Source organism: Nonlabens sp. (genome assembly GCF_018401815.1).
Lineage (GTDB): Bacteria > Bacteroidota > Bacteroidia > Flavobacteriales > Flavobacteriaceae > Nonlabens.
This window is the reverse complement of record NZ_JAGYKG010000006.1, coordinates 1-57671: the sequence shown is the minus strand read 5'-3', so window position 1 is coordinate 57671 and position 57671 is coordinate 1. Positions and strand designations below refer to the sequence as shown.

General features: G+C 38.3%; 43 protein-coding genes and 1 riboswitch (1 of these 44 running past the window's edge). Of the genes, 19 read left to right on the top strand and 24 right to left on the bottom strand.

The features are described 5' to 3' along the window. On the top strand, window positions 1–217 hold the final stretch of the coding sequence (gene metG / locus KG732_RS11545; protein ID WP_213523861.1) for a methionine--tRNA ligase. 1856 nt of this gene lie to the left of the window's left edge; the window shows 217 of its 2073 coding nt (coding positions 1857–2073); its start codon lies off the left edge, out of view; it ends in the stop codon at window positions 215–217. A gap of 79 nt (window positions 218–296) precedes the next feature. On the opposite strand, the gene KG732_RS11540 is transcribed toward metG, so the two are convergent. After that, on the bottom strand, window positions 297–1379 hold the full coding sequence (locus tag KG732_RS11540; RefSeq protein WP_213523854.1) for a PD40 domain-containing protein: 1083 nt from the start codon (window positions 1377–1379) through the stop codon (window positions 297–299). Window positions 1380–1446: 67 nt separating this feature from the next. Between KG732_RS11540 and dinD the strand changes: the two genes are divergently transcribed. The 3 genes from dinD to KG732_RS11525 all read left to right on the top strand — a co-directional run bounded on the left by dinD (window position 1447) and on the right by KG732_RS11525 (window position 6299). Further along, entirely contained in the window at window positions 1447–2283 is an 837-nt protein-coding gene (gene dinD / locus KG732_RS11535) for a DNA damage-inducible protein D (protein ID WP_213523852.1), read from the top strand. Between the two features lie 17 nt (window positions 2284–2300). Next, complete coding sequence (locus tag KG732_RS11530) at window positions 2301–3542, top strand: M28 family peptidase (protein WP_213523850.1); 1242 nt, start codon at window positions 2301–2303, stop codon at window positions 3540–3542. Window positions 3543–3846: 304 nt separating this feature from the next. After that, window positions 3847–3959, top strand: a riboswitch (TPP riboswitch). Window positions 3960–4091: 132 nt separating this feature from the next. Beyond that, on the top strand, window positions 4092–6299 hold the full coding sequence (locus tag KG732_RS11525) for a TonB-dependent receptor (RefSeq protein WP_213523848.1): 2208 nt from the start codon (window positions 4092–4094) through the stop codon (window positions 6297–6299). A gap of 155 nt (window positions 6300–6454) precedes the next feature. On the opposite strand, the gene KG732_RS11520 is transcribed toward KG732_RS11525, so the two are convergent. Further along, window positions 6455–6889 (bottom strand): hypothetical protein, encoded by a 435-nt coding sequence (locus tag KG732_RS11520; RefSeq protein WP_213523828.1) that lies wholly within the window; start codon window positions 6887–6889, stop codon window positions 6455–6457. 229 nt (window positions 6890–7118) lie between these two features. Between KG732_RS11520 and greA the strand changes: the two genes are divergently transcribed. Together greA and KG732_RS11510 are read left to right on the top strand one after the other, a co-directional pair. Beyond that, complete coding sequence (greA, locus tag KG732_RS11515; RefSeq protein WP_213523826.1) at window positions 7119–7601, top strand: transcription elongation factor GreA; 483 nt, start codon at window positions 7119–7121, stop codon at window positions 7599–7601. Continuing rightward, window positions 7595–7990, top strand: a complete 396-nt coding sequence (locus tag KG732_RS11510; RefSeq protein WP_213524146.1) for an HIT domain-containing protein — start codon at window positions 7595–7597, stop codon at window positions 7988–7990. Before greA ends, KG732_RS11510 begins: the two co-directional genes overlap by 7 nt. Before the next feature lie 551 nt (window positions 7991–8541). Here the strand turns inward: KG732_RS11510 and KG732_RS11505 are convergent. Both KG732_RS11505 and KG732_RS11500 read right to left on the bottom strand, forming a co-directional pair. Beyond that, entirely contained in the window at window positions 8542–9483 is a 942-nt protein-coding gene (locus KG732_RS11505) for an alpha/beta hydrolase-fold protein (protein ID WP_292889255.1), read from the bottom strand. A gap of 190 nt (window positions 9484–9673) precedes the next feature. Next, entirely contained in the window at window positions 9674–10204 is a 531-nt protein-coding gene (locus tag KG732_RS11500; protein WP_213523824.1) for a hypothetical protein, read from the bottom strand. 975 nt (window positions 10205–11179) lie between these two features. Between KG732_RS11500 and KG732_RS11495 the strand changes: the two genes are divergently transcribed. Further along, window positions 11180–12064, top strand: a complete 885-nt coding sequence (locus KG732_RS11495) for a UDP-2,3-diacylglucosamine diphosphatase (protein ID WP_292889259.1) — start codon at window positions 11180–11182, stop codon at window positions 12062–12064. Next, a complete protein-coding gene (locus KG732_RS11490) occupies window positions 12061–13101 on the top strand; it encodes a glycosyltransferase family protein (RefSeq protein WP_213523823.1) in 1041 nt (346 codons plus the stop codon). The genes KG732_RS11495 and KG732_RS11490 overlap by 4 nt, the downstream gene beginning before the upstream one ends. Window positions 13102–13309: 208 nt before the next feature. On the opposite strand, the gene KG732_RS11485 is transcribed toward KG732_RS11490, so the two are convergent. The 4 genes from KG732_RS11485 to KG732_RS11470 all read right to left on the bottom strand — a co-directional run bounded on the left by KG732_RS11485 (window position 13310) and on the right by KG732_RS11470 (window position 15226). Beyond that, complete coding sequence (locus tag KG732_RS11485) at window positions 13310–13465, bottom strand: hypothetical protein (RefSeq protein ID WP_213524161.1); 156 nt, start codon at window positions 13463–13465, stop codon at window positions 13310–13312. Continuing rightward, a complete protein-coding gene (locus tag KG732_RS13170; protein ID WP_213523822.1) occupies window positions 13398–13535 on the bottom strand; it encodes an integrase core domain-containing protein in 138 nt (45 codons plus the stop codon). The genes KG732_RS11485 and KG732_RS13170 overlap by 68 nt, the downstream gene beginning before the upstream one ends. 157 nt (window positions 13536–13692) lie before the next feature. Further along, window positions 13693–14427 (bottom strand): acetolactate decarboxylase, encoded by a 735-nt coding sequence (locus KG732_RS11475; RefSeq protein WP_292889263.1) that lies wholly within the window; start codon window positions 14425–14427, stop codon window positions 13693–13695. 349 nt (window positions 14428–14776) lie between these two features. Next, the gene (locus KG732_RS11470) at window positions 14777–15226 is read right to left on the bottom strand and encodes a nucleoside deaminase (RefSeq protein WP_213523821.1); all 450 of its coding nucleotides are present in this window, start codon (window positions 15224–15226) and stop codon (window positions 14777–14779) included. 156 nt (window positions 15227–15382) lie between these two features. On the opposite strand from KG732_RS11470, the gene KG732_RS11465 reads away from it, so the two are divergent. Continuing rightward, window positions 15383–17146: a 1-deoxy-D-xylulose-5-phosphate synthase gene (locus tag KG732_RS11465; RefSeq protein WP_213523820.1), complete on the top strand. Its 1764-nt coding sequence runs from the start codon at window positions 15383–15385 to the stop codon at window positions 17144–17146. Between the two features lie 3 nt (window positions 17147–17149). Here KG732_RS11465 and KG732_RS11460 read toward each other — a convergent pair whose 3' ends face one another. Next, the gene (locus tag KG732_RS11460) at window positions 17150–19957 is read right to left on the bottom strand and encodes a T9SS type A sorting domain-containing protein (RefSeq protein WP_213523819.1); all 2808 of its coding nucleotides are present in this window, start codon (window positions 19955–19957) and stop codon (window positions 17150–17152) included. Between the two features lie 46 nt (window positions 19958–20003). After that, window positions 20004–21335, bottom strand: coding sequence for a dGTP triphosphohydrolase (gene dgt, locus KG732_RS11455; RefSeq protein WP_213523818.1), 1332 nt, complete (start codon window positions 21333–21335; stop codon window positions 20004–20006). A 171-nt stretch (window positions 21336–21506) separates the two neighbouring features. Between dgt and KG732_RS11450 the strand changes: the two genes are divergently transcribed. The 3 genes from KG732_RS11450 to KG732_RS11440 all read left to right on the top strand — a co-directional run bounded on the left by KG732_RS11450 (window position 21507) and on the right by KG732_RS11440 (window position 28127). Further along, a complete protein-coding gene (locus tag KG732_RS11450; protein ID WP_213523817.1) occupies window positions 21507–22784 on the top strand; it encodes a hypothetical protein in 1278 nt (425 codons plus the stop codon). An 82-nt stretch (window positions 22785–22866) separates the two neighbouring features. Further along, window positions 22867–25683, top strand: coding sequence for a TonB-dependent receptor (locus tag KG732_RS11445; protein ID WP_213523816.1), 2817 nt, complete (start codon window positions 22867–22869; stop codon window positions 25681–25683). 182 nt (window positions 25684–25865) lie between these two features. Next, on the top strand, window positions 25866–28127 hold the full coding sequence (locus tag KG732_RS11440; protein WP_213523815.1) for an inorganic phosphate transporter: 2262 nt from the start codon (window positions 25866–25868) through the stop codon (window positions 28125–28127). Window positions 28128–28558: 431 nt separating this feature from the next. On the opposite strand, the gene KG732_RS11435 is transcribed toward KG732_RS11440, so the two are convergent. From KG732_RS11435 to KG732_RS11420, 4 genes are read right to left on the bottom strand one after another with little or no spacing between them, the layout of a single operon-like run. Beyond that, a complete protein-coding gene (locus KG732_RS11435; RefSeq protein ID WP_213523814.1) occupies window positions 28559–32101 on the bottom strand; it encodes an efflux RND transporter permease subunit in 3543 nt (1180 codons plus the stop codon). Window positions 32102–32106: 5 nt separating this feature from the next. After that, entirely contained in the window at window positions 32107–33282 is a 1176-nt protein-coding gene (locus tag KG732_RS11430; RefSeq protein WP_213523813.1) for an efflux RND transporter periplasmic adaptor subunit, read from the bottom strand. A gap of 22 nt (window positions 33283–33304) precedes the next feature. Next, window positions 33305–34678, bottom strand: a complete 1374-nt coding sequence (locus KG732_RS11425; protein ID WP_213523812.1) for a TolC family protein — start codon at window positions 34676–34678, stop codon at window positions 33305–33307. Continuing rightward, window positions 34679–35296, bottom strand: coding sequence for a TetR/AcrR family transcriptional regulator (locus KG732_RS11420; protein WP_213523811.1), 618 nt, complete (start codon window positions 35294–35296; stop codon window positions 34679–34681). It lies immediately after the preceding gene. A gap of 117 nt (window positions 35297–35413) precedes the next feature. Between KG732_RS11420 and KG732_RS11415 the strand changes: the two genes are divergently transcribed. Continuing rightward, entirely contained in the window at window positions 35414–36415 is a 1002-nt protein-coding gene (locus KG732_RS11415) for a polyprenyl synthetase family protein (RefSeq protein WP_300980445.1), read from the top strand. Window positions 36416–36557: 142 nt separating this feature from the next. Here KG732_RS11415 and KG732_RS11410 read toward each other — a convergent pair whose 3' ends face one another. From KG732_RS11410 to KG732_RS11400, 3 genes are all read right to left on the bottom strand, one after another. Continuing rightward, on the bottom strand, window positions 36558–38168 hold the full coding sequence (locus KG732_RS11410) for an ATP-dependent DNA ligase (RefSeq protein WP_213523810.1): 1611 nt from the start codon (window positions 38166–38168) through the stop codon (window positions 36558–36560). Further along, window positions 38165–39274 (bottom strand): ligase-associated DNA damage response exonuclease, encoded by a 1110-nt coding sequence (locus KG732_RS11405; protein ID WP_213523809.1) that lies wholly within the window; start codon window positions 39272–39274, stop codon window positions 38165–38167. The genes KG732_RS11410 and KG732_RS11405 overlap by 4 nt, the downstream gene beginning before the upstream one ends. A 237-nt stretch (window positions 39275–39511) precedes the next feature. Further along, window positions 39512–40024 carry a hypothetical protein gene (locus tag KG732_RS11400; protein WP_213523808.1) on the bottom strand — a complete coding sequence of 171 codons (513 nt, stop codon included), beginning with the start codon at window positions 40022–40024 and terminating at the stop codon, window positions 39512–39514. A gap of 291 nt (window positions 40025–40315) precedes the next feature. Between KG732_RS11400 and KG732_RS11395 the strand changes: the two genes are divergently transcribed. Both KG732_RS11395 and KG732_RS11390 read left to right on the top strand, forming a co-directional pair. After that, complete coding sequence (locus tag KG732_RS11395; protein ID WP_213523806.1) at window positions 40316–41254, top strand: NAD-dependent epimerase/dehydratase family protein; 939 nt, start codon at window positions 40316–40318, stop codon at window positions 41252–41254. Between the two features lie 54 nt (window positions 41255–41308). Continuing rightward, a complete protein-coding gene (locus KG732_RS11390) occupies window positions 41309–41734 on the top strand; it encodes a TerB family tellurite resistance protein (protein ID WP_213523804.1) in 426 nt (141 codons plus the stop codon). Between the two features lie 139 nt (window positions 41735–41873). Here the strand turns inward: KG732_RS11390 and fbp are convergent, their stop codons facing one another. Then, window positions 41874–42884: a class 1 fructose-bisphosphatase gene (gene fbp, locus KG732_RS11385; RefSeq protein WP_213523802.1), complete on the bottom strand. Its 1011-nt coding sequence runs from the start codon at window positions 42882–42884 to the stop codon at window positions 41874–41876. A gap of 113 nt (window positions 42885–42997) precedes the next feature. Here fbp and KG732_RS11380 point away from each other — a divergent pair, with 113 nt between their 5' ends. Genes KG732_RS11380 through KG732_RS11365 form a run of 4 tightly spaced genes read left to right on the top strand, consistent with a single transcriptional unit; the run spans window position 42998 to window position 47688 of the window. Next, the gene (locus KG732_RS11380; RefSeq protein ID WP_213523800.1) at window positions 42998–43471 is read left to right on the top strand and encodes a GNAT family N-acetyltransferase; all 474 of its coding nucleotides are present in this window, start codon (window positions 42998–43000) and stop codon (window positions 43469–43471) included. After that, complete coding sequence (locus KG732_RS11375; protein WP_213523792.1) at window positions 43472–44758, top strand: aspartate kinase; 1287 nt, start codon at window positions 43472–43474, stop codon at window positions 44756–44758. Between the two features lie 48 nt (window positions 44759–44806). Next, window positions 44807–46636, top strand: coding sequence for a lysophospholipid acyltransferase family protein (locus KG732_RS11370; RefSeq protein ID WP_213523790.1), 1830 nt, complete (start codon window positions 44807–44809; stop codon window positions 46634–46636). Between the two features lie 14 nt (window positions 46637–46650). After that, the gene (locus KG732_RS11365) at window positions 46651–47688 is read left to right on the top strand and encodes a carboxypeptidase-like regulatory domain-containing protein (protein ID WP_213523788.1); all 1038 of its coding nucleotides are present in this window, start codon (window positions 46651–46653) and stop codon (window positions 47686–47688) included. Between the two features lie 3 nt (window positions 47689–47691). Here KG732_RS11365 and KG732_RS11360 read toward each other — a convergent pair whose 3' ends face one another. From KG732_RS11360 to dnaE, 6 genes are all read right to left on the bottom strand, one after another. Next, window positions 47692–48126 (bottom strand): hypothetical protein, encoded by a 435-nt coding sequence (locus KG732_RS11360; RefSeq protein WP_213523786.1) that lies wholly within the window; start codon window positions 48124–48126, stop codon window positions 47692–47694. A 128-nt stretch (window positions 48127–48254) separates the two neighbouring features. Beyond that, window positions 48255–48584 carry a TM2 domain-containing protein gene (locus KG732_RS11355; protein ID WP_213523784.1) on the bottom strand — a complete coding sequence of 110 codons (330 nt, stop codon included), beginning with the start codon at window positions 48582–48584 and terminating at the stop codon, window positions 48255–48257. Window positions 48585–49008: 424 nt separating this feature from the next. Further along, the gene (locus tag KG732_RS11350) at window positions 49009–49953 is read right to left on the bottom strand and encodes a 2-hydroxyacid dehydrogenase (RefSeq protein ID WP_213523782.1); all 945 of its coding nucleotides are present in this window, start codon (window positions 49951–49953) and stop codon (window positions 49009–49011) included. Between the two features lie 537 nt (window positions 49954–50490). Next, entirely contained in the window at window positions 50491–50967 is a 477-nt protein-coding gene (locus KG732_RS11345) for a hypothetical protein (RefSeq protein WP_213523780.1), read from the bottom strand. 152 nt (window positions 50968–51119) lie between these two features. Beyond that, the gene (mgtE, locus tag KG732_RS11340; protein ID WP_213523778.1) at window positions 51120–52469 is read right to left on the bottom strand and encodes a magnesium transporter; all 1350 of its coding nucleotides are present in this window, start codon (window positions 52467–52469) and stop codon (window positions 51120–51122) included. Window positions 52470–52675: 206 nt separating this feature from the next. Further along, window positions 52676–57028 (bottom strand): DNA polymerase III subunit alpha, encoded by a 4353-nt coding sequence (dnaE, locus tag KG732_RS11335; protein WP_213523776.1) that lies wholly within the window; start codon window positions 57026–57028, stop codon window positions 52676–52678. Window positions 57029–57671 lie beyond the last annotated feature (643 nt).

Below are 57671 nucleotides of genomic sequence, written 5' to 3'. Positions count from 1 at the left end.
AGGAATCGATAAAAGAACCATAGTGTCAGGAATCGCAAAACATTACACTGCCGAAGAATTAGTAGGTCGTAAAGTAACTGTTCTTGCAAATTTAGCTCCTAGAAAACTACGTGGTGTAGAGTCTCAAGGAATGATCTTACTTGCTGAGGATCCAGAGGGAAAATTGGTTTTTGTAAATCCAGACGATGCGGTGGTGAACGGGTCGACTATTGCTTAATTGTATTTTCCTAAGAGCAGACTTAAGTCTGCCCTTAGGAAAAGCTGCGACTGCGACTATAATCTGACTGCATACTGGCTTAATCCTGCCACTCTGCAATAAACAAATTCGTGTCTCGTCCACCGCCATTATTGCGGTTAGAAGAAAAAGCTAAGTATTTTCCATTGTTAGAAAAAACGGGGAAAGCGTCAAAAGTGTCGCCATGTGTGATGCGTTCCAGACCAGTTCCATCGGTATTGATCAGGTATAAGTTGAAAGGAAAACCTCGCTCTGCTTCAAAGTTAGAAGAGAATAAGACGCGTTTTCCATCTGGTAAAAAGAAGGGAGACCAGTTGGCATTTCCCAGTTGAGTTAACTGACGCAACTCAGATCCGTCGGCATTACAAATGTACAATTCCATTTCTGTAGGTTGCACCAATCCTGTTTTCAGTAAATCTTGGTATTCTTTAATTTCGGCTTCGGTTTTAGGTCGTGAAGAACGGAAGATCAATTGCGTTCCATCTGGGGAGAAAAAGGCACCACCATCATAACCCAATTCAAAGGTGATTTGCTTGACATCGCTGCCATCTATATTCATCGTATACAGTTCTAAATCCCCGCTGCGATCGCTGGTAAAGACAATTTTGTCACCTTGAGGAGAAACGGTAGGCTCGGCATCATAGCCTTTTTCATTGGTCAGTTGCGCCGTGATATTCCCTTCTAGATCGGCTACAAAAATGTCGTAGCTATCATAAATAGGCCATACATATTTACCATTTTCCTTTAGTGGCGTATCTGGACACTCCTCCATTTCAAGATGTGTGCTGGCATAAATGATGTGTTGATTATCAGGCAAGAAATACGCACAAGTGGTTCTTCCTTTGCCGGTAGAGACCATTTTCGGTACGCTTTCGCGAAAGCTGTCTCCGTTATTCATCAAGAACATTTGATCACAATTAACGTCCCAATCTGCATAGTTGCTTTGAAAGATGAGCTGCTTGTCATCAAAGCTCCAATAGGCCTCAGCATTATCACCACCAAAAGTGACTTGATATATGTTTTTAAAATGCTTTTCACCTTCCATGATAAGTGGATTTGCATTTACAGCGGTGTCCTGACGAGTTGCCTCGTCTTTACAACTGATAAGGGAGGCGATGGAAATAAGGAATAAGAACTTTCTCATGGATGATGTAATTTTGGGCAAAAATAAGGGATATACTTTATGTTCGTGTAAATCGTATCTTTATATCATGAAATCTGATATCATAAAATCCCTTACAAATAACTTTGAAACTAATTCTCATACTACGGAAGAAGGCATTGAGTTTTGGCTTGCGAGAGATTTACAGCATTTATTAGATTACTCGAAATGGGATAACTTTCAAAGTGTTATTTCTAAAGCTAAAACAGCTTGTGAATTATCTGGTGAAGATGTTTTAGACCATTTTGCCGACGTCGGGAAAATGGTCGTTATAGGGTCAAATACTGAGAAAGAAATCCCTGATATCATGTTGACTCGCTTTGCCTGTTACCTTATCGCTCAAAATGGAGATTCCAGGAAAGAAAAAATCTCTTTTGCTCAAAGATATTTTGCAGTTCAAACTAGAAAAGCGGAGTTAATAGAGCAAAGAATGCTGGAATTTGAACGTGTGCAGGCAAGAGAAAAACTCAAACAAACAGAAAAGGAATTGTCTCAGGTCATTTCTGATCAGACTGGCGGCAATCAAAATTTTGCACTTATAAGAAGTAAAGGTGATCAGGCGCTTTTTGGCAGGTCAACCCAACAAATGAAACAGAAATGGCAAATAAAATCGAAACCACTTGCTGATTTTATGCCTGCTATTTTACTTAAAGCAAAAGACTTTGCAACCGAAATTACTATTTTTAATGCAAAGGAAAATCAAATGAAATCAGAAGGTGAGATTTCAAAAGAGCATATTACTAATAATACTTCTGTCCGAAATACATTGCTTTCTAGAGGAATTGTACCTGAAAATTTGCCTCCAGAAGAAGATGTAAACAAAGTTGATAGAAAACTAAAAAGTGACGAGAGGAAGATCACAAGGAACCCAGACAAACTAAAATAACAGCTCAACTACGAAATATGAGAATCACGATACTTTTTTTAGCCCTTACTTTTTTAATGTCGTGCAAGACAGATAAAAAAAGTCTAGAACCCATTAAAGGAAACATGAAAGCCGATGTGCTTTACCTCGCCTCTGATAGTTTACAAGGACGTGAAACGGGAACCTCTTATGAATTACTGGCGGCAGATTATATCGCAAAGCGCATGAAAGAATCTGGCCTAGAGCCTAAAGGAAATGAAGGGACTTATTTTCAAACCTTTTCTTTTAAGCCATCTAGTGATCCACACCAAGAAGCTGCTTTTACCGACGAGAAAGGAGATGCGTTCTTAACTGGAACTAACGTGATAGGTTACCTTGATCATGGCGCTGCACAAACTGTTGTTATAGGAGCACATTACGACCATCTAGGAATGGGCGGTGAAGGTTCTTTATACCGCGAAGGAGAGGCTATTCACAATGGTGCTGACGATAATGCGAGTGGTGTTGCCGTAATGCTGGACCTGGCCTATAAATTGAAAACCAGTGACAAAAAGGGAAATAACTACCTTTTTATGGCATTTTCTGGTGAAGAGATGGGGTTGTTAGGTTCTAATTATTTTACTAAAAACTCAACGATTGCATTAGACTCGATGAGTTATATGATCAATATGGATATGGTAGGTCGATTGAATGATGAAAATACCCTTGCCATTTATGGAACAGGAACCTCGCCACGATGGAACCAAATAGTGAATGCCGTAAATAAAGATTTTAAACTGGCCATCAATAAAAGCGGTGTAGGCCCTAGTGATCATACCTCATTTTACTTGAACGATATCCCAGTATTGCATTTATTCACGGGACAACATGAAGATTACCACAAACCAGGTGATGATGCTGAGAAATTGAATTATGCGGGTATGGAGCAACTCTCTGACTACATTCTTAGAATAATAGGAGAGACGGATAACGCAGGAAAACTGGCTTTTAGGAAAACAAAAAACGAAAGCGAAGAAGTACCTCGCTTCAAGGTAGGTCTAGGGGTCGTTCCAGATTATTTATTTACGGGAAAAGGAATGCGCATCGACGGAATAAGTGAAGAAAAACCAGCTCAAAAAGCAGGATTGATGAAAGGAGATATAGTAGTAAAACTAGGCGATAGCATTATAGTGGATATGATGAGCTACATGCGTACACTCGCTACTTTTGATAATGGAGACAAGACTAAAGTCGTTGTGGACCGAGATGGCACATTGGTGGAGAAGCAGATGGAGTTTTAGTCTTTGAGTCGGTGAGTCGGTGATTTTTTGAGGAAAGAAGGGTTGCTTTTACACAGACGCACGCCCCATTGTCCTCACTTCGACAAGCTCAGTGCAGGGCAGGCATGATGCATTGCTTTCGTTCACTCGTATGATACAAGAAAGCAAGCTTTTATTAAGGACTTCTTTTTTGGAAGAGGAAAATTAAAGAGCTGCTGTAAAGGTTAAAGGAAGTGAATTCAGATTCAAATTTATTTTTCTAATTTAATTCATGCTTTTCAAGTTCAAATTCGAGTTCAAATTCAAATTCATTCGTACATTTGCCGCCAATCTCAAGGGGTGCTTTTTAATTGCATGAATAATGTAGTTAAAAGGCTGAGATAATACCCAAGGAACCTGAGCGAGTAATGTCGCTAAGGGAAAAGATTTAAGTTAGTTGATTGGTGTGCTATAATTTCGCTTTCGCGAAAGCCTACTTCTCAATTATTTATTTCAAGAGAATCCTTCAACATTTTTATTTTAATCCAAACCGAATAAATGCCCCTTTTATTTGAACTTAAACAAGTTCATATGAAACATTTACGTCGCGTTTTAATTGCAGCTGCACTGGCAACAACCAGTCTCGCAATAGCGCAAAACACACAAGTCAAAGATTCCACAACCGCCGAAAAGCTAGACGAAGTGCTGGTCAAAGCCGTACGAGTGGATGCAAAATCACCCATTACACACAGCAATCTTTCTAAGGAAGAAATTGCAAAACGCAACTTAGGTCAAGACATTCCTATGTTGCTTAATTTCTTACCATCTGTAGTCACTACAAGTGATGCCGGTGCAGGAATAGGTTACACAGGTTTGAGAATACGTGGGGTAAGCTCACCATCTACTAATGTTACCATTAACGGAATCCCGTATACAGATGCAGAATCCTTAGGAACATTTTGGGTCAATTTAGGAGACTTTTCCTCTTCTGTAGAAAACCTACAAGTACAACGTGGAGTGGGGACTAGTACCAATGGTAGTGCTGCTTTTGGCGCGAGCATTAACATACTGACTGATGGTTTTTCTCAAGAGGCAAGTGGAGAAATTTCTAACTCTTTTGGCAGCTTTAATAGTAGAAAGCATACCGTGAAGTTTTCTACAGGACTAATAGGGGCGGATACCGAGCGCAGTAGGGGTATTGAGATCGCTGGCAGGTTATCTAACATCGAATCAGATGGTTATATCGACCGCGCTGCTACAAGTTTAAAATCTTACTTTTTACAAGGTTCGTATGTAGACGATAATACATTGATCAAAGCAGTTACCTTCGGTGGTAATAATGTGACTTACCAATCTTGGTTTGGTATAGATGCCGCCACACTAAGAGAGGACCGAACCTTTAACCCAGCTGGAGCCTATGAAGATGAAAATGGCAACCAACAATTTTATGACAATGAAGTCGATGACTACCGACAAGATCACTACCAATTGCACTGGAATGAACGTTATAATAACAATTGGTCTACCAATGTAGGGTTGAATTATACCTATGGGCGTGGCTTCTTTGAGCAATTTAGAGAAGATGATGAGTTCTCTACTTACGGTTTTGACCCTCTAGTGGTCGACGGGCAAACGGTAACTACCACTGACCTTATACGTCGCAGATGGCTGGATAATGATTATTACGTGATCAATGCAAGTGCTAATTATAAGAATAACAAGATCGATTTGATTTTTGGAACTTCTCTCAGCCACTATGATGGAGATCATTTTGGGGAGGTTATTTGGGCGCGTTTTGCTAGTCAAAGTAACATCAGAGACCGTTATTATGATGGTAATGGGAAGAAGAATGACCTGTCTGTATTTTCTAAGGCGACCTACAAATGGAATGATAGATTCCAGCTTTATGGAGATCTACAAGTGCGAAATGTCAATTATGAAACCTCGGGTATTAATTCTAACCTCACCGAATTTTTAGTGGACGAAAACTATACGTTTTTTAATCCTAAGGCTGGAGTCACTTATGAGTATAACGATAATAATGATCTTTATTTATCCTATGCCAGAGCAAACAGAGAGCCAAATAGGAATGATTTTGAAAGTGACCCTAACGTAAGGCCAGAGCAACTCAATGACTTTGAGCTAGGGTGGCGTCACAAAAAAGGAAACTTCTCTTGGAATGTAAATACTTATTTGATGTGGTACAACGAGCAGTTGGTGTTAAGCGGTGAGCTCAATGATGTAGGAGCTCCATTAAGAACAAACAGCGGGGAAAGTTACCGTTTAGGACTCGAGATAGAAGCAGTGGTGCCGGTAACTAGTCAACTTACTTTACAACCTAACCTTGCGATAAGCAGGAATAAAAATACAGAAACTGTACGATCTTTTGACGGAGAGTTACAAAACTTAGGGACTACAGCTATTGCCTTTTCCCCTAATCTAGTCGCTGCAAATGCTGTGGTGTATCAGCCATTAAAAAACTTGCAACTTTCATTGTTAAGTAAGTTTGTTGGAGAGCAATTCATGAGCAATACAGAAGCACAAGCTTCCAAGTTGTCCAGCTATTTCTTAAATGATTTAAATCTAGTATATACTATAAGGCCTACATCTATATTTGACTCAGTGGTTTTTACTGGATTAATAAATAACCTATTTGATCAGAAATTTGTATCCAACGGTTACTATTTCACATTTGATGATGACTTTACCAACCCTGGAAACATTGCTACTGTAGAAGGTGCTGGGTTTTACCCTCAAGCCGGAATTAAATTTTTGGCAGGAGTTACCTTGTCATTTTAGTAGAAAGTAGGACACAAGAAATAGCCGGAAGGATTTCTAGGCGATGCAATTGAATGTTAGTAGGCAGTTTTTTAGAGCAGGGTGTAACGCAGCTTATCAAACTGCCTTCTTTGATGCTATTATGTGAAGCAAAATGGAGTGATTATTTTTCAACCCTAATTGGTAACCCTAATAATGGCTCCGTTTCTTTGAGCTCGATATGCTTTTAACCCATACAAGCCGTCACCTTGAATAGGTTGCCCGGTGATGATGTTGTACTTATTCTGGTCGTCATTGCAAGGACAAGTGGCTTCGATACCACTTACAGTCATACGAGAACAGTCGTTAGGGGAATGATTAGGATCGCTTAATTCGTAAACAAAATACTGGGAATTGTCTAAGTTGTAGATTACAAAGCCACGTAAGCCTGCATTAGGAACAATTACCGAATTTCCAGGAAAATTGAGGTTTCCATATTGGGGTAAGTTGGTATTGAGGTCTATTTGAAAGCCTATATCTACCAAAAACGGATTGTTATTACGGCCGTCATCGCTGCTACAAGCGAAAACAACAAATAAAATAGCGAGAAGGTAAGCTTTGCGTATTTTCATAATAAATCAATAAGGTGCAAAAGTATAACGAACTGATTGATATTTATTATATTTGTTTGATAATCCCGCAGCAATGAAGGGATTTTGTTTTTTGTAATCACGAGCCAAGATAGGAGTAATGAGGCGGGTGAAGTTACCTTTTTCTTGCCTTTTCAAGTTCAATAGTAATTTCAAATTCTTTAGGAAAATGGCAAGTGAAATGCAAACAATTACAATTAAATAAAAAAACATGAGTAACATATCATATTATACAGAGGCGGGATTAAAGAAGTTAAAGGACGAGTTAAAGCATCTTAAAGATGTGGAGCGTCCATTGGCATCGCAGGCTATTGGTGAGGCACGTGACAAAGGAGATTTAAGTGAAAATGCCGAATATGATGCAGCAAAAGAAGCACAAGGGATGCTAGAAATGCGCATATCTAAGCTAGATGCGATTGTTTCTAATGCTCGTATCGTAGATGAAAATACGCTAGATCTTTCCAAGGTGCTCATTCATAGTACGGTTAAGATCAAGAATTTGGGCAATAAAATGACCATGAACTACAAGCTGGTAGCCCAAAGTGAGGCAGATGTTACCAAAGGACACATCTCTGTAGAATCACCTATTGGGAAAGCGTTGTTAGGTAAAGAGGTAGGGGATGTGGCTGAGGCTGTTGTTCCTGTTGGAACCATCAAATTAGAAATTATAGAAATTTCAAGAAGTTCATCATGAGTATTTTTACAAAAATTATCACAGGAGAAATACCTAGTTTTAAAGTAGCCGAAAATGAAGACTTTATAGCTTTTTTAGATATCAACCCCAACGCTCCTGGGCATACGCTTTGTGTGCCTAAAAAGGAAGTGAACAAGATTTTTGACCTGGACAGTGAAACCTATTTTGACTTGATGGATTTTTCTAGAGAAGTAGCACTCTCACTAAGGGAAGAAGTTCCTTGTGAGCGTATAGGGATGTCAGTGATAGGTCTCGAGGTACCTCATGTTCATGTGCATTTGATTCCCTTACGCGATATGGAAGATATGCGTTTTATCAATAAAGTCGAGCTTAGTAAAGAAGCCATGCAAGATATAGCAGACCGGGTAAAAGCGAGGTTTGATAGCTAGTTGGGCCTTACGGTATAAAGCAATATGCTCTTTTTAGATCGCACACCAGAAGCTTTATTGACCGATAAGAGGACACTATGCCCGTCGCTGTGATTTTTTAAGTGGGAAAACACCTAGGTTTAATTCAATAATTTCTTCAGATTGATCTAACTCTTTATTTAAAGCCCTTTCGCGGCCTTTTAATTATTGTTTATTGCAGAATGCATGTTCAACCATTTTGTGGCTGTGCATACCTATAAAGAGTCTACATAATAAATTTATTTTATGGTTCTGATATAGGTAATGTAGTACAACTTCTGATATCAGCTTCTGTAGTGTGATACTCCCTTAAATAATAGATCACATCAATTAAGTAAGTTATTCCTGCAGGTCAACTGGCTTCCACATACTTATAAAAACTTAATAGCAACAATAGGTATTTGCCTAAATCACGAGCGGTAAATACATAAAATAGGCGCTATAGTCTTATAACAGAATTCAAGATCCGGGAGTAATGAAGACTTTCATTAATGAAGAAAGCTGTTGTTACTGTTGTTCTTTGTGATCAGGGGTTATTTGTTAAATAGGAATTCCAAAGGAATAGTTAAACGTTTTTTCCACGCAGCTTCACTGTGGTTTTCACCAGGAAAATACTTGGTAACCCAGGTGTTTTGATTATAGCCTTTAAGCAGCATGATGCGGTCTGCCTTTTTTTGAATCTCAGGGTATAAGGCATCTAAGGTTTGATCACCACAATCAAAATACATTTTGTGCGTTTTGGGATCTGGCAGATGGTGGGTCAAATAGTTAAGGAATTCGTCGGGTATTGGATTGTTCTCCAAGGTAAAGGTACCTACCCAATGGGTCGATAAACAAGCAGCAGCACCAAAAATTTCGGGGTATTCACAAATTGCATATGCTGAAATCAGTCCTCCCATACTACTCCCCATAATATAGGTATTTTCTCTTTCGGTATCAACGGAATACTTTTTATCAATAATAGGTTTCAATTCGTGAACAATAAATTTTAGGTAATTGTCTGATTGAGGTTTAAAATTTTCTTTTATTCTTCCCGCACTTTTTAATTGTGAGTTGATGGTGTCCTTTTCTACTGTAGACAAGTTCTCGAATGGTTTTTGCGGAAAATAATCAGAATGACGCGTCTCCCCTCCATGCCATATACCAACGACAATGAATTTCTTGATGCGCTTGTTTTGAAATAAATGAGAAGCAACATCATCTATGTCCCATGATTGCTTATTCCAAGATTGTTCTGGGTCATATAGCATTTGTCCGTCATTCATATATACAACAGGATATTTTGTTGCGTCTGAATATCCATCGGGTAACCAAATGTCAATATGTCGTGATGTGACATAGGCCGATTGAAAATTTTGCATTCTTTCAATCGTTCCACTTATAACTTTGGGAAGTGATTCTTGTGCGGCGCTCTTCATGTTGAGAGCGAGAAGTGTAAAAAGCAGTAGCATCTTTATATTCTTTTGATGTTTCATATAGACAATTGGTGCTAGGGATTGTTATCTAATTTAGCCCCTAATAAGTTCGGGGTACTATTTAAAGTTCAAATTATACCATTGAAATAAGAAATGCAAGAAATGGATTTTATAATAGAGGTTCTTATGAGGAATATGGTGAAGGCCCTATAGGTTGTTTCTCTGATCACTGCTGCTCTTCACAGAAGCCCTAATCTTTATTTTTCATTCCATTGTAGCATCCAATCAAGAAATCAAAAAACCATTTAGTGGTTAAAAAAACCAACCAAAGCAAATATCGGCCTATTTGCCAAAGTAGGTGAACACTATTAATACTTATAATAACAATTAAGTAAGCGACATGTAATAGGATTGCATTCTTACCTCTTAACTGAACACCTGCTAATTTAAAACTGGAGTAATTTGGTTTTATAATATTGAAAGAGCCGTGCGCGTGCTTAATAGAGGAGCTGGCACCCCTTTTAGATACATTAAAATTAAAAGGACCCCTGCGGTACCTGCCTATGAATTGAAAATTACCTCTTTGAAAACCCGCACGTACTCCATGGAACAAACGTTTGTGAAAGCGCACACCGTGCTTGGTATTCACCGTAACGGCATATCCATCGCCTGATGATGTTGCAGTAGCAGAGACCCCTCCAGTTCTTGATGCTCGAATGTTTTCACCTCGGTACTCCACTCTTTTTTCAAGAGGGTTATTTTTTGATTTAGAATTCTTCACACCACTATTTTTATTATAAATTACTTTCTATAGTCTAAAAAAAACAGTAATAAGCAGTTTTTCTTTTTATGGGCAAGCTACAGGAAAATGATAACTTTTTTCCTATTAAAAGGGATAGAGATGATGTGGACCAAAGGAAACGCTTAAATAAAACGGTTGCACCAGCACCGGTTTTTAAACCTAACAAGCCGTATGTTGACTAAGAATGATAGGGATTACCAAAAGGAGCTGCCGATTCTTGGAGTTACTGGATTTTATTGATTTCAAAATTTATAATGCGAGGATAAACACTGTGGGTATTTTGTATATTCCAGATAATTTTATTGTTGCGATGCACAACAGGTCACAGCTGCCTTTCATAAACGAAGACTTTGATTAATCAGCATTAAAGAAAGGTAATTCCTACACTATATTTTATTAAAAAGATAAGATTTAAATCGTCACCTCATTTTGTAGCTCTTTAACTAGTTGGTTGTTAAAGCTGTAAAGATGCCGCTTTCGCGAAAGCGATATGCAGGACACCACATCTGTTCAATTAGGTTTTTTGAGCTGGGCAATCTTTCGATTACTCGTTAAAAGGAATCAATCACTAGGTGCTTAAAATTGGTGTTAGCGGAAGTGGAGCAGCACGTTTTTGTCGGTATTGTTGTGGCTTGTAGCAATGTTAACGTGTGGCGCTAGAATGATTTTTCATAAACGCGGGAGTTGATTAAACGAGTCAACTGTCAGAGTGCACGCAGCTTTGGTTGATAGTTTTAGGGTTCAAAATAGCGCAGCTCCTGTTATTGCTTGCTCACCACATTAGGTACATTTTCCTTACTGTTAACTGTAGATGACCTCATTTAGGTCAGCTACACTTATAACCATAACCATAACATAACAATTACATTATTAAAAGGCATTTAGAATGTCTTTTCTTTAAAAGATTGAACTAGGTTCATCTAGTTTTCCTAATTAACTTAATGAGTTGCATTAATGATGGAGATTAACAGAAAAAAGGCAAAGCGAACAATTGACTTATTGGTTTTGTCTGACATTCATTTAGGAACTTATGGATGTCGCGCCAAAGAACTTAACAATTACCTAAAGAGTATTGATCCCAAAGAGATAATTTTAAATGGGGATATAATTGACATCTGGCAGTTTAGTAAAAGATATTGGCCTAAAAGTCATATGAAGGTAATCAGCCAATTTATTAAATGGATGTCAAACGGTGTCAAAATCACCTATATCACGGGCAATCACGATGAAATGCTACGCAAATTTGAAGGCTTTAAAGTGGGGTCTTTTGAAATCCAGAATAAAAAAACCATTCATCTTAAGGATAAAAAAGCATGGATTTTTCATGGAGATATTTTTGATTTTACTATGCAACATTCCCGATGGTTAACAAGGATAGGAGCCGTTGGTTATAATATTCTAATTGTGGTTAATCGGCTGGTGAATATGATTAGCGAATTTGTTGGGAAAGGTCGTTTTTCATTGTCCAAGAAAGTCAAATATAGTGTTAAGAGTGCTGTGAAATATATTAATCAGTTTGAAGAAACTGTCACTAGCATAGCTGCCGAAAACGGATTTGACTTTGTGGTATGTGGTCATATTCACCATCCTGAAATAAAAGCTTATGATACTCCCAATGGTTCTGTGATTTATCTTAATTCAGGAGATTGGATTGAAAATTTAACCTCGCTGGAGTATCACAATGGAACATGGAACATATTTCAATATCGTGATAGCGATTTTGACGATCAAGAGGTAGCTGATGCTTTTGATAGTAAAGACTTGGAGCATCTCGGTGCTAAATCTCCCAAGGAATTATATACTAATATGTTAAAGGATATGATTACCAAACAATTATGAAAGTACTATATGCCATTCAAGGAACGGGTAATGGCCACCTGAGCAGAGCTAAAGAGATACTACCAGCCCTAATGAATCGGGTACAAGTGGATGTCATGATTAGCGGACTAAAAGCAGACATTGCTTTACCTTTTCCGATTAAATACAATTATGATGGTTTGAGTTTTGTTTATGGCAAAAACGGAGGGGTCGATTTTATTCAAACCCTCCGGAAAAATAATTTAGGAAAAGCTATTCAAGAAATTAGAGAATGTCCAGTTCAGGAGTATGATTTGATCATAAACGATTTTGAATTTGTTTCCGCTTGGGCGAGCAAAATAAAGGGTGTAAAATGCATATCTTTAAGTCATCAAGCGGCACTTCGATCCAAAAAAGTACCTAAACCAAAGCACCAGGATTGGATTGGCAATGTAGTTTTAAATTATTACGCACCTTGTGATGATTATTTTGGTTTTCATTTTTTTAGGTATGATAAAAATATTTTTTTACCCATCATTCGCCATGAAATAAGAAATCATGAAATTTCCACACAAGGACACGTTACTGTTTATCTCCCAGCCTATAGTGATCAAAAAATAGTACAAGTGCTTTCAAAAATAAAAGAAGTAGAGTGGCAGGTGTTTTCTAAGCACACCTTGGAAAGTTATCAAAATGAGAACATTAAAATGGAACCTGTAAATGCTGAAAGATTTATCTCGAGTATGGCTACTTCAAACGGTGTTCTTTGTGGGGCAGGATTTGAGACACCTGCGGAAGCTCTTTTTTTGCTTAAAAAGCTTATGGTGATTCCAATGAAAGGACAGGTTGAACAACATTTTAATGCTGAAGCACTTAAGCAAATGGGTGTAGCTGTCATCAATAAATTAAGCAATAAAAATATAGAGAAAATTCAGGAATGGGTGAATAGGGGTAAAATTATTTCTAGGGATTTTCCTGACCAAGCACAGGTCATCGTTGATGACTTGTTAGGCCACTATTTAAACCTTAAGTTCACAGACTCGGAAAATAACCTAGAGTTTTCAGTCCGTAATCAATAGAATTTCATTGCATGAAATGATTCCAGTTTGTTGTTGTGGGGGAATATGCTCGCGTAAGTGTTCCAAAAAAAATAACAAGTGGGAAATATATAAAAAGGGCTCGAGCATCAAATAACAAAATTCAGGACCGCAGAAAATTATTTACCCTTTAACCCCCTTTAAATCCGTATCAAATACAGGTGTTTTTTCTTTATTTTTTTATTTCTCCTTACTCCGTTTCCTTACTCCAAATCATTTTTTGCAATTCTTCATCAAATCTGGGCATATATTCTGTAGGAAATTTGGTTCCTAAAGACTTATGCGGATGATTGTAATTGTAATCCTCTCCAGTTGTCGCTAATTTTTTGAAGTTGATAAATGTCATTAAAATAATAAGCATCTAAAATATCCTCTCTAAAAAAACGATTGAAGCGTTCTATATATCCGTTCTCCATAGGTTTTCCTGGTGGTGTATATTTAATTTCTATAAAATTATTTTTACACCAGTTACGTTATAGGGGAAGCCTACACCGTGACCTCAGGGTTATGAATAATAGGGTCTTTTATTAATGAAGAACAGAGTGATTTATTTCTGATCTTTTAGAGGTTCAATTATATTTTAAATGGGAGGTATAATTTCATTTCACCAATTTTTAATTCGTCTAAATGTCCCATCTTACTTTCGTCTTTTGTAATCAAGTGCATGTGCAAAAAGGAGTCGTGGTGAGTAAAAACTCCTTTGTGCTGCGTCGAGAAAAACCCAATTATTTCCGCAGCTTCGTCTGTAATAGTATAATTGGTCTGACCTTGATGTGCTTCCTCAGGCGATGAGACTTTTGTTCCTTCGGGTAAATTCTGTATATGGATCACCGCACTTGATACTTGTCCAATTAATTTAAAGGCAAATGGTCTTTTAAATGAAGTAGTGGTATCATTAATGAATTTTTCTAAATCCGGAATGGTCTTGACGGCAGATGGGAATTCTATTTCATTCCATTGGGTTACATTTCCATAAACCAAAAATGGTGCTGATGTTTTAAAGGTTTTTTCAACGATCATTGTAGAATCTGAAGTCACTTTGGATACATAGCTTTTTCCGTTATTAATTAGCAATTCCCCTGTCAAGTAACTTACTGGGCCAAGTCCATATAGTCCGTTTTTATCTGAAATGCTGTCTAGATCAATGCTACTACCTAATTTGCCTTTCCACATGACGTTTTTCATGGCACCAACAATATGAACGTCAGTAGAGACTGTTGTTTCTTCCGAAGATTTTTCTTTTTGTGTCGATTGACAACTTATCACTACCGTGGTAAGAAGTCCGAATGCTAATCGTTTTATTTTCATAATGTATTTTCTCTTTTCTTGAAATATGCTATCAATAAGTTGCAGTGATGCCCTGTTGCGGTATAAAAACCACTTGCGATTCGATGGAGTTATTAAGTTTATAAATTGTTTTATTTTCCATTCGGTACAACATCCGCCATTAACGATATATGAGGTTGGGAGGGTAGTTGTAAATTAATTCCAGGTAATTATTTTCTAATTTGGTGAATTCTGTTTTATATTTTTTAGGTTGTTTTGGTGTTGGTTTTCGTGCTGTAAAGGTATTGAGAAATGCAATTAGCCTTCTTTTCCATTTTCTCGGCAAGGAATGTGTATTAAGTACTTGGTACTATTAAAAAAACTGTTAACGTCAATTTAAACTTCGTTTTTTAGCAAAAAAATCTTTTATTAAATCAGAACAAGGCTGTTCAAGAACTCCAGAAATCACCTTTGTTTTAGGATGCAGTTGCGTCCCCATTTTTTGATAACCGCGCTGTTCATCACTTGCAGCAAACACAATGGTGCCTATTTGTGACCAGTACAATGCGCCTGCACACATTTGGCAAGGTTCTAAAGTAACGTACAGGGTGCATTCTTTTAAATACTTACCACCTATACAACTAGAAGCAGCTGTTATGGCCTGCATCTCTGCATGAGCAGTGACATCGGTAAGGGTTTCTGTTAGATTGTGGCCCTTTGCAATGATCCTGTTTTGAACCACAATGACTGCTCCAACAGGAATTTCATCGCGTTCAAAAGCTGCTTGTGCCTCTTGTAAAGCTTTTTCCATGAAATACTCATGGTCAAATGGTTCGATCATCTTTTAAAATATGTTCAAAAGTAAAAATAAAAGAATACACCATAGCAGGAATTATAAATAAGATCTATTTGTTTTGCAAGATTTGTTAATTCTATCTCTTCAAGAATTTAGCACATCATTATTTCAACCAATTGATAAATCAACTTACCTTTGACTATGTCTAAGAATTTACTCGCTAGTATTAACGATCCTTCCGATTTAAGAGGCTTGTCTCCAAGTGATCTACTTCTAATTGCTCAACAACTGCGCTCTTTTATAATTGATGTAGTGGCGGCAAAAGAAGGTCATTTAGGAGCGAGTTTAGGAGTGGTAGAATTGACCATCGCATTACATTACGTTTTTAATACCCCTGCAGATCAATTGGTATGGGATGTAGGTCATCAAGCTTACGGGCACAAAATATTAACTGGTCGTAGGGAGGTGTTTCATACTAATAGAGACCTGGGGGGCATCTCTGGTTTTCCAAAACGTTCAGAAAGCGCATACGATACCTTTGGAACTGGGCACAGTTCTACCTCTATAAGTGCTGCCCTTGGAATGGCTATGGCGAGTGCTTTAAAGAAAGAAGACAGGAAACATATTGCTGTAGTAGGGGACGCGAGTATTGCCAGCGGTATGGCATTCGAAGCTTTAAATCACGCAGGAGTAAGCGGTGCTGACCTGCTGGTGGTTCTCAATGATAATGCTATAGGTATAGACCCTAGTGTTGGTGCTTTAAAGGATTATCTAACCAAGACGAAGTCTGGAAAAGATACCGGTCGGGATAATATCTTTGAATCTCTCAATTTTGATTATTCAGGGCCCATTGACGGTCATGATTTAGCTTCCTTAATTAAAGAACTAGAACGACAAAAAGGTTTAAAAGGGCCGCGGCTTTTGCATGTGAGAACAGTAAAAGGAAAAGGCTTAAAACAAGCTGAAATCGATCAAGTGCGTTATCATGCACCAGGGAAATTTGATAAAATCACAGGAGAAATTCCGGCTAGTGATACCAGTAAATTACCACCTAAATTCCAAGAGGTATTTGGTCATACCCTAGTAGAGTTGGCTAGAGCAAATGAAAAGATTGTTGGGATAACACCAGCCATGCCTACAGGAAGTTCTATGAAAATTATGATGGAGGCGATTCCAGATCGTGCATTTGATGTTGGGATTGCAGAGCAACATGCGGTAACCCTTGCTGCAGGAATGGCCACTCAAGGCTTGATCCCTTTTTGTAACGTCTATTCTACTTTTTTACAGCGTGCTTACGATCAGGTGATTCACGATGTTGCGCTACAGAAATTGCCAGTCATTTTTTGTCTTGATAGGGCAGGAATAGTAGGTCAAGATGGCGCGACCCATCACGGTGTTTTTGATCTCGCTTATTTGAATTGTATTCCAGACATGATCATTGCAGCCCCTATGGACGCTGTGGAAATGAGAAACATGATGTTTACGGCTTCTCAAGGTTTGGAGCTGCCTATAGCCATCAGGTACCCGCGTGGTCGTGGTAAGATCGTGAATTGGCAACAAGCGTTTACCCCTGTTGAAATAGGTTCTTCTAGGCTTCTAAAGAAGGGTAAAGATATAGCCATAATCAGCATTGGCCCTATAGGGACGATGATAGAAGACTTGCTGGAAAAAGAACATCTAGAGCTAACTCACCTTGATATTCGTTTTTTAAAGCCTATGGATCATCATGCTTTGGAAGCTATTTTCAACACCCATGATCACATCATTACTATTGAAGATGGAACGCTAGTAGGTGGTTTGGGAAGTGTTGTTTGCGATCTCGCTTTCGCGAAAGCGTACCAAGGAACTATTCATAAGCGAGGCATTCCAGATGCTTTTATAGAACACGGCCCCACTGCCGACTTGCATAAAATAGCTGGAATCGATGCGGAGTCCGTTTTAAAATTGATCCAAAAATTAAATTAAGTCTTATTCAATGATAATCTTCACTGTTTGAGAACGCTCATTGGCAGTAAGTTTCACTAGATAAAAACCAGAACTTAGTTCCAGCTGTAAGCTAGTTTCATTAGAGCTTACGTTTTTCTCCGTTTCAAACACCCGCTGTCCGCTTAGATTAAATACCTGAACACTAGTTGTAGCCAGGTTTTGATCAGAAGTAATAGCTATTGCTCCATTAGAAACAGTGGGGTAGATTTTAATACCTAGGTCATTGGTGTCAACTTCAGAGATGCTTAAGGTATCAAAAGTTCCTGTAAACATACCGCGACCATGAGTTGTGGCAAGTATGGTATTATCTGCTGTTCTAAGATCCAGGTCCACTACTTTTACATTAGTCATTCCATTGATGAGGGGTTGCCATGACGGGCTGACACTGTTGAAATCGCTAGTGGCATATATGCCTGCTTCTGTACCTATAATGACTTCACCAGGTAATAACGGGTTTGCGAGAATCGCTTTTACGGGAAGGTCTGGTAGGTTCCCTTCTTTTTCACTCCAAGTAGCTCCTCCGTCAGTAGTATACCATATATTTTGTACACCGTAATTGTGCATGGTAACATACAGTTCTTGCTCACTAGTTCCAAATTCAACGTCTGAAACACTACCGAGAAAGTTAGGCCCTGTAATAGCCGTCCATTGCGGATTTGTTGTATTTGCATTAGTAACTACTGCCAGGGTAGATAATTCAGTTCCTACCAATAGCGTTGTGCTGGAACGTGTATATGGGGACACTTTCATTGCCGTAGGGCGGTTGGAAGTTATTAGGAAATTGGTTATGGTATTACAAGATGCGGCGTTAGTAAATAATTGACAGACGTCTATGGCATTATTGCCACTTAAGTTTTTACTATTGGAGTATAAGTAGTTTAAATTGCGATCCAGCTCTGCTACATTGATAAAGTCGCCATCAGCATTGCTGCCACCATCTCCACAATTAGCAGTAGCGATGCAGTAACTAAAATTATAATTAGGATAGCTCACGTATCTGTGGTTGTTGTACTGTGATGTAATTACAGCATATCCATCTGCATCATCTATTTCCACATGACCACCATCACCACCTAATTCAGTAATAAAATGATTCATTCCAGCCGATGCATTTTCTATAGCTAAAGTGCCATTGTCTTGTGAGCCACCCACAAGATCATCTCCTCCACTGCTATTTGGAGCGATGCTGCCGTAGTAGAACTGTGTGACATTATAACCGTTATTTCTAGTAGAAATAGCGGTAGTCGATAAGTCGGCAGCGACAAATGAGTCGGCCCATGAAACGCCACCGTCACTTCCTATCACACCTTGGTTGGGGTTTGTAGGGTGAAAAGTCAAAGCATGTATATCAGCATGTATAAAGGGTATGTTTAAATTTTCAAGTCCAAATGCATCAATCCATTTAGAGATTTGATTCCATGAGGTGCCGCCATTTATAGATCTAAAGGAGTTAATGCCTCCAGCATAGATAATTTGGTCGTTAGTAGGGTCTACTTCTATGACTAAGTCATAAAATGCTTGGCCTCTGGTAAAATCGGTAGGGGAGATAGAACTATCGGTGTCATTAGGTTCATTGATGGGTGTAGTGGTGAGTAACGCATCGACGCTTTTATATAAGTTGGCCTCACCTCCTACTTGTGCGGCTATATAAAACAGATTTTGATTTGTTGAAGACGCAGCAATTTCCATACGGTTACCTCCTATTATGGTACTTTGAAGGTTCCAGTTGAGCCCATCTGAGGATCGGTACAAGCGACCGCCACCGGTATTTGTTCCTGGCACTGAAATCGTACCCATATAAAGTTGGTTAGTAGCACTTATTTCAAAATCATTGGGAATCACATAAAAGCTTTGACCACTAAATAAATATTCCATAGAGGTATTTTCTATGCGTGACCAGCTAGCTCCATTGTCAGGACTGCGATAAAGTCCTGCATTTTGTGCTCCCAAAATATTATTTGGATTGGAGGTATGGAAATTGGGTGAAGCATAATTGGTAGAGCCTACTCCTACAAAGACTTCACTACTTCCATTGTTATCCCAAACGATGACATCAGTAATAAAAAAAATTCCCGCTGTAAATAAATTGGAAGGGGAGTTTAAGTTTCCAGGTCCAGCGGGTGTAATAGGGATTTCGAACCAAGAGCTTCCTCCATCAATAGTTTTATAAAGGCCATTCCCTACAGCTGCGCCCGCCGTATATTGCTCACCTGTACCTATATAAAAAGTCATAGAATCATTAGGGTCTATTGCATAAGCGCTTACGTTTAGATTTGCCGCAAGACCAGGAATTATAGTCCATACCGAATTAACATCAGTGATGTCGTTATTCACCCATAAACCGCCGCCTACACCGCCGGCAAATACTCTATTGTAATCTGTGCCGTCTCCGTTGTTTGCTCCTACGTCATTGGGATCATAAAATACGACTCTGGTTCTTCCTCCTACATTGGAAGGTCCTCTTTCTTCCCATGCTCTCGAGGTCGAACCAGGAGCACTTTTCAATATATCGGTAGCTATGCTTTTTACCTTATATGGAGTGGGTATCCCTGTCGCAGGATTCATGGTCAGTTCCCACATGCGTTCATTATAAGCATTAGGTGGTAATGAAAGTGCTTTACGTTCGGCTCTTGAAAGTTTTATGGTTTCCTTAAAAGGACTGTTTTCTAGGAGTTGCCTGTGGAGCGCTCTCGCCTCAGCTATTCCTTTTTCTTCTTGATTAAAAACAAAAAAGCTAATTACGGCAACCACAACTACTAGAATACTTGAAACAATTCGTTGTTTATTCATTTGATATGCTTTAACGCCTTAAAATTAAGACAACGGAGTTGATTTTTTAAATTTTACCATTGATCACTTCAAATAAAGCAATGGATTTGCTGTCTGTTAATGATGCGACATAACCACAGACGTCTAATATGCGTTCATATTTATCAGTCCCGTTTAACCTCAACCCTTTACAAGATTTAAGAATCAATTGATCGTAGGAACTGGTCATTTGTTCAAATTCGTTGATACTGGCTCTTATGACGGCATTTAAAATGTCTTGAAGGATTTTGTATCCAGCAATTTCCTTTTGAACCACTTCTTCATTGTTGTACACCTTATCAACCGTAATGCTGAGAATGTCTTCAATTTGTGCGTTGTATTTGGATTTATCGGTCAGCGCAAAAGGGAAATTACCGGCTAATATGGCGTCTTCATGTTCCATAAATATAGAGATACAGTCCGTTATCAGATTATTTATAGCTAGAGATCTCAAATAAGACAATCGCTCTGAAGTAGTCGATAACTGGGTGTAGACCTCGGTTCTAATGGTGTCTCTTACAAGCTTGATGAGCTGTTCTAGGGCGTGATCTTCACTGATCCATCCTAGGTTGATGCCGTCTTCAAAATCAATTATGGTGTAACAAATATCATCTGCAGCTTCTACTAGATAAGTGAGTGGATGACGGTAGTGGGACTCTTCTATAGCAGTGTTATTGACGAGTCCTAGTTCTTTTGCGACATCCTTAAAATGAGCTAGATCTGCTTGAAAGATGCCGTATTTTTTTTGTGAAATATGTTTGGTAGTTCGGTAAGGCAGCGACTCTTTAGGGTATTTGATAAAAGCTCCTAGGGTGGCATAGGAAAGTCTTAAGCCTCCTGGAGTTCCCGGATTCTCTAGATTTAACAATCGGTATCCATTGGCATTTCCTTCATAATAAAGCAGGTCTTGTTGTTGCTTTCGCGAAAGCGTACTAATGATCTCAGCTCCTAATCCAGTCTTAAAATAACTGCCTATAGCCTTTTCTCCACTATGGCCAAAAGGCGGATTCCCTATATCGTGTGCTAGCGCCGCTGCGGCAACTATGGCTCCAAAATCTTGTTGTTTATATCCAGCTGCCTGTAGCTCTGGATGTTTTTCTAGAATACGTTGACCAGCCATTCGTCCTAAAGAGCGGCCTACAACGCTTACTTCTAGACTGTGTGTAAGTCGGGTATGCACAAATCCCGTCTGACTTAAAGGGATGACTTGAGTTTTATCCTGTAGGGACCTGAAGTGCTGAGAAAAAATGACCCGGTCGTAATCCACTTCAAAGCCTAGCCTTAGTTCATCCTGTAGCCCTCTAGGCCTTTGTTGTGTGTCGCCATATCTTTTAAGAGATAGTAATTGCTGCCAGTTCATTTGTTTAGAATTTTAATGCAATATAATTCAATAACAATTTAATCAAGTTAACCTTAGCGTAACACGCTTAACAGTAATTTAAACATTTTACTTGTTTTGATAATCTGGCAATAACTTTTGTCGTGAACTTTAGACCTTACTTTGCATCGTCAAACTAAAAAAACAAAAAAGATGAAAAAGTTATTTATTTCAATGTTAGCTATTGCCGCTCTAGTGATTACGAGTTGTGGTGAAGATGACCCGATTGCGGCTCCAGGTCCAGACTTGTCAGACAATCTAATTTCTGGATTAATTACAGAAAACAAAACCCTTACTAATGATCGCGTGTGGGATTTACAAGGTAGAGTAATAGTTACTAGTGGAGCAGTATTGACTATTGAGCCAGGAACTATTATTAAGGGATTGCCAGGTCAAGGAGCAAATGCTTCTGTTTTAGTTATCGCAAGAGGTGGTCAAATCCAGGCGAATGGTACAGCAAGCAATCCTATTGTATTTACCAGTATTGCAGATAATATTGCTCTAGGTCAGACTAGAGGTACTAATTTAACTGAAAATGATCGTGGCCTTTGGGGTGGAGTTATTGTTTTAGGAAATGCACCTTGTTCTTTTAGAGGGGATGTTGCTGCTGCTCAAATCGAAGGAATTCCTGCAAGTGATACCAATGGATTGTACGGAGGTAGTGTTGCTGCCGATAATTCTGGAGTGTTGAATTATGTATCTATTCGTCATGGTGGTACAAACATAGGTGAAGGAAATGAGATTAACGGATTAACACTAGGTGGAGTTGGTAATGGTACTACTATTTCCAACATTGAAGTAGTGGCTAATGTAGATGACGGTGTTGAATTTTTCGGTGGTACTGTTAATGCAAGTAACTTATTTGTTTGGGCATGTGGAGATGATTCTATCGATATCGATCAAGCTTATTCAGGTACTATTACCAATGTAGGAGTTGTTTTAGGTGATATTTCAGACCACGCTTTTGAAATTGATGGTCCAGAAGGGTCAGCTACTGGTTCTTTTACCATCAATAATGCTACTATTTTTGGAAATACCAACACACCTAATGGGGAATATGCAGATTACAGAAGTAGAGCACAAGGAGCTACTAACAATGTGTATGCAACAGGTTTTAAAGCTTCAAGTGATGTTGAGTTAGATAACAATGGAGTTTCCCAAAACTACTTAGATGGGAACCTTACTTTTACAAATTGGGTGATCAATTTACCAACAGGAGGAGTTGCTGCTGCTAATGAAGTTTTTGTTGAAAAAGTAGGTTGTGCACAAAACTGTGATGATGATGACGATTCTAATGACATTCTTGAAAACTTTATTACAACATTCACAGCAGATGCTGCTGCTTGGGCAAGTGCTGGAACAAGTGGAGGAGCTGATTTATCTGCTTTTTCATGGACTTATTCTAACGCTGCTGCAGGATTAGGTTTCTAATAGTAGCCACCAACAAAATAACAATGCTCATCATAACAATATGATGGGCATTTTTTCAATTTAAAGATATAAATATTTTATAATGCAAAATTCTAAAGTTTTAGTACTTGCTACCTTTTTATTAGGTTTCTTTTTATCATTTGGACAAAATGGTACGTTAACTGGTAAAGTTATAGATGGAGATTTTAATGATGTTCTAGCCTTTGCAAACATCGCTGCAAAAAACACCAATTATGGAACCGCTTCAGATTTTGACGGAAAATATTCCATAGAAATGGCTCCTGGAACCTACACGATTGTCTTTACGTTTGTAGGTTACAGCACTAAAGAAATCACAGATGTGGTTATTAAATCTGGAGAAGTAACAAATTTAGAGGTTACACTAACCTCTGCTGCCGATGCACTAGAAAGTGTTGTTATAGTAGTCACCAAAAGGCAAAATTCAGAAAAGGCAGTTTTGGATGTGCAAAAGAACGCCACGGTTGTGCTGGATGGATTGTCTTCAGAGTCTATTAAAAAAGCAGGCTCATCTTCTGTAGCTAGTGCGGTAAAAGCGGTGCCCGGGGTATCTGTTCAAGATGGAAAATTTGTTTATGTAAGGGGTTTAGGTGACAGGTACACCAAAACGTTATTAAACGGAATGGAAGTTCCTGGACTAGATCCGGATAGAAATGCATTACAATTAGATATCTTTCCTACTGGAGTGATTGAAAATCTTCAGGTAAAAAAATCTGCAACAGCAGATTTGACCTCCGACTTTACTGGCGGTATTGTTGATATTTTAACTAAAGACATCCCTTCTAGTGAGGAGTACTCGATAAGCCTAAGTCTAGGCTATAATCCTCAAATGCACTTTAATGATGATTATTTAACTTCTGGGAGTAGTGGCACTGATTTTTTAGGTTTTGACGACGGTTTAAGAGACTCGCCTATAGCAATTGGCTCGACCATACCTTTATTACAGCAAGATGGAGCATTGGTAAGAACCCTTACTCAAAGTTTTAATCCAGAGCTCGCTGCAATGCGAGAAAAAAGCTTCATGGATTTTGGTTTTAGTTTTGCAGGAGGAAATAAGTACAAATTTGAAAGTGGTAATGCGTTAGGCTTCACCACATCTTTAGCTTATAAAAATGAGACCGAGTTTTACGATAATTTTGTCGATGGTCAAGTTTTTAGAAAAAGAGCTGATACTTCAAATAATGAGCCTAGAATCGATAGGACTCAACAAGGATCTATAGGGACAAATAATGTGTTATTAAATGCCTTATTGGGGGTAACATATAAAACACAATTTTCAAAGTACCGCATTAATCTGTTACATATTCAAAACGGAGAATCCAATGCAGCTTTAATTTTTCAACAAAATGCAGAACAATCTTCTAACCAAACCAAAAAGGACGTTTTAACTTATACCGAAAGGTCGTTGACTAATGTATTAATATCTGGAGAACACACCAATAAAGACGGTTCGTGGAATACAGAGTGGAAACTAGCACCGACACTCTCTAGAGTTGATGATAAAGATTTTAGAACTACTCCGTTTAGAATTGATGGTGGGGTTCCTACTATTGAGCCTTCTGAGGCGGGTGATCCTACGCGTTTATTTAGAGAGTTAGAAGAAATCAATCTTGCTTCTAGATTAGATTTTACTAAAAAACACCAGCTGTTTAAAAAATCTGCTAAATTGAGATTTGGTGCTGGATTTACTTTTAAAAATAGAAATTTTGCTGTAGATCAATACTCGTTTATTCTTCAGGATTTTCAAAGTTCCCAATTCAATGGAGATGCAAATCAAATCTTAGATCCTGCTAATATCTATGATCCAGCAACAGGATCAGGAGTTGCAGTGCGATCTGACTTTAATATTACCAACAATTTTGATTCTCAAATTACTATAGGTAGTGCTTATGTTTCAGATGAGTTTCAAGTGACGGACCGTCTTAAGTCTATTGTAGGATTGAGATTTGAAAAATTTGACTTGACTTATTCGGGACAAAATCAACAAGGACAAGTATCTGATAATGCAAAATTTATTGACAAAGCAGATGTTTTCCCGAGTCTTAATTTAATTTATGATATCAACGAGGCTAGAAGTTTTAAGTTAAGAGGTTCTTATTCAAGAACTACAGCAAGACCCTCGTTTAAAGAGGCTTCTGATGCAGAAATCTTTGACCCAGTTTCTAACTTTTTCTTTATTGGTAATCGAGACATACAGCCTACTTACATCAATAACGTGGACTTAAGACTTGAAAAGTACGGTGCAGGAATTGATTTCTTTGCGTTTAGTACGTTTTACAAAGACTTTACAGATCCTATAGAGCTTAGTTTTATTAGAGAAGCCGCAGGACAGTTCACACCGTTAAACTTAGGTAACGCAACAGTTTTAGGAGCAGAGATAGAAGTGAGAAAGAATTTAGCCTTTTTAACTCCTAGCCTTAAGAATTTCTCTACAACTTTAAATGTTTCTGTTATTGACTCCAAGCAACAGTACAGTGAAGATGAAGAGGCCAATAGAAGAGATACCTTACGTGATGGAGAGGTTTTAGAGGATACTCGACCACTACAAGGTCAATCGCCTTATCTGGTAAACGCTGGGTTGGTCTATGAATCAGAAAATAACCTTAGAGTAGGAGCTTTTTTTAATGTACAAGGAAGAACCTTGCAGATTGTAGGTTCGGGAGATATTCCTGATGTGTATACCTTGCCATTCAACTCTCTAAATTTAACAGCTAACAAGACCTTTGGGGATAAAATCAAGCACAGTTTTGGTTTTAAAATCGAAAACCTATTAGGTGACGATGTAGAAAGTGAATATGAATTTTTTGGAGCTGAAAACAAGACTTTTTCTTTTCGCAGCCCAGAGACTTCCTTCTCTTTGAGTTATGGAATACAATTTTAATTCATAAGTTACCCTTGCTTATTAAAGGCTATTCTAATGAATAGCCTTTTTTACGTTTGGATTTTTTGTGTTTGTCTCGCTTTCGCGAAAGCGTAAATATCATAAACTCCTTGATTAATAACAGTAGCATAACATATAAAATACCTATTTAGCCGACTTTTGCAGATCGTTAAAATCACCCGATGTCAGATATTTATATATACATGCTTATCATCCTTGCTGGGCTTGCTATTACAGATCTTGTAGTAGGAGTAAGTAACGATGCCGTTAACTTTTTAAACAGTGCCATAGGTTCTAAGGCCATCAGTTTTAAAACCATTATGGTCATTGCAAGTATAGGTATAGCCTTTGGGGCACTTTCTTCTAGTGGCATGATGGAAGTGGCGCGTAAAGGGATCTTTGTGCCTGGTGAATTCTATTTTGACGAGGTCATGATCATTTTTATGGCGGTGATGATTACTGATATTTTATTATTGGACTTCTTTAATAGTATAGGGTTGCCTACCTCAACCACGGTTTCTATTGTTTTTGAATTACTAGGAGCAGCCGTATGTATGTCCATCATCAAGATTAGTGAAAGCGATTCAGAAACTTTATTGGATTTAGGAACGTATATTGCCTCTGACACTGCACTAGAAATTATTTTAGGAATTTTACTTTCTGTTGTTATTGCTTTTATTATTGGTGGACTGGTTCAATTTTTTTCTAGAATGTTGCTCACCTTTAATTATCAAGGAAGGCCGCCTTTTCTTGCGGCAATTTTTGGAGGGGTTTCCCTCACCAGTCTTTTTTACTTTATCATCTTTAAAGGTCTTAAAGGAGCAGATCTAGGTGGGGTAACCGAATTTATAGCCGCAACGGATGTATCTACTTTTATTAGTGTCACATTTTTATTTTGGACTATTTTTAGTGGTATCTATGTTTATGTCATCAAGTGGGATATCTACAAACTCATTATTATTTTAGGAACCTTTGGCTTGGCTATGGCATTTGCAGGAAATGATTTGGTTAACTTTATAGGAGTGCCTATAGGCGCTTATCAAGCTTGGGAATATGCTGAAGGTACTGGTCTTCCAGCAAATGAAATAGGTATGAGTTTCTTGAGTGGTAAATTGCCATCCAATAAATGGTTGCTTGTAGTTGCTGGATTGGTTATGGTAGCAACTCTTTGGTTTTCTTCAAAGGCACAAGCTGTTGTAAAAACTTCTGTAGATCTCGCCCGCCAAGACTCGGGCGCCGAACGTTTTCAATCTAACTTTTTATCTAGAATATTAGTGCGTTACTCGTTATACGCTGCCGAAGGGGTACAACAACTCATGCCGCAAAGAACTGCTAATTACATATCTTCTAGATTTGACAAGCTTCCAGTTCCTGCTGTAATTCCTAAACATGCAGATAAGCCTGCATTTGATTATGTACGGGCATCGGTAAATCTTATGGTGGCCAGTGTGCTTATTTCCGTAGCGACTTCTTATAAATTACCTCTTTCTACTACCTATGTTACCTTTATGGTCGCTATGGGAACCTCTCTTGCCGACAGAGCTTGGGGTACCGAAAGCGCTGTATATAGAATTGCCGGAGTATTGAACGTTATAGGTGGCTGGTTTTTTACAGCATTTAGTGCCTTTACAGCGGCAGCAGTATTTGCTTATCTTATTTATATAGGGGGGATGTATGCCGTTGTTGCTTTAGTGGTTCTTTCGGTATTGCTTATTATACGCAGTTTTATAGGTCACAAGAAATCTCAACAAGAGCAAAAAGTAACCGATCAACTTCAAAAAGCCGAAAGCAAGACCATTCAAGGTATTATCAATGAAAGCTCTGATAACGTAGCTACTGTTTTTAAACGTTCTAAACGCATTTATAAGAATACTTTAGACGGGTTAATTGCGCAAGACCTCGCTATTTTAAGAGCCTCTAAAAAGGAAAGCAAAAAGCTTGCTGGAGAAATAGACGAACTGCGCAACAACATTTTCTTTTTTATTAAAAGCTTAGATGATCAGAATTTAGGCGCGAGTAAGTTCTATATAGAGGTATTAGGTAATTTACAAGACATCTCACAATCGCTAGATTATATCTCTAAAGCGAGCACTACCCACATAAGCAATAATCACAAAAGCCTAAAATTTACTCAAATCAAGGATCTTAAAGAGATTATTTTGCGCATTCACGAGATTTTTAACGATGCACAAGAGATTTTTAGCGCTAAAGACTTTAGTAGTTTAGAGGCTATTATTCTTGAAAAACGCGAGCTTATAACTCTGGTTGATGCAAAAATTGATAAACAAGTAAAACGTACTAAGGACGACGATGAATCTCCCAAAAACACTACCTTATACTTTAGTCTCTTATTAGAAACTCGAGATTTGATGAAGGAAAGCATTCAAATTGTAGAGCAATATTATCGGGAGTACGACGCTTCTAAAACAGAACCTATGCAATAGGAAACACTTCAAAATATGAAAATCCGGCTTTAACGAGTCGGTTTTTTTATGTCTTTAAGTTAGGGGAATACCAGTTGAGTTTATTGGAATCAAACCTTCCTTTTCTTTTTTAATAGCATAGGTGTCGACCAGCTTTAGTTTAATGGAAAGCTTAAGACCACTTCTATTAAGCTTTACACAAGTGACGTAGCTCTATTGTTATTGTGTATCAACAAGGAAGGGAGAAGTGTTCCGCTTTCGCGAAAGCGGTATTCCACTAATTAGACTATAAAAAGAGCACCCCCAAAACCCGTTTAATCTTAAGACGGGTGCTTGTGATTCTTAATGAAGCAGAAGGAGCCTCCACATTAAATTTTCAAAGGCTTTTTGAGGGGTATAAAAAAAGGCATTTACCTGAGGGGAAATGCCTTTTTTAATTCAGCTAAAATAGGTTAAGCTGCTTGTTCCTCTTCCTTAAAATTTGAGGAGTCATTTGCTGTGGCTACTTTTTCTGGATTTTTAAATCGTTGGAACCTCAATTTTGCTTTGTGCACTAAATACAATAACACAGGTATGATAATTAACGTCAGGAATGTGGCAAATAACAAACCGAAGATTACAGTCCAAGCTAAAGGTCCCCAGAAAATAACGTTATCTCCACCCATATAGATGTTGGGATCAAATTCATTGAACAAGCTAAAAAAGTCGATATTGAAACCTATAGCAAGCGGAATCAAACCTAATACCGTAGTAATAGCTGTTAGAATTACCGGACGCAAACGAGCTTTCCCTGCCTGTACGATGGCTGTAAACGCATCTTCTTTACTGATGAGGTGTTTTTCATCATCTATTCCTAATTCTTCTTTTCTACGCAGTATTAAAATATCTACATAATCGATCAATACCACACTGTTGTTGACCACAATACCGGCAAGAGAGATGATGCCCATCATGGTCATCATGATGACAAATGGCCATCCAGTAATCATCAATCCTAGAAATACTCCTATAAAACTTAAGAAGATCGAGATCATAATGATCGTAGGTTTAGAGATTCCCCCAAATTGGAAAATCAAAATAAAGAATATGGCTAGCAGCCCAAAACCTAAAGCAGACATAAGAAAAGCTTGTTGCTTATTTTGCTCTTCTAGTTGTCCTGTATAATCTATCTTGATGTTTTCAGAGAGGTTTTCAAAGTCCAGCATCTCATTCTGTATTTGAGCAACTGCTGCTCCAGCATCAGTATACCCAGGTTTTAAGGCACTATACACCGTTACGACACGCTGATTGTCTTTGTGTTTAATTGCGCTAAATCCAGAAACATTTTCTTGAGTGGTTATCGCGCTAATGGGAATTTCTAATACCTGACCAGTCGCCATATCTCTGTACGTAATACGCTGATTAAATAAGGAGCTGCGGTCATAGCGGTTCTCTTCATTAAAGCGCACATAAATATCGTAATCTTCCCCGTCTTTTTTATAAATACCAGCTTTTTCACCAAATATAGAACGGCGCAACTGCATCCCTACCTGGCTGGCACTAACCCCTAATTCACCAGCTTTTTCACGATCTACTTTAACCTGTAGTGCAGGCTTACTTTTATTCACATCTATTTTTAATTCATCTACAGGAGCAATATTTTTTTCGTTTAGGAATTTTACCATACGCTCTGCAGTAACAATCAATTCTTCGTAGTTATCCCCTTGAAGCTCTACGTTAATTGGGTATCCCGCTGGTGGTCCAGCAGCATCTTTTTCAACACTTATAGCAATACCGGGAAACTTACCTTGCACTGCTTCTTGAATTTTTTTGCGCAATACTTCACTGTCAGCTCCATTGCGGTATTTGTATTCTCGCATAGAAGCGGTAATCTTGCCTTTGTTGGGCATCTCAGCTGCACTACCTCCATCGGTTTGCGGGTTTCCAGCTCCTTCACCTACTTGTGACACCGTGCTTTCTACTAAAAAGTTTTTACCATCTTCTAGGTACATCTCTTGATTGATCACATCGTAAACGACTGTTTCAATTTCTTTAGTAGTTTTATTGGTCTTGGCAATAGAAGTACCTTGTGGATACTCTATATACACCATGATCTGGTTAGGCTTATTTTCTGGGAAGAATTCTACTTTGGTACGACCTGTGCCAACAGACCATCCAAAATACAATGCGAGTACACCAAAGAACATAAGGGTCATAGCTGCAGTAAAGAAATAAGGCTTCTTACCTCTTAAAGCAAATCTTAGGAAACGTTCATAAGCATTGTCTAACCATTTCAACATCCTGCGTTGGAAGTAGAGTGTTGTTCCTTTTATTACATATTTATACAGCCATAATAAAATCACGGTCACAATCATTACAGAGCCTATACCTCTTACGGCACCACCGAAAAGTAAAATCAACAGTCCGATACTACCCATTACTATAGAGATGAGCACTAGTTTTTTAAGAGGAATGTTCTTTTCATCAATACTCATGTATTTAGAGACTAACATGGAATTGAAGAATATGGCTACAAGGAGTGAACTTCCTAAAACAACAGATAAAGTAATAGGGAAGTATTTCATAAACTCTCCCATTACTCCAGGCCATAAACCTATAGGTACAAATGCTGCAACTGTGGTTAAAGTGGAAATAATGATAGGAACAGCGATCTCGCCTATTCCCACTTTTGCTGCTTTGATGCGCGACATTCCTTCTTCGTCCATTAATCTATAGACGTTTTCTACCACTACAATACCGTTATCTACCAGCATTCCTAATCCCATAATCATGGCAAAAAGAATCATCGTGTTCAATGTATAGCCTAAGAAGTTGAGGATGATAAAACTCATTAACATAGACATAGGAATCGCAAAACCTACAAATAGGGCATTCCTAAATCCTAAAAAGAACATCAATACGGTAACTACTAGGATTACTCCAAATATGATGTTATTGACCAGATCATCTACTTGGTTTAATGTACGGCTGGAGCCGTCATTAGTAATTGAAATATCAACGTTTTTAGGGATATTTCCATTTTTTTGAGAATCAGCGATAATTTTTCTCACCCCTTCTGCAGCGGTAATCATGTTTTTACCAGATTGTTTTTTTACGTCTATCATGACTACTGACTCCCCAGATTCTCTAGCAAAGGTGGTTTTGTCTTCTTCTTTAAAGTTGATTTCTGCAATATCCTTAAGATAGATAGGACCTTTTTCATTTTTAACCACAAAACGTTCTAGTTGATCGGGGTCTGTAATTTCGCCTAGAATTCTAATGGTACGTCGTTGACTTGCTGTCTTGATATTACCTGCACTCATGGTAGAGTTTCCGCCACGAACCGCATTGATGACATTGTCAAAATTAACCTTAGCAGCGGTCATTTTGTAAATATCGACGGCTATTTCTACTTCAAGTTCTTGAGCACCTCTAATGCTTGCTTCCTTCACTTCTTGTAAGGCTTCAATCTCGTCCTGTAGGTACTCTGCAAATACTTTAAGATCTCGTACCGTATAATCACCACGTAGGTTGATGTTCATAATAGGCACTTCTTCACTCATTTTAAGGTCAAAAACATTAGGTTCAATTTTTGCGCCATTGAATGTAGGCCAGTCTTCACCAGAAGTTTCCACATCTATTTCATCCTTGACCTTTTGTTTTGCCTCTTCCACCGTTAAGCTAGAGCCTAGTAAGGAGCCTTCTTCAAATTCTACGGTAATGATGGAATAATCCTCTTGAGAAGTTGATAGGATTTCTGCAACACCAGAAATATTCTTTAATTGATCTTCTAAAGGGTCGGTAATAAGACGCTCAATATCTTCAGCGGTGTTCCCTGGATAAACGCTAGAGATGTATATTTTTGTTTCCTTTACCTCTGGAAAATCTTCTCGAGGCATCGCAAAATACCCTTGAATTCCAAGAACAAGCACTAAGCCTATAAGAACCCAAATTACGGTGGCGTTGTTGATTGCCCAGGAGGAAAACCCAAACTCTTTTTCACTTTTCTGTCCCATTATTTTTAAGCTTTTTTGATTCTTACTTGTTGATCTTCTCTCACGCTACGTGCTCCTTCTTCAATAATATAGTCTCCTTTAGTAAGTCCGCTGGTGATTTCAATCAAGTTTTTTGTGATTTTTCCAGTTGTGATGAGTTTTCTTTTCGCGACAGCGGTATGGTACTGATCTCCAGGTTGTAGGTTTGTAGCGATCATGACATACTGGTCTCCATGTTGATTTTCACTGATCACAGCAAGAGGGATTAAGATGGCTTCTTTATTGGTATAATCGTTAATTTTTAAACGAGCGGTAAGATTGGGTTTTACGCGACCTTTTTTGTTAGGCACTGGAATTTCTATATTAAAAGAACGGTTGGATGGGTTGATATAAGCACTGGTCTGTCTCACCATACTTTTAAGAGTTTCCCCAAGTACTGGAAACTCGACCTCTACCTCTGTTCCTTGTTTTACTGAAGTGATAAAGGTTTCTGGAACTTCAACTTCTATATACATGTTATCGAGGTTGACAATTCTCAATAGTTGCGTCATCCCAGGACTTACCGTAGTTCCTTGTTCTGTTATGACGTTATCAATAACTCCAGCGAAAGGCGCTGTAACAATTGTTTTGGCTAGTTGTTGTTGCATGGACTTGATCGCATTTACTTGTGCCTCATAAGCAGCTTTAGTTTGTAGGTATTGGATTTCAGAACCTATTTTTTGATTCCAAAGTCGTTCTTGACGTTCATAAGTAGTTTTTGCTAGTTGAGCCTGTACTTTCATCTGCTCAATATTTTGAGAGATACCACCATCATCTATTCTCGCTAGATGTTGTCCTTTAACCACTCGTTGTCCTTCTGTCACGTAAACATGGGTCAGAATACCCCCCATTTCTGGCATTAAGGTGATGTTTTGCTTGGTGGCTACACTTCCTTGAAGTTCTATAAAATGATTGTAAATGGTATCACTAATCGTTTTTATACTGACCAAAGCACCATCTTTTTTTACACTGTTTTTATCTAAAAACTGTTCAATAGAATTGATTTCATTTTCGAGCATCTTTTTTGTGTGGAGCAACTCGGTTTTCTTTTGAGCGATCATTTCTGTATCACCTGTAGCGATAAGCTCTTCAATGCTCTGTGCTTGATCACCACATGAGGTGAGAATAAAAAGACTTATTAGTAGGAGGCTTAATTTTTTCATGGTCTATAATTCAGTGGTAGGTTTAATTTTTATTGAGGAATTCAGGGGTATTCAAAATGGTTTCTAGATGTGCCTTTTCAGTAATCACTTCATACATACTCTGTAAATAGGTTGCTTGTGTACTGTACAATTGGGTTTGTGCTTGCCTCAAATCAAAGCTGGAAGAAATCCCTTCTCTAAATTTGATTCGATTTTTGTTTTCAATTCGTTCTGCTAGTTTTAAGTTTTCTTTACTAGTACTGTAATTGTCTATAGCCAGCTGGTAGTTATTCAGAGAGGTCTGGTAGTTCAATCGTATTTCTTCTTTGGTGCGATCTAGGTCGGTAAGCGCTTGATCCCAGGCTATTTTTGCACGATCGGTTCTCGCTTGTCTTGCTAAAGAACTAAAAATAGGAACGGATAAGCTCATTCCAGCAATAGACTGCCCATACCACTTATTATCGCTATCTAAGAAAGTGAAGTCGTTATTAAAAGAGTTGACTCCATAATTTACAAATCCAGAAAGTTTCGGCAGTGCTTTGGCTCTTTCTAATTGGTATTCTAGTCTGCGCTGTTCGGTAAAATTAGTCGCGATCTGGAAATCGGCATTTTTTTCTAATTCTAAGGAATTGACTGTCATGCTTGGGTCCATGTTTTTAAGAGCGAGAGCGGCAAGGTCATCGGTAAGTCTTAATGGCGTTTGTAAATTTATTCCCAATGCTAGTTTCAACATATCCATGGCAATATCTTCTTGACGCTTAGCACTGTTCAATTGATTTACGAGTTGTGATCGGGTAATTTTCAATTGTTCTACATCTTCTTCTTCGGCAAGTCCGTTTTCGTATATTTTTGTAGTTTCTTCTAAATTCTTGGTTAATGCCGTAAGGTTGCGTTCTATGATCTTCATATTTTCTTGAGTGAGAAGCACCCCACCGTAAGCATTGATAATTCCTTTTCGTACCTCAAGCTTTGTCTTGTTGTTGGCGTTTTCAGAAAAGTCTAAAAAAGTTTTTGAAGCCTCTAATGCCACAATATAAGAACCGTCAAAGATTAACTGTCTTAGAGTTGCTGTTACCACAGCACTTTGTCTAGGGGCAAAAGTTACAGGTATAAATGTTCCAGGTGTGCCACCTACGATCTCTCCTGGTAGGGGAGTTATGGGTTGCTTGATTTGGTATTGATAATCGATGTTCCCATCTATCTGGGGCAATCCGGTTGCAGTAGTTTCCCATTTTTGTTTAAGGGCTATAGCGATGTCTCTTTTGGCATTAATGGCCTGATAATTATGTTCTAGTCCGTGGGTTACTGCTTCTTCTAAAGAAAAGCTGTACGAGTCTTGGTTTGTGGTTTGTTGTGGGTATGCTTTCGCGAAAGCGAGTATACTAAAAACCCAAACATATAGAAGTTTATGGTTCATTTAATTGTGGTTTGTGTTGGTTATTTTATTTAAAATATTACGCCCCTGCGGTGTAACAATGCCTCTGAGGTGGTATTCTAAATACTGATCGTAAAGCTCGTTTACAGGGAAATTTTGAGAAGGGAAAACCTGCAGGTTTTTAATTCCTTGAATACCGATAAAATAGATGCGTGCAATAAAATGTGCATCTATATTATCTCTATAAAGTCCCTTTTTTATTCCTTTAGAAACGTTTTTTTGAATGCAGTTATCCATAAAGTCAAATTGAATCTGAGTGACTTCTTTATGGACTTCTGGGTAATATTTTTGAAGTTGATAAATAGGAGAAGTGTCATCAGATTTGAGGTGTTCCATTACAAATCTCTTTATGGTATATAGTTCTTCAATCGCATTTTCTGTCTCTCCGTCAATAATCTGATCCACCCCATTACAGATATGATCGCACAAATGAACAGAGGATTCTTTTACTAGCGCTCCTTTATTTTTAAAGTGTGTGTACAAGGTCTTTTTACTCATCCCTAGTTTTGCTGCGATCTCATCCATAGTCACACTTTTAAAGCCTAAGGTCAGGAAAAGATCTAGGGAAGTAGTTAAAATATGTTCCTTGATATTGGTCATTGCTTTTAAAAAAGAATGCAAAGATACCTTATGGAAACTATAAAAACTTTAAAAGTTTCCTAAGTTTTACAATAATTTAACAAGACAATTTCTTTTTCCTTCAGTAAAGAGCCTTTCATGAAGTATTTTTACCAAATGAATGCGATAGACCAACTCAGAATTATTTTTTTAGATCACCTGAAGAACAGGATAGAAGAAAAGCAACCTGCGGGATTGTACGATCCGGTTCACTATATTTTACAATTAGGCGGGAAACGATTAAGACCCTTACTGACCTTGATGAGTGCTCAAATGTATGGTGCCCCAGTCAAAGATGCCTTGGATGCTGGACTAGCTGTTGAGGTGTTTCATAATTTCACATTGCTTCATGATGATATTATGGATGCAGCAGACCTGCGTCGGGGTCAAGAAACCGTTCATAAAAAATGGAATATCAACACAGGAATACTTTCTGGGGATGTCATGTTGATTATGGCCTACCGTCTTTTAGAAAGCTATGACAAGGATCAATTTAACCAATTGACTAAAATCTTTTCTAGAACAGCGCTAGAAGTATGTGAAGGGCAGCAATACGATGTGGATTTTGAAACTCGAGATGACGTTAGTATTTCAGAATATTTGTTGATGATCCAATTAAAAACATCGGTTCTTGTAGGCTGTGCCCTTCAAATGGGTGCTATTATCGCTGGCGTAGGTAAAGAAGAGCAAGAATTGATCTACAACTATGGGATTCATTTAGGACTTGCTTTTCAATTGATGGATGATTACCTCGATGCCTTTGGTGATCCAGAGACTTTTGGTAAAGAAGTAGGTGGTGATATCAGGGAAAATAAGAAGACTTATTTATACCTTAAAAGTATAGAAGATGAGCATTGCGCTACCGAATTAAAGGAATGGTTTGCTCTTGATCATGAAAAAATGAATGAGGATCAGATTGAAGAAAAGAAAGAAATAGTAAAAGTATTTTTTGAAGAAAGCGGTGGGGCAGCAGCTACTCTTGATGCGATTAAATCTTATACAGATAAAGCATTAAGTAGTATTGATCAACTTTCTATTAGTGAAGAGTACAAAAAGGAGTTGAGAGATTTTTCTATTGATTTGATGGGGCGTGTAAGTTAGTAGTTGACCTGCTTACTAGCATCAGCCCATTATGATAGGGGAGTTGCAAGAAGGTCTTGTTTCTATTTCCTTTACGTTATAGCGGTCTTTATCGAATAATCTAATGCGACCAGTGATTATTTATTTTTACAAATTTCTGGCACTAAGGTATCAATGCCTTTAAATCATCTAGGGTATTTGCTTCTTCTATAGGTTTATCAGTTCGCCATCGGACGATTCTAGGAAACCTTGTAGCTACTCCAGATTTGTGTCTTTTGCTAGGGGCTATTCCTTCAAAAGCAATTTCAAATACATGATGTGGTGTTACCGATCGCACTGGACCGAATCGTTCCAGGGTGTTCTTCTTGATCCACGCATCTACTTTCCTAAATTCGGTATCAGTAAGCCCAGAATAGGCTTTTGCAAAGGTGACCAGCTCTCCATCCTGCCAAAGTCCAAAGGTATAGTCGGTAAATAAATTGGCTCTTCTCCCATGTCCACGCATGGCATAAGTTAGGACGGCATCTACTGAAAAGGGATCTGTTTTCCATTTCCACCAGTCGCCTTTTTTACGTCCTACCAGATAGGGACTATTTTTGCGTTTGATCATCAATCCTTCTGATCGTTTTTTTCTTGCCAGATCCCGCTCTGTCGCCATTTCTTCCCATGAGTTAAAAGTCATGGTTTCTGAAAGCAGCAATGGCGTTTTTTCTTTTTGAGGCAATGCCTCTTCTTTTTTGTGAAGGTTTAAAACCAGTTGATCCAGTAGCGCTCTGCGTTTTTCAAAGGGTTGTTCTCTCAAATCTTTTCCTTGCCATTCCAGCAAGTCGTAAGCGACAATAACTACAGGAACATCTTCTAATAGTTTTTTACCTACTGTTTTACGGCCTATTCTGGTTTGCAGGTCGTTAAAATTCATGATTTCACCATCTTTAAAAGGCAGGATCTCGCCATCGATCACGGTTCCATTAGGAATCACATTTAAAAACTTTTGAAATTCTGGATACTTATCAGTCACTAATTCCTCCCCTCGGGACCATACAAAAAGCTCGTTAGTTCGTATAATTGTTTGTGATCTGATGCCGTCCCATTTGTGCTCTGCACTCCATTGGTGAACATCATTTAAATCACTCACTTCCCCTTCCACCGCATAGGCCAGATAAAAAGGATAAGGTTTTCCTCTCCTAGCCACTTCATTATCTTCATAAATCAATTCCTGAAAACTGGTATTTTCTCCTGTCCAGCTCCCCATAAGTTTATGGGCGAGTACATCTTTGTTTATACCCGTAGCACTGGCCAATGCTCGAGTCATTAATTTTTGAGAAACCCCTATTCTAAAACCACCAGTTAGTATTTTATTAAAAACAAATCGTTCGTAATAATTGAGTTGGAGCCAATTTTTTTGCAGGTATTCTTTTTTCTCAAGATCTCCTTTGGTCCTTAGTTCAATAATTTCCTGAATGATTTGTGAAAGGCCTTTTTCACTAGATTCGTTTGCTGTAGGAAGAATAAGCGCAATAGTTTCTGCCAGATCACCGACAATATGGTAGCTTTCTTCAAACAGCCACATGGGTACCCCACTAATTTGTGTCGCCCATTCTCTCATCAAAGTGGTGTTTACTGGTCTTTTTGGGCGTCTGTGAGAAAGTAGGGCGATGGTCCATAACTTATCTTCATCATTTGCGGACTTAAAATACTCCGCAAGTGCGGCTACTTTAAGGTTGGTTTTATTTGTTCCGTCTATGGTTCGGATGAGTTCTGCAAACTGTTTCATGGCGCTATGCTTGAAATTGAATTTGAACTTGAACTTGAATTTGATGTTTTCTCGTTTCGCTCGGAAACACTTTGCTCAGTTTCTGAACTTTCACTTTTTTCTTCAGCGCTTAATTCTGAGTTTTCTCCTTCATATTGGGTACGCTCGCTTATGGCGTTGAGTCCTTTTTCTTCTCTTAAAAATCGAGCAAAAATATCTTGATAGCCGTGTGTCGTAATCACATTTTCACAGCCAGTAGCTGCTATGCTTTCTAACAATCCGTCCCAGTCGCAATGATCAGAAAGCACAAAGCCCTTATCGATGGCTTTTCTGCGTCTTGCGCCTCTAAAAGTCATCCAGCCGCTGGCACTTGCTGTGACATAGGGCACCATTTTTTTCATCCAGGCACTCCCATGGGCGCTGGGTGGTGCGATCACAATGTTGCCTGCTAGTTCTTCTTTGGTCGTTTCTCTAGTGATCAAATGAGTAGGAGGAAAGTTGATTTGTTGTCGCAAGACTTCCGTCATTTTATAGATGGCTCCATGGCAGTAAATCTTCATTTGATTGGTATCCAAGTGTTTGATGATGCGCTGTGCTTTTCCTAACGAATAAGCAAAGAGTACGGAGGTTTTCTTTTCTGCATGGTTTTGAGCACACCACAAGTTGATGTCATCCATGACCAGTTGTTGAGGTCGCCATTTAAAGGCAGGTAATCCAAAGGTGCATTCTGTAATAAAGGTATCACATGTCACAGGTTCGTAAACGGTGGAGATTCCGTCATCTTCAGTTTTATAATCTCCTGTAAATACCCATACTTCTCCTTTGTGTTCGACGCGTATTTGTGAAGAGCCTGGAATATGCCCAGCGGGGTGAAAAGAGAATTTCACATTGTTGATGGAAAAACTCTCGTTATAGTTTACTCCAGACACATTGATGTCGCCCAGTCGGTGCGTAATGATGGGTACGTTATCCTTATGCGTGAGGTAATTTTTGTGTCCCCATCGAGAATGGTCTGCATGACCATGTGTGATGAGGGCATTAGCTACTGGTTTCCATGGATCCAGATAGACGCCTGCGGGCTTGCAATAAATTCCTTTTTTAGTGAATTGAAGTAATGCTTGACTCATGACATAAAATTAAATGACAGGAGCGGTATTCTATATGGATTAAGAGAAGTTTATCATACTAATTATAATTACAAATAGGATATAGGTATAAGAGCAAAGACGGTTTACCTCTGCAGGTACAGATTGATGCTGCGATACACTATTTGTAGGCAAACTCAGCGTGACTCATTTTTAAGTTATGGAATGAAGTTGTTATCTTTTCTTCTACCTATGACTTTTTAAAGTTTTGTAATAGGCTTATTTTTCTTCTGGATCTAGTTCACTTTTGAGATCTTCCAGAAGTTTGTCATTACTTTGACGGAATTCATTGACCTTCCAGTTCATTTGAATAATTAATTCCTCTAAGGCACGGATGATGTTGTTGTATTTTTCCTCTAATTGAGAAGGGGTTTTTGTGCGGTATCCCAGGTAAGATTTGTAGATGTGGAGTCTGGTTTTTAAAACTTTAATACGGGAGAAAACAGCTTGATCTTGGAAAGACGCTTCTGGATTTAAAAGCATGTCATTGACGTGATCTATCATTTTAGAGGTCGCTGAGGCGGTATGGTCATAATTCTCAAGTCCTGTAAGTAAGTCTTGAAAGGATTTCCACTCTAGTGCTTTTTTTTGAGCCTCTTTAATTAGGGGTATTTTTGACTTACTCAAATTCATGGTGGTATCATCTATTTGCTCTGGTACAGCCGCGCCTTCATCAGAAGTGGGTTTACAAGCTAGTAGTGATATAAAAAGCAAAAAAATATAAAGTCGCATAGTCTTATAACGATGAATTGCAAATATGCTTATAATTAAAAGAATAAAAAAGCAACATTTTTTAGCAGTCGCATAGGATGCTATCTTTAAGTAGAAATTTTAATGGGGGTTATGGGCTAGTATTGTTTGCACTTTCGCCTTGAGCTCGATCAAGATAAAACGTTAATTTAAAATTACAGTTTTGAGATCGCAACAGAACTTAAAAAAGGGGATAGTATAAATATTAAAACTCTAATAAAACTAGCGATTAACCCAATAAGGTCTTCTTATCTTTGTTGGAAATAAACAGAAATGTCAACCAAAATATTAGTAATAGGAGCTTGCGGACAGATAGGTACAGAGCTTACCATGCGATTAAGAGAGATTTATGGTGGGGAGCAGGTAATTGCCAGCGATATACGTGAAGGCAATGAGGAGGTTATGGCTACTGGGCCTTTTGAAACGCTGGATGCAATGAATAAAAGTCAGATAGAAGATGTGTGTTTGCATTATGAAGTAAATGAAGTTTATCTTATGGCAGCTATGTTGAGTGCTACCGGAGAGAAGTTTCCTAAAAAAGCCTGGAGTTTAAATATGGATTCTTTGATGCATGTGTTGGACCTTGCCAAAGAAGGAAAGATTGATAAACTATTCTGGCCGTCGAGCATAGCTGTTTTTGGACCTACTACTCCTAAGCATGACACGCCTCAACATACGATTATGGAGCCTACTACGGTTTATGGTATTAGCAAACAAACTGGAGAACGATGGTGTGAGTATTACCATCAAAAATATGGGGTCGATGTAAGGTCTATGCGATATCCAGGGTTGATTTCGTGGAAAACGCTGCCAGGTGGGGGAACGACAGATTATGCCATAGATATTTTTCACAAAGCAGTGGCTGGGGCGCATTACAATTGCTTTTTAAGTAAAGATACCGAGCTTCCTATGATGTATATGGAAGACGCGGTAAGAGCTACGGTAGAAATTATGCGTGCTCCTGCTGAGGAGATCATCGAGCGTTCTTCCTACAACCTTTCTGGAATGAGTTTTACACCGCAAGATATTGCTAATGAAATTCATAAGCACCTACCAGATTTTTCTATAAGTTATGCGCCAGACTTTAGACAACAAATAGCAGACAGCTGGCCTAGTTCTATTGACGATGCCCCCGCCAGAAAAGACTGGAACTGGAGTCATGAATACGGCCTTGATCAAATGGTGGTCGAAATGTTATCTCATCTCAAATAAGTAAGGCAAACTGCAGTTGCTATTGTTATCTTTGTAAGAATAAAATTCAAGATTATGTCATTTTCAAGTTTATTTGTTTCTGGTGAAAGTGCCAGAAATAAAAGTCATTTTGCAACATTAGTAACTCTTGCTCAAGTTTCTGGTATTCAAGAAGAAGAAGAGATGGTACTCAATCGTTTAAAGGTTGTTCTAGATATTTCAGATGCTGATTATGCAACGATTATAAAAAATCCAAAGGCTTACCCTGTATCACCCCCTAATACTAGTGAAGAGCGTATAGAGTGGTTACACGACCTGTTTAAGGTAGTGTTTGCAGATCATCATATGAGCGAGATAGAGCATCATTTATTGAAAAAGTATGCTACGGCATTAGGTTATAATGATCAAGATGCCGCCTACCTAGTAGAGCGTTCTATAGAGATCTTTAGTGGGCACCTCAATCTAGAGGATTACAGGTACTTATTGAATAAGAACAGATAGTTGAAATCATCTTTTAAAGCTGAAGCCTTTTATAAATCGCGTTGTATCACTCGCTATTTATAAAAGGCTTTTTTTGGGTGGTCTCTTTTTAACAAATCCAACTCTCAACAGGTTGATAGTGTCACGTAAAAAGCTACATCTATTGAGGATATTTACTCATAAATTCCTCTGCTTTGTTAACCATGTTTTTACTTCCACAAAAGAAGGGGACGCGTTGATGTAATTCAGTAGGTTTGAGGTCCATTATTCTTTGGTGTCCGTTACTGGCTTTTCCTCCGGCTTGTTCGGTAATAAAAGCCATCGGGTTGCATTCGTATAACAGCCTTAGTTTGCCTTCTTTTGCTTTAGAGCTTTTAGGGTACATATACACCCCGCCTTTTATCATATTGCGGTGTATATCGCTTACTAGACTTCCTATATAACGACTGGTGTAGGGTCGGTCACCTTCTTCTTCCTGGCAATATTTGATATAATCTTTTACTCCTTGTGGAAAATGAACATAATTTCCTTCATTTACACTGTATATTGTGCCGTCTTCAGGAAAAGTCATGTGAGGATGAGAAAGATAATAAGTTCCTAGGGAAGGGTTGAGGGTAAAACCATTGACACCATTACCGGTTGTATAAACCAGCATGGTAGAGGTTCCATAAATAATATAACCAGCGGCTACTTGCATATTACCGGGTTGTAAAAAGTCTTCCAATTGTACTGGTGTACCTATAGGAGTAACTCTTCTATAAATAGAAAAAATAGTTCCTACTGACACGTTAACATCTATGTTGGAACTCCCGTCTAGTGGGTCCATTGCTACAACATACTTATTGCCGTGATCTTTGCGCTCTCCTTCAATGGTAATAAAGTCATCATTTTCTTCACTAGCAATACCACAGACTATTTGTCGATTGGTAAGTGTTCTGATAAAGGTGTTATTGGCAAAAACATCTAACTTTTGTTGATCTTCTCCTTGAGTGTTAATTTCGCCAGCACTACCAGTAATATCTACTAGACCTGCTTTGTTGACCTCGTGATTGACCATTTTTGCGGCCAGCCTTATGGAGTTGATGAGTCTAGAGAGTTCTCCACTGCTGTACTGGAAGTCAGCTTGGTTTTCAATGATAAATTCTCCCAGAGATTGGTTTATTGTAGCCATAATTAGATCAGTTGTGCAAATATCTTAATAAAATAGTTCGTACTACAACGTTGTATTAGATAGTTTTCACATTTCTTTAGACAGGCTCATTTATATTTGCTTAAAATAGAATCATGATTGAGATAAGAGAAGCTAGAAGAGAAGATTTTCCTAGAGTATTAGAACTTATTACAGAGCTGGCTATTTTTGAAAAGGAACCAAATGCTGTTGAGGTAACTGTAGAAGAGTTAGAACAAAACGGATTGGGAGAACAGGCACTTTTTAAATGCTTTGTAGGATTATACAACGGAACTATAGAGGGCATAAGTTTGTGTTATCCACGTTTTTCTACTTGGAAAGGCCGGACCATTCATTTAGAAGATCTTATTGTAACAGAAAAAATGAGAGGAAAAGGCATAGGAAAGGCCCTTTACGATAAAGTTTTGCGTTATGCTTATAACCATGGTGTAAAACGAGTAGAATGGGTAGTTTTGGACTGGAATACTAATGCGGTAGCTTTTTATGAACGTACAGGAGCTGCGATAATTAAAGACTGGTATCTGGTACAAATGGATCAACAGTCGTTAGCAACTTATATAAAAGAATAGATGGAGATATACAAGTTTGGTGGAGCATCAATTAAAGATGCCGATGGAGTGCGTAACGTGTTGAAGGTGTTGCAAATTATGGGGACGGAAGATTTAGGTGTCGTCATTTCTGCTATGGGAAAAACAACAAATGACCTAGAAGCTGTTATTTCTAGTTATCAAGACAATGATGCTCGTTACCTGGATCTTATAGATGAGCTATACCTTAAACATTTGGCAATTATTACGGGTTTGGAGATGCCTTTTGAGGGTATAAAAGAAGTCTGGTTGTTCCGCTTTCGCGAAAGCGGTATTAAAAAAGTAGTAAAAGCCATCATAGAGTCTCTCAAAGGCGAAATGTTGCGCAATCAAAGTAAAAACTACAGTTTTCTCTACGATCAAGTGGTAAGTCATGGAGAGTTATTATCTACTAAAATAGTGGCCGCATTTCTCAATGCATGCGATATGCGATTGGTATGGAAAGATGCCCGACAACTTATAAAAACGGATCAGAAATACCGTGATGCAGGTGTCAATTGGAAAGAAACAGAACATTTAATTGGGTCATCTTGTCAAGGCCAGCCATTTATTACTCAAGGTTTTATAGGGTCTGATAGCAACGGTTTTACCACTACCTTAGGTAGAGAAGGTAGTGATTACACCGCGGCTATTCTCGCTTACTGCCTCAATGGTACTGGGGTAACTATATGGAAGGATGTGCCTGGAGTTCTCAATGCAGACCCAAGAGTGTTTGAAAAAACGACTTTACTGAACAAGATTCCTTACAATGAGGCTATTGAGCTGGCATTTTATGGTGCCTCTGTGATCCATCCTAAAACCTTACAGCCCCTTCAAGGAAAGGAAATACCTCTTTATGTAAAATCTTTTATACAGCCAGAGGAGGTCGGCACGGTGATAACGGCTGTAGAAACTATGGAGCCTTTAACGCCTTGTTATATCGTAAGAAAGAATATGGTGTTCCTCAAGATATCTTCTAGAGATTTTAGCTTTATAGGAGAGCATAATATTTCTGATATTTTTCGAGAATTAAGTCTTCACAAGATGCAAGTAGGCCTATTACAGAATAGTGCAATTAGCTTTTCCTTATGTATAGAAGATAAATATTCAAAAATAAATGAACTTCTTAAGGATTTAGAATCTCATTATAGAATAAGCCACGTAGAAGGAGTTTCCCTATATACAGTAAGGCATTATGATGGAGATGCTATTGAATTTATAGAGTCTGGAAAGGTCGTTTTGCTAAAACAACGCGCACAAGAAACACTCCAATTAGTCGTTAAAGAATAGAGGCCCTACAATTATATTATATTTGTAGACTTATACCAACCAATTTTTATGGGACTTGTGAATGCAAAAGAGGTGGCCAAAGCTATCCACATAGATAAATACGGTTTGTTAGGAACTTTAGGTGGCTGGGCCTTGATGAAGCTGCTGCGGATCTCTACTCTTAATAAATTGTATGACAAGCATAAAAATAAAGACACTGCTGCTTTTTTAAACGGCCTCTTAGAAGACCTTCAAATTGAGTTTGAAATTCCAGAGGAAGACCTCAGGCGCATTCCTAAAAAGGGTGCTTTTATCACAATTTCAAATCATCCATTAGGTGGTGTTGATGGGGTGTTGTTATTAAAATTACTTCTTGAACGCCGACCTGATTATAAGATCATTGCCAATTTCTTACTGCAGCGTATTGAGCCTTTGAAGCCATACATCATGCCGGTAAACCCTTTTGAAGATCGCAAAGATGTGAAGTCTAGTACGGCAGGTTTTATGCAGGCTATTAGACACCTTAAAAGCGATTTGCCCTTAGGGATATTTCCTGCGGGGGAAGTTTCTACCTATAGGGATGGCAAGCTAGTTGTTGATAAAACTTGGGAGGATAGCGCTATGAAATTGATTCAGAGGGCTGAAGTCCCAGTAATCCCTATTTACTTTCATGCCAAGAATAGTCGCATGTTTTACCTACTCGCAAAACTTAGCGATGTTTTCAGAACCGCAAAACTTCCATCTGAAGTGCTTTCACAAAAAAATCGAGTAGTAAAAGTGAGAATAGGAAACCCAATCTCTGTTAAATCACAAAAAGAATATGAATCTCTGGAAGATTTTACAGACTTCTTGCGCAGAAAAACTTACATGCTTTCCAAGCCTTACGATAGAGAAGCGAAAAGGTTAAGCGATTTGCCCCATGCGATCAAAATACCAAAATCTCCCAAAAAAATAGTAGCTACTTCAGATCACAAAGCCATGATTTTGGAAGTAGATGCATTGAGAGAAATGGGGGATAAACGCCTTTTAGATTCAAAAAATTACGAAGTTTTTTTATCTAAAAAGGAACACATTCCCAATATCTTAGCAGAATTAGGAAGATTGAGAGAGATCACTTTTAGGGCTATTGGAGAAGGAACCAACAATGCGACAGACCTCGATCGTTATGACGAGTATTATCATCAAATGTTCTTGTGGGATAAAGATGCCAACCGCATTGCGGGAGCCTATCGTATGGGTATGGGTAGTGAGATCAGTAAGGATTATGGTATGGGCGGTTTTTACCTTAATGAACTTTTTAAATTTGAACCAGAATTACATAAAATGATGAGTGAGTCGATAGAAATGGGACGAGCATTCATCATTAAAGAATACCAGCAAAAACCTATGCCGTTGTTCTTATTATGGAAAGGAATAGTGCATTGTACGTTGAGATTTCCCGAGCATAAATACCTTATAGGAGGGGTAAGCATCAGTAATAAATTCTCTAATTTTTCAAAATCTCTTATGATCGAGTTTATGAAGAGTAATTATTACGATCCATATATAGCGCAGTATATTACTCCCAAAAAAGACTTTAAAGTAAAACTAGAGGATGCAGATAAGGACTTTATATTTGATGAAAGTGAAGCAGATCTTAACAAATTTGATAAGATTATAGACGAGCTAGAGCCAAATGAATTAAGGTTACCTGTATTGATTAAGAAATACGTGAAGCAAAATGCCAAAGTAGTAGCTTTTAACGTAGACCCCTTATTTAACAATGCAGTAGATGGTTTAATGTACATACGTATCGCAGACCTTCCAGAAAGTACCGTAAAGCCAGTTTTAGAAGAGTTCCAAGCAGAGATGGAATCTAAATATTTTAATCAGCAGGACGAAATGAATGAAGAGGAATAACTTGGAAATTTAACATGCGGAATTATTTAGGTCTGTTTTTTCTTGTTGGGATTCCTTTGACCTTAAACGCCCAAATTATTAAAGGCACTATTACAGACGCCTCTTCAAATGAACCTTTAGCTTCTGTAAACATTTACTTTTCAGGCACCTCAAAAGGAAGTATTACTGATTTTAATGGGGATTTTGAAATTCCTTATTACGAGAATAGTCAAAGTGTTTTTACCATAGCGCTATTGGGATACGAAACACAAACTTTTAGTGATCCTTTAACTACTGACTTCTCTAACCTTAAATTACAGCCCAAAGTAGGAGAACTTCCAGCGGTGTTTCTTTATCCTGACCCGTGGAGCCGCAAAAAAAAGGAGAAGTACTTCATCAATCAATTTTTAGGGACTACTGCAATTGCTATGGAATGCCGTATTCTTAATCTCGATAAGGTGAGAATGCGGTTTAACCCGTTTACTAAAAAAATGACTGCTTATGCTGAAGAGCCTGTCCTTATAGAAAATAGGGATTTAAATTACTTAGTAACTTATAACCTGATAGATTTTGAGATTAGTTTTGAAGAGGTGAGTTTAGAACATATGCAAGTTAGCGGCTCTATGCAAGTTCCGACTCATTATATGATTTCTTCCTACTTTGTAGGCAGCGCCTTTTTTAAAGAATTAAATGAAAAAGACTCTAAAAGAGCTTGGGTGAGGCGCCACCGCAACCGCGCTTATAAAGTTTCTGAGGTGAGATTATTTAAACTCATTGCTGAAGGTAAATTGGAAGAAGAAGGTTACCACCTTGTTTTTGATAGAAAAAAAGTAGCGGTAAAAGACCACATCAGAACTAGGAAAAAGGGAGCTTTATATGTTGTTGATTTTAGAGAAAAAAAATACGAAGTTATGGATCCTCAGAACTTTCAATCTGCTATATATCTTGACGCGCCTGGATTAGTGATTTCAGATGCGGGTAATGTGATTAATTATAGCGTGTTAAAAACAGGCGGATTTGTTTCTAATTTAAAGGTATCAGGTATGTTACCCCTAGATTATAAGATGGAATAAAGGCTAAGCTTTTTTAGTTTTTTTCTGTAGGTAGTGGTCTGCAAATTCTGTGCAGTAAGCTTGTAATTCTTTGCGGACATCTTTAAAAGCCATTTTAATTTCTTTCTCTGTACCTTGAACAGAGTCAAGACTATCCATTTGGAGATGAAAAACAGTCGCTTTTTGGGCTTTTGAAATAGCTAGTGCATGTGCTTTATCAGAAAAGGTAATGATATAGTCAAAGACGATTGCTTCCACATCTTCAACGTTTTTTCTGGACTTCTCTACAGGTATGCCTAAAGAGTCCATAACTTTTAACGCCATCTGATGAATAGGTTGGGGGTCTATTCCAGCACTGAATACCTTTGTTTTTTTTGAACTATAATAATCAAGGAATCCTTGGGTCATGGGACCTAAGGTGGAATTTGTGGTGCTGAGGACAAGAATTTTTAAGGCCATTATTTTCAATGACAAACATCAATAATCATGTTTGTGTTAACGCAAAGTTAAGACCATTAATTCTTGTGTACAAAAAAAGGTCCTAAACTTAACATTTAAGACCTTATATAACTGGTAATCAATTCATTTTAAAACCACCCTTTTTTGTTGACTTGATAGGTGTAATAAAACTCTTCATCAGACTTAGTCAGGTAAATAATACCTTCTATAAATCCTATAATACCTAAGGTTCCGCAACTTAAAACACTTATAATTAATTGAATAATTCCTTCTTGGTTGTATCCTAATATAAACTTGTGGATTCCAAATGATCCAAATAAAATCCCCATGATACCAGCAAGAACTTTTTTGTTTTCCTGATTGTTTAGCGTTTGATTAAAGTCTTGTTGAATGTTTTTGGCGCTTTCTTTTGCATTGTCAAAGCCGCTTTTGGAACTGTCGTATCCTTCTGTACTCATGTTTATTGATTTAAATTGGTTCTGGTAAAGTTAGTTTATTTTTCAAAAAGCAGCTCAATTTTAGGCTCTCAAAGTTCTATTTTACAGGGATCACTATCCCACACTCTTACCAATTTACCGTAGTCCTATTTCTTCCATTTCACGGACTATTTCAATATCATTTTGTTTCAGTTCTTCTAGTTTACTTTTTAAATCAGCGACTCGCTAGTTGATCATGAAATCCTGTTGACTAGGATCAAAATAGGTTGAACCAGATTCAAAAGGGATCCAATATTCGTTTGCTTTTTTATCGAGCTTACACTGTCTTCTTTCCAGAAGGTACCTCCCTCCCTAGTCATCTACGCCCAGTTCTAAGTGCTTTATACCAAACTTTTGTTACTTGTATCTCCTTGCACTTCAAGAAATGCTATTCCTGAACCTTTTTTCATAATGCTCGGTGGTGGTTAATGATTTTATTTGCGATAACTTCGGCAAGTAAGTACTTAGACTCTACCGTCCATCCAGCGACATGCGGACTCAACAATACGTTATCCATTTCCAGTAGTGCTGCAAATGCTGTTGGGATTTCGCTATTGCGAAAGAGTGATTCAAAAGAACCTTTTTCATATTCCAGTACATCCAGTCCAGCCCCTAAAATTTTCTTGCTTGTTAAGGCAGCAACAAGATCTTCTGTGACTACAGATTTCCCTCTTGCGGTATTGATCAAGTAAAATGGTTTTGAAAAAGCCTGTATAAAAGTCTTGTTGACCATTCCTATAGTTAATTCGGTTTGTGGGGTGTGAAGACTCAACACATCAGCTTGTTGTTGTAATTCTTGCAGGCTTACTTGCTTACAATTCTTATCTCCTGCATGTTGCTTAATGTCATAACAAATCACGTTACAGTCAAAACCTGAGAGCTTTTTGGCAAAAGCTTTTCCCATATTGCCGTAACCAATAAGTCCTACAGTTTTTCCGTCCAGTTCTAAGCCGCGATTTTCTTCCCTACGCCACATTCCAGATCGCACTTCTCGGTCTGCTTTATTTAAATGATTGAATAAGGATAACAACATTGCCAAGGCGTGTTCTCCAACCGCATTTCTATTTCCTTCTGGTGCGTTGTAGCAAGATATTCCTTGTTGTTGTGCGACATTTAGGTCAATATTCTCCAGTCCAGCGCCTACGCGACCTATAAACTTCAAAGAGGTGGCTGCTTGAAGAAATGCGTTATCAATAGGCAACCTACTGCGCACGATCAACCCGTCATAATTGCCTATCACTTTCATGATGTCTTCCTTAGACGACGTATAATCATAATCGTTTTCAAAGCCAGCTTGTTCTAGTTTTTGTGCAAGAATAACGTGGTTACTATCGAGGTGGAGTACTTTCATGAGTTATATTTTTTTAATAAATAGCGGAATGAATTCCGCCGCTAAAAATCTATAGTGTTGCCCCTGGCTTTTTTCAAATTCAAGCTCAAATTTAACCTAAAATCGTGGTGTTTAGGTTTAGGGACAAGATTTTATAACATCAATTTACACCGCAACACCCATCCCCACCTTCCCTCAAGGGAAGGGGTTTGTTTTCTTTTTTCAGGTTCGAGTTTGAGTTCATTTTCATTTCCCGCTTCTTTCCCCAGCCCTAAAGGGTGGAAGCTACACTTTTATTTAATTGTCATTCCCCACTTGATGCGGAATTTGTTGGTCTCTTGTCATTCCCCACTTGATGCGGAATCTGTTCATACGTTCTCATATCACCAACACCGCAACACCCATCCCCACCTTCCCTCAAGGGAAGGGGTTTGTTTTCTTTTTTCAAGTTCGAGTTCGAGTTCAAGTCTCGACTACCACTCAATCAAGTAGGTTTTTTCTCTATAACTTAAAAATTTATTTTTCTACATACCTCCATGCCACATGCCTAATACCTAATCAAACCTCAACCATATTGAGTTCCTGCTCATAGTCGTATTGCAAGTCTTCATGAAGGGTAGATATACGGGTTTTGACAATAATAAGTTGTCTTTCCATAAGGTCACGCATGGTTTTACTGCGCAATACTTGTGGATGGGTTTCTCTCATCAATCGGCAAAAGTGGATCAAAATAGAAACTTCTGTTTCCTTACTACCTGAATAACGCACATATTTTTTGGACTCCCCCAGGACTTTACGTATTCCTTTTTGCAGGCGGTAATTGTTGGTAGTATTGAGGGCTAAAAACATGTTGTCCATCAGCGTTTTTATGTTTGCGACGTATATATCTTCGTCAGCGGATTCAAAAAGCAGGTAGGAAAGGAGTTCCTTATTTTCTTTTTTAAATCTAGAAAGACGTAAGATGATCTTTATCAGGTCGTCATCAGACCTAAATTTCAGTTCTTCTTTTAATTCTTTTAATGCAGCCGTTTTCATGAAGTGAAGATAAGCAATGGGCGAGGGTTTTAATAAATCAAAAGTTAGAAATACAAGTGTTTATTTGTGATGTTTCTGCTTTCGCCATGAGCGACTTAAAGGAAAACTTTCCATTGAATAAGAAATTACAAAGCAGCATCGACAGGCTCTTTTTAGATACCTATAATGGCCTTTGCAATCATAAAATAGATTAAAATTCCAAATATATCGTTACTGGTTGTAATAAATGGTCCAGTAGCAAGAGCAGGGTCTATACCTCGTTTATGCAGTGCGAGGGGCACAAAAGTACCTACCAGTCCGGCAACTATAATAACGGCGAGTAGCGAAATAGAAATAGCGATAGAGGTCAGAAGGTCTCCCTTAGTAGCAAATGTGTAAGCAAATAAAAGTAGGGCTAGTATGATTCCATTTAACATCGCGAGCAATACTTCTTTAATCAATCGATTTCCTATACTTCCTCTTAGATCATCATTTGCGATACCTTGTACAATGATCGCGCTGGATTGCACTCCTACATTTCCAGCCATAGCTGCTATTAAAGGAGTAAAGAAAAATAATACAGCGTGTTTTTCAAATACCACTTCAAACCCACCCATGATTGCCGCAGCTCCTATACCACCTAATAAACCTAGAACCAGCCAAGGCAGTCGCGCTTTAGTCAATTCTAAAATACTATCATTTGCTTCTACGTCTTGCGAGATACCACTGGCGAGTTGGTAATCTTTTTCTGCTTCTTCTGTGATAAAATCCACAATATCATCAATGGTGATACGTCCTACAAGTCGTTCCAATTCATCAACCACAGGAATGGCCTCTAAATCGTATTTACGCATGATGCGAGATACTTCCTCTCCAGGAGTGTTGACGGTTACAAAATCTACTTTAGGAATATAAACATCTTTTATAGGTGTGGATTCCTTGCTGGTTAATAGATCTTTTAAGGAAAGCCTTCCTTTGAGTTTGTTGTTATTGTCTACTACGTATATGGAGTGCACACGGGTTACGTTTTCGGCCTGCGCCCGCATTTCACTTACACATCCAATAACCGTCCAATTTTCATTGACACGCACCAACTCTTTGGCCATAAGTCCACCGGCACTGTTTTCGTCAAAACGCAACAGGTCCACAATATCTTCTGCATGTTGTTCGTCAGTGATTTCATTGATGACTTCTTGGGCAATAGCATCAGGAAGCTCGTTTAAGATATCTGCTGCATCGTCGGTATCCATCTCTTCCAACTCTTCAGCGATTTCTTTGGGAGAAAGAGCATTAAGGATGCGATCGCGCTGGTCTTCATCCAGCTCCATTAAAGCTTCAGAAGTTTTTACAGAATCGAGAAGCTTAACAATATAAACCGCTTGTTCCAGATGGAGTTCATCAATAATTTCTGCGATATCAGCAAAGTGAAGTTCTTCTAAAACATATTCCAGCTGTTTACTATCATTGACTTTAATCAGTGATTGGATCTCTTCTATAAAATCTTTTGTGATGTTAAACTGCATGGGTAAGGCTTAAGGGGCAAATATAATTTTTTGAATAAGAGAAATAGAGTTTTTTAAAGCAAAATGTTTAAGGAGCTAATGTCTCATAACATATTTTTACAGGTAACTAGAAAAAAGTGGAATAATTGTTTTACCTCCCTATAAAGGTCATTCCCTATTTTCTATTTCTGCGATGATATTTTAATGAAAGTAATGTAAGAGTTGCATTAACCTACTCCATAAGTGATTCCATACTCGTCTAGTACGGTGAGCAACTCGCCAGTTACGTTTACCTTTTGCAATCGGGCTGACATGTCAATGGATATTTTTTCTTCATGATCTTTTAGATTAAAATACAAACGGTGTTCTCCTTGGTGTTGATCTAGGGCTTCTTTTAAAACTTCTATACGTTCTTCTACAACTTCATTTACATGAAACTCAATAGTTAGCTTTTTGGCAGTGTTTGTTAATACATCTTGTAATTGTCCCATTTGTGTAAATAGGATGCGCGGCTCTCTTGGTTGACCTGTATTTTTATCTGGCCATCCTTGTTGAATTTTTACTTTGGCGTGTAAGAAGGAATTTGGGATTAAAAAGTGTCTGAATTTTAAATAATCTTCACCAAAAATTCTGAATTCGTGAGTTTCATCATAATCTTCCATAGTAAACATACCCCAAGGTTTGTTTGCCTTGCTCATCATGTGTCGGGCTTCTGTAATTACACCGCAAAAAGTAAGCTCTCTGTTAACTAGTGGTTCTAGATCTTTCATGGCTGCTAGGTTGGCATTACAAAAGAATTTGATTTCTTTTTTGTAATCGTCTAAAGGATGACCAGAAATGTAAATACCTACGACTTCTTTTTCTCTTTTTAATTTTTCCATCGCACCCCAATCTTCGCAAATGGGTAGTTGTGGTTCTGGTATTTGTACATCACTTGCCTCTCCAAAAAGGCTCACTTGTGCACTATTTTCATTTTCTTGAAACTTTTGAGCATATTTCACTACTTGCTCTAAAAATATTTGACCGTTGTCAAATTCATAGAAGAATTGCGCTCGATTTTCACCACCTAAACCGTCAAAGCCGCCACTTAATGCGAGTGCTTCAAAAGATTTTTTATTTGCAGCTCTCAAGTCGATACGCTTTGCCATATCAAAAATGCTTTGGTAAGGCCCCTCTTTTCTATTATCTATAATCGTCATTACCGCAGCATGGCCTAATCCTTTTACAGCTCCCATACCAAAACGAATGGCTCCTTTAGGGTTAACGGTAAATTTATAATTGGATTCATTTACATCTGGGCCCAACACATCAAGTCCCATACGACGGCATTCATCCATGAACTTGGTTACATCCTTGATCTGGTTCATGTTGTTAGACAAGGTAGCTGCCATAAATTCAGCTCCATAATTGGCTTTTAAATAAGCCGTTTGGTAAGCGATCCAGGCATAACAAGTGGAGTGCGATTTGTTAAAGGCATAAGAAGCAAAGGCCTCCCAGTCTTTCCATACCTTTTCTAAGATAGTACGGTCGTGCCCGTTTGCTTCTCCAGCATCTAGAAATTGGGGCTTCATTTTTTGAAGTGTAGCCATCTGTTTTTTACCCATAGCCTTTCTCAATACATCGGCATCACCTTTGGAGAAATTAGCTAGTTTTTGAGAGAGCAACATGACTTGCTCTTGATACACCGTAATACCATAAGTTTCCTTCAGGTATTCTTCCATGGCCTCTAAATCATAAACAATTTCTTTACGACCGTGTTTACGATCAATAAATTCTGGAATATATTCCAAAGGCCCAGGTCGATATAAAGCATTCATAGCGATGAGATCGGCAAACTTGGTAGGTTGGAGTTCGCGCATGTACTTCTGCATCCCGACACTTTCATACTGGAAAATAGCCGTTGTTTCTCCACGCTGGAACAGCTCGTAGGTTTTCTCGTCATCTAACGGGATGGATTCTATATCCAGTACTATTCCATGACGTTCCTTTATAATGGCAACCGTATCCTTAATTTGGCTTAAGGTTTTTAATCCTAAGAAGTCCATTTTCAACAGTCCAGCACTTTCTACGACTTCGTTATCAAACTGAGTGACATAAAGATCCGAGTTTTTTGCTGTAGCTACAGGAACAAAGTTAGTCAGATCATCTGGTGTAATGATCACTCCACAGGCATGAACACCTGTATTTCTAACGGATCCTTCAAGAATTTGAGCTTGTTTTAAGGTCTCGGCAGTGAGGTCATTTCCAGCAGCGAGGCTTCTCAGTTCTCGCACCATATCAGCATCTTCTCCACGAAAATTACTACTAATTTCATTGTCTTCTAAAGCAAAAATCTTTTTGAGTTTGGCAAAATCAGGAATTAACTTTGCTACACGATCTGCATCTTGTAGCGGTAGATCGAGGGCTCTAGCAGTGTCTCTTATAGATGACTTTGCTGCCATGGTTCCATAAGTGATGATTTGCGCTACTTGGGAGGAGCCGTATTTTTCAATAACGTAATCCATAACTTTATATCGATTTTCGTCATCAAAATCAATGTCGATATCCGGCATGGACACTCGATCTGGATTTAGGAAGCGCTCAAAAAGTAAGTCGTAGTGAATAGGGTCTACATTTGTGATTTTTAAACAATACGCTACAGCACTACCAGCAGCAGATCCACGCCCTGGACCTACGGCAACATCCATTTCTCTTGCCGCTTTTATAAAATCCCAAACGATTAAGAAATAACCCGGATAACCTGTATTTTGAATAACACTCAATTCAAAATCCAAACGTTCCTTAATATCATCTCCAAAATCTTCTCCGTAACGCATTTTAGCACCCTCGTACGTAAGATGCCTTAAATAGGCATTTTCTCCATTTTTAGTTTTTGCACTGGCGTCATTGAGGTCTATAAACTCTTTAGGGATGTCAAAGGCTGGAAGTAGTACCTCTCTAGCTAGTTCATAAGCCTCTACTTTATCAACGACTTCTTGCACATTTAGAATAGCTTCTGGTAAATCCTTAAAGAGCTCCTTCATCTCTTGTGCAGACTTGTAGTAATATTCTTGATTAGGTAATCCATAACGATACCCTCGTCCACGGCCTATAGGAGTTGCTTGCTTCTCATTGTCTTTTACACAAAGTAAAATGTCGTGTGCGTTTGCGTCTTCCTTATGTATGTAATAGGTGTTGTTAGTAGCTACCATGTTCACATCGTGCTTGCGTGCCAAGTTGATGAGCACCTCATTGGCACGATTTTCATCTTCTTGACCATGACGCATTACTTCTATATAAAGATCATCACCAAAGTGTTTTTTCCACCACAACAAAGCTTCTTCAGCTTGATTTTCTCCAAGATTTAAGATTTTAGAAGGAACTTCACCATACATATTTCCGGTAAGGACAATAAGGTCTTCCTTAAACTCTTCAATCAGTTGTTTATCTATTCTAGGCATGTAGTAAAACCCATCAGTATAGGCTTTACTCGCCATTTTTGCTAGGTTGTGATACCCGTTTTTGTTTTTGGCAAGGATGACGATCTGGTATCCATTATCCTTATGTGTGCGATCGTGCATGTCTTCACACACTTGAAACTCACAACCTATAATAGGTTTTATAGGCGCTTGTTCTTCTCCATCTTCCGCATCTGCAAGGCTGGCATTATGTGCCTTTACTGCTCTTACAAAATGGAATGCCCCCATCATGTTAGCATGGTCGGTCATCGTAACGGCTAGCATATTATTTGCTGCAGCTGCTTGTACAAGATCCCCTACACTTGCTGTTGATTGCAATATAGAAAACTGACTGTGACTGTGGAGGTGAGCAAATTTTGCATCATTTAATTCATTTAGATTCTCCTTAATTTCTTCCTTAGAAATCCCAGGACTCTCATCAGAAACCAGTCGTTCAGATGCTTTTTTTAGGTTGACATGGTTGATGCCTACGGGAGTAATGCTAGTAGGGTTGCTTTCGCGAAAGCGTGCCACATATCCTTCACCTAATCCTAATTCTTGCTCTGTATAATTACCTTTTCTAAGCAATTCTAAAAAACATCGAGTTGTTGCTTCTACATCTGCCGTGGCATTATGAGCCTCTCCAAAGGGCTGATTAAAAAGAAACTGGTGCAACTCGGTAAGTGTAGGTAATTTAAACTTTCCATAACGGCCGCCTGGAATCTGACATAAGTTTGCTGTTTGTTCGGTACAAGTATCAAGAACTGGAAGTTCTTGTAAGTTGTTGCCTATTTGAGCGCGTACAAACTCAGATCCGGTAACATTCAAGTCAAATTTTAAATTTTGACCGACTACAAATTTTGTTTTACTTAATGCGATGTTGAATTTTGCTAACATCTCAGTAAGCGGTATTCCTTCTTTCTCAGCAAGCGCTGTCGAAATCCCGTGAATGCGTTCTGCGTCATAGGGAATATCAAAACCATCAGGTTGTATCAAGTAGTCTTGAGCTTCGATCAAATTCCCCATCTCATCATGTAACTGCCAGGCGATTTGTATCACTCTTGGCCAGTTGTCTGTAGCTGTATAAGGCGCATCCCAGCGTTTAGGCAATCCAGTAGTTTCAGTGTCAAAGATGAGATACATAGGTATAAGTTATGAAGCGTTAATAGCAAGATGATGAAGTCCTAAAACAAAAATGATACGTTCGCTCAAAAGTCTGTATAACAACTACTTGAATCCAAATAAAAATTTAAGATCAGGATTTTAAATATAGGTCTTTGAACGACGCCTTGAAAGTCGAGTTATGAACAGTTTTGAACCTATTTATTTCCCAGCCCTAAAGGGTGGAAGCTACACTTTTATTTAATTGTCATTCCGCATTTGATGCGGAATTTGTTGGTCTCTTGTCATTACGCACTTGATGTGGAATCTGTTGGTCTCTTGTCATTCCGCTGCAGAGCGGAATCGGATGTTACTATCTCTATTTCTTCAACACCACAACACCCATCCCAACCTTCCCTCGAGGGAAGGAGTTTTCGAGTTCGAGTTCGATTTGATTTTGATTTTGATTTTAGTTTTGTTTTCCGCTTCTTTCCCCAGCCCTAAAGGGTGGAAGCTACACTTTTATTTAATTGTCATTCCCCATTTGATGTGGAATTTGTTCATACATTCTCCATATCCCCAACACCGCAACACCCATCCCCACCTTCCCTCAAGGGAAGGAGTTTTCGAGTTCGAGTTCGATTTGATTTTGATTTTGATTTTAGTTTTGTTTTCCGCTTCTTTC

Coding starts and splice junctions, on each gene's coding strand:
- KG732_RS11540 (WP_213523854.1), bottom strand. CDS start 1,379: ATGAGAAAGTTCTTATTCCTTATTTCCATCGCCTCCCTTATCAGTTGT.
- dinD (WP_213523852.1), top strand. CDS start 1,447: ATGAAATCTGATATCATAAAATCCCTTACAAATAACTTTGAAACTAAT.
- KG732_RS11530 (WP_213523850.1), top strand. CDS start 2,301: ATGAGAATCACGATACTTTTTTTAGCCCTTACTTTTTTAATGTCGTGC.
- KG732_RS11525 (WP_213523848.1), top strand. CDS start 4,092: ATGAAACATTTACGTCGCGTTTTAATTGCAGCTGCACTGGCAACAACC.
- KG732_RS11520 (WP_213523828.1), bottom strand. CDS start 6,889: ATGAAAATACGCAAAGCTTACCTTCTCGCTATTTTATTTGTTGTTTTC.
- greA (WP_213523826.1), top strand. CDS start 7,119: ATGAGTAACATATCATATTATACAGAGGCGGGATTAAAGAAGTTAAAG.
- KG732_RS11505 (WP_292889255.1), bottom strand. CDS start 9,483: ATGAAACATCAAAAGAATATAAAGATGCTACTGCTTTTTACACTTCTC.
- KG732_RS11495 (WP_292889259.1), top strand. CDS start 11,180: ATGATGGAGATTAACAGAAAAAAGGCAAAGCGAACAATTGACTTATTG.
- KG732_RS11490 (WP_213523823.1), top strand. CDS start 12,061: ATGAAAGTACTATATGCCATTCAAGGAACGGGTAATGGCCACCTGAGC.
- KG732_RS11485 (WP_213524161.1), bottom strand. CDS start 13,465: ATGACATTTATCAACTTCAAAAAATTAGCGACAACTGGAGAGGATTAC.
- KG732_RS13170 (WP_213523822.1), bottom strand. CDS start 13,535: ATGGAGAACGGATATATAGAACGCTTCAATCGTTTTTTTAGAGAGGAT.
- KG732_RS11475 (WP_292889263.1), bottom strand. CDS start 14,427: ATGAAAATAAAACGATTAGCATTCGGACTTCTTACCACGGTAGTGATA.
- KG732_RS11470 (WP_213523821.1), bottom strand. CDS start 15,226: ATGATCGAACCATTTGACCATGAGTATTTCATGGAAAAAGCTTTACAA.
- KG732_RS11465 (WP_213523820.1), top strand. CDS start 15,383: ATGTCTAAGAATTTACTCGCTAGTATTAACGATCCTTCCGATTTAAGA.
- KG732_RS11460 (WP_213523819.1), bottom strand. CDS start 19,957: ATGAATAAACAACGAATTGTTTCAAGTATTCTAGTAGTTGTGGTTGCC.
- dgt (WP_213523818.1), bottom strand. CDS start 21,335: ATGAACTGGCAGCAATTACTATCTCTTAAAAGATATGGCGACACACAA.
- KG732_RS11450 (WP_213523817.1), top strand. CDS start 21,507: ATGAAAAAGTTATTTATTTCAATGTTAGCTATTGCCGCTCTAGTGATT.
- KG732_RS11445 (WP_213523816.1), top strand. CDS start 22,867: ATGCAAAATTCTAAAGTTTTAGTACTTGCTACCTTTTTATTAGGTTTC.
- KG732_RS11440 (WP_213523815.1), top strand. CDS start 25,866: ATGTCAGATATTTATATATACATGCTTATCATCCTTGCTGGGCTTGCT.
- KG732_RS11435 (WP_213523814.1), bottom strand. CDS start 32,101: ATGGGACAGAAAAGTGAAAAAGAGTTTGGGTTTTCCTCCTGGGCAATC.
- KG732_RS11430 (WP_213523813.1), bottom strand. CDS start 33,282: ATGAAAAAATTAAGCCTCCTACTAATAAGTCTTTTTATTCTCACCTCA.
- KG732_RS11425 (WP_213523812.1), bottom strand. CDS start 34,678: ATGAACCATAAACTTCTATATGTTTGGGTTTTTAGTATACTCGCTTTC.
- KG732_RS11420 (WP_213523811.1), bottom strand. CDS start 35,296: ATGACCAATATCAAGGAACATATTTTAACTACTTCCCTAGATCTTTTC.
- KG732_RS11415 (WP_300980445.1), top strand. CDS start 35,414: ATGAAGTATTTTTACCAAATGAATGCGATAGACCAACTCAGAATTATT.
- KG732_RS11410 (WP_213523810.1), bottom strand. CDS start 38,168: ATGAAACAGTTTGCAGAACTCATCCGAACCATAGACGGAACAAATAAA.
- KG732_RS11405 (WP_213523809.1), bottom strand. CDS start 39,274: ATGAGTCAAGCATTACTTCAATTCACTAAAAAAGGAATTTATTGCAAG.
- KG732_RS11400 (WP_213523808.1), bottom strand. CDS start 40,024: ATGCGACTTTATATTTTTTTGCTTTTTATATCACTACTAGCTTGTAAA.
- KG732_RS11395 (WP_213523806.1), top strand. CDS start 40,316: ATGTCAACCAAAATATTAGTAATAGGAGCTTGCGGACAGATAGGTACA.
- KG732_RS11390 (WP_213523804.1), top strand. CDS start 41,309: ATGTCATTTTCAAGTTTATTTGTTTCTGGTGAAAGTGCCAGAAATAAA.
- fbp (WP_213523802.1), bottom strand. CDS start 42,884: ATGGCTACAATAAACCAATCTCTGGGAGAATTTATCATTGAAAACCAA.
- KG732_RS11380 (WP_213523800.1), top strand. CDS start 42,998: ATGATTGAGATAAGAGAAGCTAGAAGAGAAGATTTTCCTAGAGTATTA.
- KG732_RS11375 (WP_213523792.1), top strand. CDS start 43,472: ATGGAGATATACAAGTTTGGTGGAGCATCAATTAAAGATGCCGATGGA.
- KG732_RS11370 (WP_213523790.1), top strand. CDS start 44,807: ATGGGACTTGTGAATGCAAAAGAGGTGGCCAAAGCTATCCACATAGAT.
- KG732_RS11365 (WP_213523788.1), top strand. CDS start 46,651: ATGCGGAATTATTTAGGTCTGTTTTTTCTTGTTGGGATTCCTTTGACC.
- KG732_RS11360 (WP_213523786.1), bottom strand. CDS start 48,126: ATGGCCTTAAAAATTCTTGTCCTCAGCACCACAAATTCCACCTTAGGT.
- KG732_RS11355 (WP_213523784.1), bottom strand. CDS start 48,584: ATGAGTACAGAAGGATACGACAGTTCCAAAAGCGGCTTTGACAATGCA.
- KG732_RS11350 (WP_213523782.1), bottom strand. CDS start 49,953: ATGAAAGTACTCCACCTCGATAGTAACCACGTTATTCTTGCACAAAAA.
- KG732_RS11345 (WP_213523780.1), bottom strand. CDS start 50,967: ATGAAAACGGCTGCATTAAAAGAATTAAAAGAAGAACTGAAATTTAGG.
- mgtE (WP_213523778.1), bottom strand. CDS start 52,469: ATGCAGTTTAACATCACAAAAGATTTTATAGAAGAGATCCAATCACTG.
- dnaE (WP_213523776.1), bottom strand. CDS start 57,028: ATGTATCTCATCTTTGACACTGAAACTACTGGATTGCCTAAACGCTGG.